Origin of the sequence: Streptococcus oralis subsp. dentisani (genome assembly GCF_002096335.1) — a bacterium.
In the GTDB taxonomy this organism is placed as follows: domain Bacteria; phylum Bacillota; class Bacilli; order Lactobacillales; family Streptococcaceae; genus Streptococcus; species Streptococcus oralis_Z.
Map to the genome: position 1 here is coordinate 288,358 of NZ_NCUW01000029.1, position 57,472 is coordinate 345,829.

Genomic DNA, 57,472 nt, shown 5'->3' on the forward strand with positions numbered 1-57,472 from the left:
ATCATCCCCGGAACATCCTGATGTACAATGATGATGGTCGGTGTGTTCATGTTGAGAGAGACAGCAAAGCCGTTAAGCTCCGTAACTTGGATATTTCCCCCACCGATGGAAATTCCTGTCACACTGATGGATTTGTGTTCATTCTTCACAGTAATTTTAGTGGTATTAGGATGAGGAGCGTTGCTATCTTTCTGAATGGTCCAGACAATCTTGATACCACGTTTATGGGCAATCTCTAGGCTATTTGGAATGTCGGGATCGTCCGTATCCATACCTAATATACCAGCGACGAGAGCAAGGTCTGTCCCGTGACCACGGTAGGTCTTGGCAAATGAGTTAAATAGTTGGAATTCTACTTCTGTCGGAGTATCGTCAAAGATGGAAGAGACAATTTTTCCGATACGAACTGCTCCAGCTGTATGGCTACTTGATGGGCCAATCATGACAGGGCCGATGATATCAAAGACAGATTGAAAACGAAGTGAGTGCATCTGTTTCCCCTTACAAAGATTCTTGTTTCTATTATATCAAAGAATGAAATTCTGTGCTTATTTCCCTTATAAAACTGAAAAAATGGATAGAAATGGTATAAAATTTGGCCTTTTATGACAAAAATATCAATGTTTCAGTAAATATAAAATATTTTTGTAATATTTCTACACAAAATCGTTAAGAAACGGTAATATTCAAACGGTATGATAGAAGCATAGTAAAAAGGAGAATTTTCAGAAATGACATTAACAACTAAAAAAATTAAATCAACTCTTGTAGGAGTAGCTACATTACTTGCTTTCTTTGCGCCTGCACTTGCTTCTGCGCAAGAAACTGTAACTTATACAGTTAAACCAGGTGATACTCTTTCAGAAATCGCTGAGAAGTACAACACTACTGTTGAAAAATTGGCAGAAAAAAACAATATCAAAGATATTCACCTTATCTATGTGGATCAAGTTTTGGTTATCGAAGGAACAGCTTCATCGACAGCAACTGCAGCTTCTGCAACAACCTATGAAGCACCAGTTGCTACAGAAGAAACAAGCGAAGCTACGACTTATGAAGAAGTTGCTGAAACAACAACTTACGAAGCACCAGCTGCTACAACCAGCACTTCTTATGAAGAAGAAAGTTACACAGCTTCAACTGTAAGTGGCTCTGAAGCAGAAGCCAAAGAATGGATTGCTCAAAAAGAGTCAGGCGGTAGCTACACAGCGACAAACGGACGTTACATTGGACGTTACCAATTAACAGATTCATACTTGAACGGTGACTACTCAGCTGAAAACCAAGAACGTGTAGCAGATGCCTACGTTGCAGGACGCTACGGTTCATGGACGGCTGCCAAGAACTTCTGGCTTAACAACGGTTGGTATTAAGAACTAGCTAACAGAAAAATATGTAAAGGTCGAGGAAATCCCTCGACTTTTTGTATGCTTTTCTACATGTGTTCTCATCCCTCCCTTGTCTTCTTCTTTAAAGCATGCTATAATGAATCTTGCTCAAGCGACCTTCAATCGTTGAAGCACACACGACCTTCAATCGTGAATAAACGAATAGATGGGAGACTTACCATGGGTGATAACTCTAAAACACGTGTTGTCGTGGGGATGAGTGGTGGTGTTGATTCGTCGGTGACGGCTCTCTTGCTCAAGGAGCAGGGCTACGATGTGATCGGTATCTTCATGAAGAACTGGGACGATACAGATGAAAACGGCGTCTGTACGGCGACCGAAGATTACAAGGATGTGGCTGCGGTGGCAGACCAGATTGGCATTCCCTACTACTCTGTCAATTTTGAAAAAGAGTACTGGGACCGCGTTTTTGAGTATTTCCTAGCGGAATACCGTGCAGGGCGCACGCCAAATCCAGATGTTATGTGCAACAAGGAAATCAAGTTCAAGGCATTTCTGGACTATGCCATGACCTTGGGAGCAGACTATGTAGCGACTGGGCATTATGCCCGAGTGGCGTGTGATGAGGATGGCATCGTTCACATGCTTCGTGGTGTGGACAATGGCAAGGATCAGACCTATTTCCTCAGCCAACTTTCGCAAGAACAACTCCAAAAAACCATGTTTCCGTTGGGGCATTTGGAAAAGCCTGAAGTTCGCAGACTAGCAGAAGAAGCAGGCCTTGCGACTGCCAAGAAGAAAGATTCGACAGGGATTTGCTTTATCGGAGAAAAGAACTTTAAAAACTTTCTCAGCAACTACTTACCAGCTCAGCCTGGTCGCATGATGACTGTGGATGGCCGTGATATGGGCGAGCATGCTGGTCTGATGTATTATACGATTGGTCAGCGTGGCGGTCTCGGTATCGGTGGGCAACACGGTGGTGATAATGCGCCTTGGTTCGTTGTCGGAAAAGATTTGAGCCAAAATATCCTCTATGTCGGACAAGGTTTCTACCATGACTCGCTCATGTCAACCAGTCTAGAGGCCAGTCAAGTTCATTTTACTCGTGACATGCCTGAAGAGTTTACGCTAGAATGTACAGCTAAATTCCGCTACCGTCAGCCTGATTCTAAGGTGACAGTACATGTCAAAGGAGATAAGGCAGAAGTTATCTTTGCGGAACCGCAACGCGCGATCACACCAGGACAGGCAGTTGTCTTTTACGATGGCGAAGAGTGTCTCGGTGGTGGTTTGATTGACAATGCCTACCGCGATGGACAAGTTTGTCAGTACATTTAGATTGACAAATTCTCTCAATTTGCTACAATAATAAAAGCAATAGAAATGATGGTCAAAGCTCATGGATGTTGCAGGCTTTTTGTCCTGCACTTCTTTGGAGTTTTGACTGTTTTTGTGTCGTTTAAGGGAAAGGACAAAAATGACTCAACAAGACTTTCGGACAAAAGTGGGAAATACGGTTTTTGGTGTTCGGGCGACAGCCTTGATTCTTCAAAATCGCAAGCTTCTAGTCACCAAAGACAAGGACAAGTATTACACTATCGGCGGTGCGATTCAAGTTAATGAAAGCACGGAAGACGCGGTAGTCCGTGAAGTGAGGGAAGAACTGGGTGTCCGAGCTCAAGCTGGACAGCTAGCTTTTGTGGTTGAAAATCGTTTTGAACAAGACGGTGTTTCCTATCACAACATCGAGTTTCATTATCTGGTGAACTTGCTTGAAGATGCTCCATTGACCATGCAAGAAGATGAGAAAAAGCAACCTTGTGAGTGGATTGATTTGGATGAACTCCAGAATTTCCAACTAGTTCCAGTCTTTTTAAAAACAGCCCTGCCAGATTGGGATGGCCAACTAAGACACATTCATCTTGAAGAATAGGAGAGAAAATGACTTATAATTTTACTGAAGAATACGATATTATTGTAATCGGTGCGGGACACGCTGGGGTCGAAGCTTCCTTGGCTGCCAGCCGTATGGGATGTAAGGTCTTGCTTGCGACCATCAACATCGAAATGCTGGCTTTCATGCCTTGTAATCCCTCTATCGGAGGTTCTGCCAAGGGGATTGTTGTGCGTGAAGTCGATGCCCTTGGTGGTGAAATGGCCAAGAATATTGACAAGACCTACATCCAGATGAAGATGCTCAACACTGGGAAAGGTCCAGCTGTCCGTGCTCTTCGTGCGCAAGCTGACAAGGAGCTTTACTCTAAGGAGATGCGCAAGACAGTTGAAAATCAAGAAAATCTGACCCTTCGTCAAACCATGATTGATGAGATCTTGGTGGAAGATGGCAAGGTTGTCGGTGTGCGTACAGCGACCCATCAAGAGTATGCTGCCAAGGCTGTCATCGTGACTACAGGGACTGCCCTCCGTGGGGAAATCATCATCGGAGATCTCAAGTATTCGTCAGGCCCAAACCACAGTCTAGCTTCGATTAACCTAGCTGATAATCTCAAGGAACTTGGGCTCGAAATCGGCCGTTTCAAGACAGGAACTCCTCCACGTGTCAAGGCTTCTTCTATCAACTACGATGTGACAGAGATTCAGCCAGGAGATGAAGCCCCTAATCACTTCTCATACACTTCACGTGATGAAGATTATGTCAAGGACCAGGTGCCATGCTGGTTGACCTATACCAATGGTACCAGCCATGAGATTATCCAAAACAACCTACACCGTGCGCCTATGTTTACAGGTGTAGTTAAGGGTGTGGGACCTCGTTACTGTCCGTCGATTGAGGACAAGATTGTGCGCTTTGCGGACAAGGAACGCCACCAGCTATTTCTAGAACCAGAAGGGCGTGACACTGAGGAAGTATACGTTCAAGGTTTATCAACCAGTCTGCCTGAGGATGTACAGCGCGAGCTGGTTCATTCCATCAAAGGGTTGGAAAATGCTGAGATGATGCGAACTGGTTATGCCATTGAGTACGACATGGTCTTGCCTCACCAGTTGCGTGCGACTCTGGAAACCAAGAAAATTTCAGGCCTCTTCACAGCTGGTCAGACAAATGGAACGTCAGGTTACGAAGAAGCTGCTGGTCAAGGGATTATCGCGGGTATCAATGCGGCTCTGAAAATCCAAGGCAAGCCTGAATTGATTTTGAAGCGCAGTGACGGTTATATCGGGGTGATGATTGACGACTTGGTAACCAAGGGCACCATTGAACCTTACCGTCTCTTGACCAGTCGTGCTGAATACCGTCTCATCCTCCGTCATGACAATGCCGATATGCGTTTGACCGAGATGGGTCGTGAGATTGGTCTTGTCGATGATGAACGCTGGGCTCGTTTTGAAATCAAGAAAAATCAATTTGACAATGAGATGAAACGCCTAGACAGCATCAAACTTAAGCCGGCCAAGGAAACAAATGCTAAGGTTGAGGAGATGGGCTTCAAGCCGTTGACAGATGCAGTGACAGCCAAAGAATTCCTTCGTCGTCCAGAAGTTTCTTACCAGGATGTGGTCGCCTTTATCGGGCCTGCAGCAGAGGACTTGGATGACAAGATTATCGAATTGATTGAAACAGAAATCAAGTACGAAGGCTATATTTCCAAAGCCATGGATCAGGTTGCCAAGATGAAACGAATGGAAGAAAAACGCATTCCAGCCAATATTGATTGGGATGACATTGATTCTATCGCAACAGAAGCTCGCCAGAAGTTCAAACTCATCAATCCAGAAACCATCGGCCAAGCTAGCCGTATTTCGGGAGTTAACCCGGCAGATATTTCTATTTTGATGGTGTATCTTGAAGGTAAAAACCGTAGTATTTCTAAAAATAAAGAAAAGAAAGCATAGAAAAAACAGCTCCGAAGACGGGGCTGTTTTATTGATTTATTCTTCTTCATCTGGTGTGAGGATCATCGGGATGATAATCGGTTCACGTTCTGTATTTTCATAGAGGAAGGGGCGAATGGCGTTGACAATGGCACCATTGACAGATTGCACGCTGGCATCTTTGTTCTTCAGTGCGATACGAATAGCATTGAAGAGGATGCGCTGGCTTTGGCGAATCAAGTCTCCAGATTCCCTCATGTAGACAAAGCCTCGGCTGAGAATATCTGGACCAGACAAGATCATTTTAGACTTGAAGTCAACAGTTGCGACTGCTAGAACGACACCGTCTTCAGATAGATCACGACGATCTTTGAGGACAGCAGCGCCGATTTCGCCGATACGATTTCCATCGACATAGATGTCTTGGGCATTGAAGTGACCTGCGATACGAGCAGAATTAGCAGTAAGGGCAAGTACATCACCATTGCTCATGATAAAGATATTGTCCTTCTCAACACCAGTATCCACCGCTAGTCCAGCGTGGACTTTCTGCATACGATATTCACCATGGACAGGCATGAAGTATTTTGGTTTAATCAAGCGGAGCATGAGTTTTTGCTCTTGCTGACCACCGTGTCCAGAGGTGTGGATATTGTTAATCTTTCCGTGAATGACTTCGACACCAGCTTCTGAGATAATGTTAATCAGTTTGTTGACGCTAGTAGTGTTTCCAGGGATTGGGCTAGAAGAGAAGATAACCGTATCACCGGGTTGGAGTTGTACCTGACGGTGGGTTCCGTTGGCGATACGAGAGAGGGCTGCCATAGGCTCACCCTGACTACCTGTACAGAGGATGAGAACCTCGCCTGCAGGATAGTCTTTGATTTCATTTGGCTCGATAAAGGTTCCCTTAGGAGCTTTGATGTAGCCAAGCTCAATACCGTTGACAATGGCCTTTTCCATAGAACGACCAAAGACCGCAATCTTGCGTCCAGTCTTAACAGCGGCATCTGTTGCTTGTTGGAGACGGAAGATATTTGAGGCAAAGGATGCAAAGATGATGCGTCCTTCAATGCCTTGGATAATCTTCATGATCGATTGGCCAACGACTTTTTCAGAGTTGGTAAAGGTTGGCACTTCCGCATTTGTCGAGTCAGAGAGGAGACAGAGCACACCTTCTTCACCAAGGGCAGCCATACGGTGCAAGTCTGCAGGCTCTCCAACTGGAGTGAAGTCGAACTTGAAGTCACCCGTACAGACGATTTTTCCTTGAGGAGTATGAATGACAATCCCCAAAGGCTCTGGAATAGAGTGAGTCGTTCTAAAGAAAGTTGCCTTGAGATTTTTAAAGGTCAACTCAGTATTGTGGTTGATTTCGTAAAGTTTGGCGTTGCGCAAGAGGCCGTGTTCTTCGAGTTTTCCACGGATTAAAGCTAAGGCAAGTGGTCCGGCGTAGATTGGGACATTTGCTTGCTTGAGCAGGAAAGGAATCCCACCAATGTGGTCCTCGTGTCCGTGTGTGATCAAGACAGCCTTGACGCGGTCGATATTGTCCACGATGTAAGAGTAGTCAGGGATAACGTAGTCGATACCCAGCAAGTCATCTTCTGGGAATTTAATCCCAGCATCGACGATAATAATCTCGTCTTGGTATTCAATTCCGTACGTGTTTTTCCCGATTTCTCCCAGACCACCGATGGCAAAAACGCCGACTTCTCCAGGTTTAAGAGTGTAGGCCATATTAGAACTCCGTAATCTCGAAAGCGCCAGTTTCTTTTTCGTAATCTAGCAATTTGTCAGACAAGAGTTCGATATACTCGATGTTGTACTCTGGGCGGTTTTCTTCGACAAGTTGGCGAGCAGCGATACGGCCCTCAAGTTCTGAGCTGGCATCGATGTCTAGGTAAAGTGCGCGTGTTGTTTCACGACGTGGGCTACGTTCTTTTGTTTCTTGATAAAAAACTTTGTAAATCATATAGTTCCTTTCTATTTACAGGTCAGCTTATTCCAAACTTTTAGTAGAGATTTGCTTGATTTCATTCCATTTTGTGTCTAGATTGACCTTGATTCGTTACAATTATTTCAATTATACCATAAAATAAAAAATTAGTAAAAGACGGAAAATGAGAAAGTCAAGAGGGAAAGGAGGGCAAAAAGATAGATAGGATTTGGTTGGAGAGCACTTAGGTGTTATAATGGAAGGAGATAGGGAAGTTTATGGACGGGAACATTCCCTATAGCTTTTAAAACAAGGAGGATTAAGGATGTTTAGTTTGTTTGAATTTGCAGTAGGGGTTCGCCTCTTGATGTTCATAGTTTTTGTAGCCTGTGTATATGGTGGAAATCTTATTTTTACGTATCTAGAACACCGCAAAACAAAATTCCTTTGGAAGCTTGCTTTTGTGACACTCTATTCAATTTTCCTCCTTCTTGTCACCTATGTGGTCTGGCTCGTTTTTCATTTTGGTTTAAATGTTTGAGCTCAATTATTCATCTAATATAAGAAAATCCACCTCGTTTTGATAGATGGTACGGACTTTTTCTATTTTTAGATGATATCTTTATTTTTACGATGATGATTTCTCGCATCGAAAATCAAGTTGAAACATGTATGCCTGATCCAAATTTCTTATAGCGATCCTTTCAAATTCCTTGTTCACTTATATATTTGGAAAAGATAGGAAAAAACTACAACTTTTTTGCCTTCCTCTTTGTTTAAGTGGCAGGGCTTTTCGTTTGGGGCAAAGAAAATTCCCATGCGTCAGCTTTTGTAGTATAATAGTAAACAGACCAAAAGATAGGAATGTGTTATGAAAGTATTAGCTTTTGATACGTCCAGCAAGGCTCTTTCTCTAGCCATTTTAGAGGATAAGCAGGTTCTTGCTGAGACCACGATCAATATCAAGAAAAATCACAGTATAACCCTTATGCCAGCCATTGATTTTTTGATGGCGAGTTTGGACTGGACTCCCAAGGACTTAGATCGCATCGTGGTAGCAGAGGGACCAGGTAGCTACACAGGTTTGCGAATTGCGGTAGCAACTGCTAAGACCTTGGCTCATACCCTGAACATTGAGTTAGTTGGTATGTCGAGTCTCTTGGCTCTGGTGCCACGTCAGCAAGAAGGCTTGGTGGTTCCTATCATGGATGCACGTCGCAACAATGTTTATGCAGGGTTTTATGAAAATGCTAAGGCTGTCTTTCCAGAGGCGCATTTATCTTTTGAAGAGGTGTTAGAAAAAGTCAAGGATGCTGAACAGGTGACCTTTGTCGGAGAAGTTGAAGCCTTTGTGGAACAAATTCAAGAGCATATGCCACAAGCTAACTACCAAGAAACCTTGGCAAATGCAGCCAATTTAGCCCTTTGGGCCTGGGACCAGGAAGCGGACTCCTTGCATGACTTTGTTCCCAATTACCTCAAGCGTGTTGAGGCTGAGGAAAATTGGCTTAAGAATCACACCGAGTCTGGCGAGTCCTACATTAAACGCCTATGATAGAGATCAGACGAATCCAAGAACAACCTGACTTGGCACAAGCTATCTACGCTATCATGGTAGATGTATACCCTGTCAGTCCTTGGACGCTGGAACAAATCCAAGCAGACCTGTCCCAAGACCAGACTTGGTATGCTCTGGCTTATGATGGAGCAGAAGTGATTGGATTTCTAGCCGTACAGGAGAATCTCTTTGAAGCAGAAGTCCTACAAATCGCTGTCAAACAAGCCTATCAAGGTCAGGGAATTGCGTCAGCCTTGTTTGCGACACTGCCGACGGATAAGGAGCTTTTCCTCGAAGTTAGAAAGTCAAATCACCGAGCGCAAGCATTTTACAAGAAAAAAAAGATGGCGGTTATCGCTGAGCGAAAGGCCTACTACCATGACCCAGTCGAGAACGCCATTATCATGAAGAGAGAAGTAGATGAAGGATAGATATATTTTAGCATTTGAAACATCCTGTGATGAGACCAGTGTCGCTGTACTGAAAAATGACGATCAGCTTTTATCCAATGTCATTGCTAGTCAAATCGAGAGCCACAAACGTTTTGGTGGCGTAGTGCCAGAAGTAGCTAGTCGTCACCATGTCGAGGTTATTACAGCCTGTATCGAGGAGGCTCTAGCAGAAGCAGGAATTACCGAAGAGGACGTGACAGCTGTTGCCGTTACTTATGGACCAGGCTTGGTTGGAGCTCTGCTAGTTGGCTTGTCAGCTGCCAAGGCCTTTGCTTGGGCGCATGGCCTGCCACTTATCCCCGTCAACCACATGGCTGGTCACCTCATGGCAGCTCAGAGTGTGGAGCCTTTGGACTTCCCCTTGCTAGCCCTCTTGGTCAGCGGTGGTCACACAGAATTGGTCTATGTTTCTGAGGCTGGTGATTACAAGATTGTTGGGGAAACGCGAGATGACGCAGTTGGTGAGGCCTATGACAAGGTCGGCCGTGTCATGGGCTTGACCTATCCAGCAGGTCGCGAGATTGACGAGTTGGCCCATCAAGGTCAGGATATTTATGATTTCCCACGTGCTATGATCAAGGAAGACAATCTGGAGTTTTCATTCTCAGGTTTGAAGTCTGCTTTTATCAATCTTCACCATAATGCCGAGCAAAAGGGAGAAAGCCTGTCTATAGAGGATTTGTGTGCTTCCTTCCAAGCAGCAGTCTTGGATATTCTCATGGCAAAAACCAAGAAAACCTTAGAAAAATATCCTGTTAAAACCCTGGTCGTGGCCGGTGGAGTGGCCGCCAATAAAGGTCTCAGAGAACGCTTGGCAGCTGAAATCACAGATGTCAAGGTTATCATCCCACCTCTGCGTCTATGCGGAGACAATGCAGGTATGATTGCCTATGCCAGCGTCAGCGAGTGGAACAAAGAAAACGTTGCAGGCTTGGACCTCAACGCCAAACCAAGTCTTGCTTTTGATACCATGGAATAAGGAGTCAGCTTAAGGCTGGCTTTTTTTCTCTCTTAGATGTCAGAATATTTTGACAAATTAGTGTAAATAATGATATAATACATAAAAATTAGGAGGTGGTCAGATGATTGAGAGAATGGAATTGGGAGAATTTTACAAGGAATTACGCTTGGCTAGAAAACTCAAACAGTCAGATGTGGCTTGCGCCGGACTGACAGCATCTCAGCTATCCAAGTTTGAATTAGGGCAGTCTATGTTGTCTGCGGATAAGTTGATCCTAGCTATACAAGGTATAAATGTGACCTTTGATGAGTTTGGGCACAAGCTCAACAACTATCAAGAATCTCCACATATGAAATTTGGTAGAAAGGTTGTCGATCGCTTTGCTCATCAGGATATAGCTGGTTTAGAGCAACTGTTGGAGGAAATCGAGCAAGAACAGATGGCGCAGACCTATCGTCGCTTGAATGCTATTGTGATTAAAAACGCTATCCATTCTCTGGATAAAAACTATCTGCTAGCGGAGGAGGATAGCGAATTTTTGACCACCTATCTCTATGCTATCGAGTCTTGGACCTGGTTTGAACTTTATATATTTTGCAATACCATGCCCTTCTTGAGTAATCAAGACCTAATCTTTTTATCAACCTCTTTACTTGAAAAATCCAAGGAATTTAAAGAATTGGCACACAATAGACTGTATATGAAAAGTAGCTTTCTAAATATCATCTCAGAACTCATGGAGCGTAAGCTTTTCTCTTACATCCTAATCTTTGAGTCCGAGTTGGAGAGCATGCTCCGGCCATATGATGTTTTTGAGAAATTGTTGTGGCAATTTTTAAAGAAAATGAGTGTTTTCCTTCAAACTAAGGGAAGCAATCAAAAAGAGATTGAAAACTTTATCCAATCTCTGCAAGTATTAGAAAATCTACAATTAACAGCCCTTTTTGAATTGCGTTTTCAGCAATATAAAGCACTTATCGATTAGTTAAAGATGGGAAATGATAATAATATCAGCAACGATTGTCAATAATGCTATGATTTGTTTCTTCATTTCATGTCCTCCTACATAATGGTAACTATATTATATCAGTGAAATAATCAAATCAATCAAAATCGCAAATGTGAAATTTCCATAAGAAAAAATATCAAATATGCGATTTTCTAAAATAAGTCAATTTCCATGTTATACTGTCCTTGTAAAACATTTGAAGCAAATCCTAGGTCGCAGAAGTGGTTTACAAGTAAGAATAATTGAAGGAGTGTAAATGATGTTGAACTTACAATTTGCAGAAACAATGGAACTAACAGAAGTCGAGCTAGAGGCAGTTTACGGAGGAGATCTTGTGAATGTTGCGAACATCCCAGGTGGTGGAAATTGGGGAGGCTGGGGAGGTCTAGGTACACCTTGGTCAATCACTAATTTTTGGAAGAAATATTTTAACCATGATTCTTCCACTGTTAATCGTCGCCGTGATTGATATTCAAAGCCCTTGCCTTTTCTTGGGTAGGGGCTGTCTTTATTTCATAGTATAGGAGAAAATAGAATGAAAAAGATAATCTCACACTACTACCTTATTATAGCCATTCTACTTGTCATTGCTGACCAGTTCTTGATTCGTCTGCTCTTACACAGCGACCTTGCTGCTGGGCTATCTGACTTTTCCTATTATTTGTCAGATATGCTGTTAAATTTTCTAGTGGTTCTGCTTGCTATTATTGTTATGGTTTGGTTAGGTAAATGGCAGAAAATCAACAGTAGAAAATTTAAAGGTTCTTATCTTTTTTATTCCTTTTTAGCTCTTCTTGCTTTTGTTATTTGGAATTTCGTAACATTTTTTATTTTCCCCCCTACCAAAAATGAAATTGCTTATCAACTGGATGTTCCTACTTTTACAGGAGCTACGGCATTTTTGATGTATTTTTTCTATCCTGTAATTGCAGGTCCCATTTTTGAAGAGATGATTTATCGTGGATTGGTGATGACTGCTCTGGAGAAAGGGAAAAAATGGGGACTGGATGTGCTCGGTTCGGCTGTTTTATTTGGGGTCTTGCATATTAGTAGTCATGGATGGATCTTGACAGACTTTGTCTTCTATATGGGCGGCGGTCTTATCTTTGCAGTCTTATTTAGAGTAACCAAGTCCATTTATTGGCCTATTGGATTGCATATAGTCTACAATGGTATTGGTCAAATTCTCCCCTTGTTGTTTTAGAGTTTTCGCCAATCATAAAAACAAAAGAACTGACTAGCTAAGTATTATAAATGAGACTGGTTTTTCAGTCTTTTTTATTATGACGATTTGTTACTTACCCTTCACGGAATCCGACTCTATCAAAGTTTGTCAGCCTGAGACTTTTTTTGTATAGTAGATATATGAAAATTACAAAAATAATCAGTAGTTTGCTTGCTTTAGGGGCATTGTTGGTGTCTCTAACAGCATGCCTAAATGCTCCGGAAAGACAAATACAAAGAACTCAACTAGTCATGTTTAAATCCCTTTCATTTTATATGCCTGAGAAGTCTTTTGAAGAAGTATTTGGAGAGGTTGATAAAGTGGTAGAAGAAGAGGAAATGGCCTATCGCGATACCTGGCGTGCAGAAGACCCCTATTTCTATAAAACAGGCCGCCTTTTCTATCACTATGAACAGATTGCTTTGAAGGGCTATACTGGCCGAGCGACCTTTACATTTTCAAAATCGCATCGCTTGGAAACAGTAGCGGTTTATTTCCCTGTTGCTTCAACAGCTGAGCAGCAAGCATTGCTCTTTAACTTATTCCAGACTGTAAAAAAAGAACTTGAAGCTCTTCCAGATTACCAATCCATGGCAACTGATACAGTAGGACTATATGATGACGGCTATCGCTATAAAGTCAAGCTGAAAGGGAAAAGGAAAGAACTCTGGGTCGATGTTTACCCGACAGAAGATGGGTATGTTGAAAGCCAAGTTGATAAGTACACTATCCGAGTGGATCAGTTTCTTATGTATCAATAAGCAAGTAATGCTTTTTAACAATGTTTGCGAACTACTAGTTTCAAACTCTAAACTTTTTTCTCTTTTATGAATGTGTTATAATAATCCTTGCTGTGGCTATGACTTTGAACAGTCTCAAACGAAGAAAATAAGAGGAGAGAGATGAAAGAAAAAGGATTTTGGGAAGGTGTACATGCGGCCATGCCGACTGCCCTTGGCTATGTTAGTATCGGTCTAGCTTGCGGGATTATCGGCGCTCCCCATGTGACACCTGTTGAGATGGGCCTGATGAGCCTCTTTGTTTATGCTGGGAGCGCCCAGTTTGCCATGTTGGCATTGATTGCGGTCCAAGCGCCTGTGGCGGCCATTGCCATGACGGTCTTTTTAATCAACTTGCGTCTCTTCTTGTTGAGTCTGCATGCGTCGACTTATTTCCGTCATACTAGCCTCTGGCAAAATATCGGCATGTCCAGTCTCCTTACAGATGAGACTTACGGGGTTTTGATGGGAGAATTAGCCCATACAGACAATGTCAATCCTATGTGGATGCATGGGAACAATCTCAATAGTTATGTAGCCTGGTTTATTGGGACAGTGGCGGGAACGGCTTTAGGTGGTCTTCTTCCAAATCCAGAGGTCTTTGGATTAGACTTTGCCCTTGTTGGGATGTTTATCGGGATTTTTACCTCGCAATTTCAGATTATGCAAAGACGGGTTCCTGTACGGAATCTGCTGCTGATCCTAGCAGTTGTTGCGGTGTCTTTCTTTTTGCTCTTGACAGTGGTATCTCAATCACTAGCTGTTTTGTTTGCGACCTTGCTAGGTTGTACTATGGGGGTGATCTTAGATGGTCAGTAAGTATCTTTTATTAGCAGTTATTTTCTCTGGCTTGGTGACTTGGATTCCCCGTATGATTCCTTTCATCTTGGTCAAGTACAAGGGGTTGCCAGCAATCGTCGAGCGTTTTTTGAAGTTTTTGCCTGTTTCTATTATCTTTGCTTTGATCCTTTCAAGTGTAGTGACAGGCAAGGTTGGGAGTCTTCCTCAGATCAAGTGGCTGGACTTCTTGGCAGTCTTTCCAACGGCTTGGGTAGCCTTTCGCTACCGCAATCTAGTGGGCACTGTTCTTTTTGGAGTGGTCTTAATTGCAGTCTTGCGTCTGGTCTTTTAGTCAGCCATAAAAAAAACCTATCACCGAGATAGATATCATATAATAGCGAAAAAAATTATTTTCTGATAAGATAGTAAGGTATTCTATTTTGGAGGAAATGACATGAAAAAAATCGTCAAATATTCATCTCTTGCTACTCTAGGACTTGTTGCTGCAGGTGTACTAGCAGCTTGCTCAGGTGGTGAGAAGAAAGATACTGCAACTAGCGAAGCAGCATCTGGTAAGAAGGAAATTGTCGTAGCGACTAACGGATCACCAAAGCCATTTATCTATGAAGAAAATGGTGAATTGACTGGTTACGAGATTGAAGTAGTTCGCGCTATCTTTAAAGATTCTGACAAGTATGATGTTAAGTTTGAAAAGACAGAATGGTCAGGTGTCTTTGCAGGACTTGACGCTGACCGCTACACTATGGCTGTAAACAATCTTAGTTATACTAAAGAACGTGCGGAGAAATACCTCTATGCAGCACCTATTGCCCAAAACCCTAATGTCCTTGTAGTGAAGAAAGATGATAACAGTATCAAATCTCTCGATGATATCGGTGGAAAATCAACAGAGATTGTTCAAGCGACTACATCAGCTAAACAGTTGGAAGAATATAACAAACAACACGCAGATAACCCAACTATCCTTAACTACACCAAGGCAGATTTCCAACAAATCATGGTACGTTTGAGCGATGGACAATTTGATTATAAGATTTTTGATAAGATTGGTGTTGAAACAGTTATCAAGAACCAAGGATTGGACAACTTGAAAGTCATCGAACTTCCAAGCGACCAACAACCTTATGTTTACCCACTTCTTGCCAAAGGTCAAGATGAGTTGAAATCGTTTGTAGACAAACGTATCCAAGAACTCTACAAAGACGGAACGCTTGAAAAATTGTCTAAACAATTCTTCGGAGACACTTACCTACCAGCAGAAGCTGACATTAAATAGTCGTATGAAATCATCCAGTCTGAGAAAGGTGGATGATTTCTCAATTTTTAGACATATAGTTTCAAACTATATGTCTGCCTATCTAATAACAATTTGCGAAATCAAATAAAGTATGAGATACTATTACGGTATTATTTTTAAGGAGAAAGAATCATGAAAATTAAAAAATGGCTCGGTGTAGCAGCGCTTGCTACAGTCGCAGGTTTGGCTCTTGCAGCTTGCGGAAATTCAGAAAAGAAAGCAGACAATGAAACAGTTGTCAAAATTGCAACAGTTAACCGTAGCGGTTCTGAAGAAGCGCGTTGGGATAAAATCCAAGAATTGGTTAAAAAAGATGGCATTAAATTGGAATTCACAGAGTTCACAGACTATTCACAGCCAAACAAGGCAACTGCTGATGGTGAAGTTGACTTGAACGCTTTCCAACACTATAATTTCTTGAACAACTGGAACAAAGAAAACGGAAAAGATCTTGTAGCGATTGCAGATACCTACATCTCACCAATCCGCCTTTATTCAGGTAAAAATGGGGAAGAAAATAAGTACACTAAAGTGGAAGAAATCCCAGATAACGGTGAAATCGCTGTACCAAACGATGCAACAAACGAAAGCCGTGCGCTTTACTTGCTTCAATCAGCTGGTTTGATCAAATTGGATGTTTCTGGAACGGCTCTTGCAACAGTTGCTAATATCAAAGAAAATCCAAAGAACTTGAAGATTACTGAATTGGATGCTAGTCAAACAGCTCGTTCATTATCATCAGTTGACGCTGCCGTTGTAAACAATACTTTCGTTACAGAAGCAAAATTGGACTACAAGAAAGCACTTTTCAAAGAACAAGCTGATGAAAACTCAAAACAATGGTACAACATCATCGTTGCGAAAAAAGATTGGGAATCATCACCTAAAGCGGATGCAATCAAGAAAATTATCGCAGCTTACCACACTGATGAAGTGAAAAAAGTTATCGAAGAAACATCAGACGGTTTGGACCAACCAGTTTGGTAATAAGACACAGGGAGGTGGGAGAGAGTTTCCACCTCTTGCTTTTGTATAGAGAGTTGATTTTAAAGAGGCACTTGTGGTTGTTCTGAGGACACAAGTACGTAGTAGAAAGAGAGAGAAAATGGTTTTTCCTAGCGAACAAGAGCAGATTGAAAAATTTGAAAAGGATCATGTTGCTCAACATTATTTTGAAGTCTTGCGCACCTTAATTTCCAAGAAATCAGTCTTTGCCCAGCAGGTTGGACTAAAGGAAGTCGCAAACTATCTGAGTGAGATTTTCAAGCGTGTAGGAGCTGAAGTGGAGATTGATGAGACTTATACGGCTCCCTTTGTCATGGCGCATTTCAAGAGTTCGCGTCCGGATGCCAAGACCTTGATCTTCTATAATCACTATGATACCGTGCCAGCAGATGGCGACCAGGTGTGGACAGAGGATCCCTTTACACTTTCTGTGCGAAATGGCTTTATGTATGGACGTGGGGTTGACGATGACAAAGGCCACATCACAGCTCGTTTGAGTGCTTTGAGAAAGTATATGCAGCACCACGATGACCTGCCTGTCAATATCAGCTTTATCATGGAAGGGGCAGAGGAGTCTGCTTCCATGGATTTAGATAAGTATTTAGAGAAACACGCAGACAAACTCCGTGGTGCAGATTTGTTGGTCTGGGAGCAAGGAACCAAAAATGCCTTGGAACAGCTGGAAATCTCTGGAGGAAACAAGGGCATTGTGACCTTTGATGCCAAGGTAAAAAGTGCGGATGTGGATATCCACTCGAGTTATGGTGGTGTCGTGGAATCAGCTCCGTGGTATCTTATCCAGGCCTTAAGTAGTCTGAGAGCTGCTGATGGCCGTATCTTAGTAGAAGGCTTGTATGAGGATGTTCAAGAGCCAAATGAACGAGAACTAGCCTTGGTGGATACCTACGCCCAACGCAATCCTGAGGAAATCAGTCGCATTTATGGCTTGGAATTGCCTCTCTTACAAGAGGAACGTGTAGCCTTTCTAAAACGTTTCTTTTTCGAGCCAGCCCTTAATATCGAAGGGATTCAGTCAGGTTACCAAGGGCAAGGAGTGAAAACAATCTTGCCAGCAGAAGCCAGTGCCAAGCTAGAAGTTCGTTTGGTTCCTGGTCTAGAACCGCATGATGTTCTGGAAAAAATTCGGAAACAGCTAGACAAAAATGGCTTTGATAAGGTAGAATTATACTATACCTTGGGAGAGATGAGCTATCGAAGCGATATGAGTGCGCCAGCCATTCTCAATGTGATCGAGTTGGCCAAGAAATTCTATCCACAGGGGGTATCAGTCTTACCGACAACGGCGGGGACAGGACCTATGCATACGGTCTTTGATGCCCTAGAGGTACCCATGGTGGCCTTCGGTCTAGGAAATGCCAATAGCCGAGACCATGGTGGAGATGAAAACGTGCGAATCGCCGATTACTACACCCATATTGAATTAGTAGAGGAGCTGATTAGAAGCTATGAGTAGAGATATTATCGAGTTAGATCAGATCGATGTGACCTTTCACCAAAAGAAGAGAACTATCACAGCGGTCAAGGATGTGACCATTCACATCCAAGAAGGGGATATCTACGGTATCGTTGGATATTCTGGAGCAGGGAAATCAACCCTTGTGCGGGTGATTAACCTCTTGCAAAAACCATCTGCAGGTAAAATTACCATTGATAACGATGTGATTTTTGACGGCAAGGTGACCTTGACTGCGGAGCAGTTGCGTCGCAAACGTCAAGATATCGGGATGATTTTCCAGCATTTCAATTTGATGAGTCAAAAGACAGCAGAGGAGAATGTGGCCTTTGCCCTTAAGCACTCTGGACTCAGCAAGGAAGAAAAGAAAGCTAAAGTAGCTAAGTTGTTGGACTTGGTTGGCTTGGCGGATCGTGCCGAAAACTACCCTTCACAACTATCAGGAGGGCAAAAACAGCGTGTGGCCATTGCGCGTGCCTTGGCCAATGATCCGAAAATCTTGATTTCAGATGAGTCAACGTCTGCTCTTGACCCTAAGACAACCAAGCAAATTCTAGCCTTGTTGCAAGATTTGAACCAAAAACTAGGCTTGACTGTTGTCTTGATTACACACGAAATGCAGATTGTCAAAGACATTGCCAATCGTGTGGCAGTTATGCAGGATGGCCGTTTGATTGAAGAAGGCAGTGTTCTTGAAATCTTCTCGGATCCTAAACAACCTTTGACTCAAGACTTTATCTCAACTGCTACAGGTATTGACGAAGCCATGGTTAAGATTGAGAAGCAAGAAATCGTAAAACATTTATCTGAGAACAGTATCTTAGTGCAGCTCAAGTATGCAGGGGCTTCGACAGACGAACCACTTTTGAATGAATTGTACAAGCATTACCAAGTAACGGCTAATATTCTCTATGGAAATATCGAAATTCTCGATGGCACTCCTGTTGGAGAACTGGTTGTGATCTTGTCAGGAGAAAAAGCAGCGCTAGCAGGCGCTCAAGAAGCCATCCGTCAAGCGGGTGTGCAGTTAAAAGTATTGAAGGGAGGACAGTAGAATGACAGAGTTTATTCAAACCTATTTACCAAATGTCTATAAAATGGGCTGGGCAGGTCAAGCTGGCTGGGGAACAGCCATTTACCTAACTCTTTATATGACAGTTCTTTCCTTTATTATCGGAGGGTTCTTGGGGCTCGTGGCGGGTCTTTTCCTTGTCTTGACAGCGCCAGGTGGCGTCTTGGAGAATAAGGTTGTCTTCTGGATTTTAGACAAGATTACCTCTATTTTCCGTGCGGTTCCCTTTATCATCCTTTTGGCTATCTTGTCACCACTTTCTCACTTGATTGTCAAGACTAGTATTGGGCCAAATGCGGCCCTTGTTCCACTTTCTTTTGCGGTCTTTGCCTTCTTTGCCCGTCAGGTGCAGGTGATCTTGGCTGAACTGGATGGTGGTGTCATTGAAGCAGCGCAGGCTAGTGGAGCGACTTTCTGGGATATCGTGGGTGTTTACCTATCAGAAGGTCTTCCAGATTTGATCCGTGTGACGACTGTGACCTTGATTTCCCTTGTTGGGGAAACAGCTATGGCCGGAGCGGTTGGGGCTGGTGGTATCGGTAACGTAGCCATTGCCTATGGATTTAACCGCTACAATCACGATGTGACTATCTTGGCAACCATCATTATCATCTTGATTATCTTTACAATCCAGTTCTTGGGAGATTTCTTGACCAAGAAATTAAGTCATAAATAAAAAGAGCCGAAGGGCTCTTTTTGGTTCTAGGTAGCTGCCAACAGGGGCATTTAAAGTTTTTAAATTATGGTATAATAGATAAAGCTAATTCTCTCTAGTGATAGGATAGGAAAAAGCTAGAAAGATAAGTTCTGAAGCAAGATGAGAAAATGAAAAAGGAGTTCGGTTGATATGAATTATTTCGAGGGGAATGAGTTTTTCCTTCTCTTGTTTGTAGTGTTACTGATTGGTTTTGTGGTAAACTTTTTTGAAAAACGTAAAGACTACTATATTTTGGCGCTCTCCCTCTTATTTGCAGGGGCTATCTATGGCAAGAGTCGAGCGATGATTGTCTATTTACTCGTCTTTATCGTTTACCAGTATTTTCTGGTTTTTCTAGCACAGAGGATAGAGGCAAAGCGGCTGAAACCACTGGTTTTCCTTTCTATTCTTCCCTTAGTGATTAATAAAGTCTTTGCCCTGACTTCTCTGCATTTGTTGGCCTTTATTGGAATTTCCTACATGTCCTTTAAGACCATTCAGATTATGTTAGAAATATCGGATGGTTTGATCAAAGAAAAGATTAGCATAAAAGACTACCTGCAATTTTTACTTTTTTTCCCTACGGTTAGTGCAGGGCCGATTGATCGAAGCAGGAGATTTCTAAAAGAGATAAACGAGGTCATGCCTCGTAAAGACTATCTAGAGTTAGCAGGGGACGGTGTTTATCGTATCGTTTTGGGTCTACTTTACAAGGTTGTTTTGTCAACCTATGTTTACCAGATGTTACTCGCTCTAAGCAATACGGGTACAGTCGTCTACTCAATTAAATATATGTACCTCTATACCTTGTATCTATTCTTCGACTTTGCAGGCTATAGTCTAATGGCTGTTGGAAGTAGTAACATTCTAGGTATTCAGACACCGATGAACTTTAACAAACCTTTCTTGAGTGTCGATATCAAGGATTTCTGGACCAGATGGCATATCACCTTGTCTACTTGGTTGAGAGATTTTGTGTTTTCAAGAGTATTGATGCAGGTCATCAGGAAAAAATGGTTTAAAAATAGACTACACAATGCAACCTATGCCTATATGGTCAACATGTTGGTCATGGGTTTTTGGCATGGTCTTAGTGTTAGCTACATTGTTTATGGTTTTTATCATGGTGTCTTGATGGCTGGATTTGAAGTATATCAAAAGAAAAGCAATTTTTATAAGAAAAATAAAAACAAAAACTGGTATAAGCTACTAAGTTGGTTTGTGACCATGAATTTGATTATGATTGGTTTCTTTATCTTTTCAGGTGAACCCTATAAAATCTTACTTACGATTTTAAAGAGATAAGAGATTGAAAAGAAGTCTGCCAGATTGAAGGGATAGGATAAAACGAAATGATTAAATTAAAAGCATTTTTACTATCGCTTGTGCTCGTAATTGCGACGCTTGCCCTTTTAAATGTGACCTATGTCAAGAAGATTGAGGATTATTATAAAGTCAAGGATAACAGTATTCGCTACAGCACCTCGTATGAAAAGTATAAAAGTAGAGATATTTTAACAAGTAATATCACTCCCAACACCCTGGTTTTAATGGGGTCATCTGAGTTGGTTGCGACGATAAATGAAGACTATCATCCCAATAAAATTTTTAACTACAATGATTTTAATATCATGCAGATTGGGACTAGTTATTCACAAAATATCATTCAGGCTACGACCTTGGGTTCTATTGAAGGATCTATGAGTAAGCGAAAAGTGGCTATAGTAGAGTCTGTTCAGTGGTTTGAAAAAGATGGAACTCATCAAGATGCCTTTTTGAACAAGGCTTCTCAGGAACATATTTTCCACATGCTAGATAATGACAAGATCAGTAAGGAAACGAAAGAAAGACTAATCAATCGCATTATCGAGATTACCAAGGGGAACAAGCAACAAAACGACATCTACAAAAAATACAAAAGTTATTTCATAGATGGAAAAGGAACCATTGTTGATAAAAAACTATTAGAGTTTGATAAGGCGATGTATTCCTTTAAGCTCAAACAGACTTTTTATCAAAAACATGCCAAATCAGATTATCCTTCACTAGGAGATAAAACCCCAGACTATGATTGGGAGAAAATGACAAATCAGTTTGTAGAAGAGGTCAAAAAGAAAACAGACAATAATGATTATGCTGTTGATAATAACTACTACAATACCTACCTAAAAGATCGCTATGCATCGCTGAAAGATTCTAATAAGGATTTGAGCTATCTGGAGTCACCAGAGTATTCAGATATGGAACTCTTCTTGACAGTTGCCAAAGAATTGGGCATTGAAGTTGAGGTAATTATTTTCCCAGTAAACGGGAAATGGAATGACTACACGGGTGTCTCAAGAGAGATGCGGGAGAAAACTTATAAAAAAATAGAAGATGTCGCAAAAAGCCATGGTGCAACGGTACTAAACTATGGAAACAGAGAGTATGATGATTACTTTTTATTTGACGTGATGCACGTTGGGGTGAAAGGATGGATGGAAGTTGAAAAAGAACTTTACAAATTTGCAAACCAAGCTAACTAACATACATCGATTAATCTTGTGGACACTATTTTTCTATACGGTTATCTTAAGCATCGTGATTTACTGTTTTGTGACCGATTTTTCGAATATTCAAGAATTTATCTATAGTGAATTTTAAGATTGTATACAAAAAAACCCTGGAACTAGGCATTGCTAGTCTTCAGGGCTTTTACCTTATAGTTTATCGGCTATTTTTTGAGTTAGAAATTGCCCAACCAAAGCCCCAATCAAGGCACAAAGGAGAATGCTTGCAACAAAGAGAAAAATTTTGTCCAATTCTGGTGCGACCATGATACGGTCGATGTATTCCTGAGATTTTCCACGAGCGAGGAGAGTTGCCGCGTAGGATTCTGGACTAATCCACATGAGGAGGATGGGACCACTTGTACTAAAAGCAAAGACGAGGAAGGAGAGGGTATTTTTGATTCGATCTTTGTAGTTGCCGAGACGAGCGGTGGCATCTGCTGTAAGACCGCAAGTGATAGCTGGTAGAAAGGCGCCGGCACCGTGTTTACTAGCTAGGAAAAATAGTGCCATAAAAAGGCTTAGAATCGTGATAGCACCAAAACGAGGAACTTTTGCCAAAAGAAACATGTAGATGCTCCCCCCGACGAGGGCAGAAAAGGCAGGCGCATAGAACATATTGCCCGTTGAATCCACCAAGTGTCCAAGCAATACTCCAATTCCTAGACAGAGAAAGTAGAGAACGACGGCTAAGAGGGTAGTTAAGATATTTTTCTTCATGAGAATCTCCTTATATAAAACTGTCAAAATCAATTGTATCACGCTTTTAGAGGATTGTAAATGGGTGCTCTATGTTTTTGAAAACGTTTGAAATATGATATAATAGTTACATAGTTGTTTTAAGGAGGATATTATGGGAAAGTTTCTAGAATTCGTCTTTAATCGTTTCTTTTTAGGAATGATTGCGACGGCTTTTTTCTGGTTATTCACACTAGCAGGAGGTGTAGTCTTTGGTTTGGCACCAGCTAGTGCAACTCTTATGAGTTTATATGCGGAGCACGGTTATACTTACCGAGCTTATAGTTTGAAAGAAGCTTGGAAATTGTATAAGAGTAATTTTGTCAAGAGCAATCTCGCTTTCTATAGTTTTGTACTTGTAGATCTAGTCTTAGTTTATGGTTTGTACCTTTTGGTTCAATTGCCCCATCAAACTATCTTCCATCTCTTGGCAACCTTTCTCAATATCCTTGTTGTTGCCTTTGTTTTTTTAGCTTATACCGTTTCATTGAAACTACAAGTTCACTATGAACTCTCTTATCGAAATACCGTAAAACTCGCTCTTATCGGAATTTTTATGAATTTGCCGGCAATTGGCAAGGTTTTATTTGGTACAGTTATGCTTGTAGGAATTGGTTACTATATGCCTGCCCTCCTCTTTTTCGTAGGAATTGGTGTGTGGCACTTCTTTATTAGTGATATGTTGGAACCCGTATATGAAAGCATCCATGAAAAATTGGCGACAAAATAAAATGAGGCCGTTCTGGCTCCACTCGCTCTTGCGCATCTATACCTTGGTGATGATTGCCATCATTGCAAGTTTTGCGGTCATGCTCTCCTATGCTGACTGGAGTTCCCGTGAAAAAGAAGCACAACGTGTAGCTCAACGTGTGACGACTCGGACAGTGAGTGAGATTGAATATTACCATAGAGAGTCGACTCAGCTTGCCCAGACTTTGGTTGAAAATCAGGCTCGGATTGAAGGGATTTATAAGTACTTTAGTCTCAGTACACCAGACTATTTTTATTGGCAATTAGAGCGCAAGGCTTCTCCCTATATCTCGGTATCCTTGTATGAAAACATTGACGATTTGTATGTAAGAAATGACTTTGTGACGGGTGTGGCAATTGTCCTTCAGGATTATAAAGAAGTCTTTGTTTCTACCAGAGGGAAACGAAGTGGAGAGAAAATTCCAGCAGAAAATTTCAAACCAGCTCCCAATAGTTTTGCCATTCCTGTATCCGATCCTGTGTCTGACAAGGATTTAGGAGTCATCTATATCTCCCTTTCCCCAGACGTTCTCCATGATGCTATTGACAATACAAGGGGCCATATCCCGATGGCTGTAACAGTAACTTCGCCTTTTGATACGGAGATGTTTCAGATTGGGGAGACAGTATCTGCCGAGCGGGAGAACTGGCTTGTAGGAGTTACCTCCCATGACTATCAAGTTCGTGTAGCCGTTCCTAAGGATTTTGTTCTTAAGGGAACGTTGACCAGTTCGGCTTTCATTATTGGACTAAGTATTCTCTTTATCATCATTTTGTATATCACTCTGAGACAGACCTTTTCCAATTACCAAAAGCAGGTGGTGGATCTGGTTGAGTCTATTCAGGTTATTGCCCAAGGAGAAGAGGGACTTCGCATTGATACTTCTGAGAAAGACCAGGAATTGCTCCTCATCTCAGAAACAACCAATGATATGTTGGACCGACTGGAAAAAAACATCCACGATATTTATCAGTTGGAACTGAGCCAAAAAGATGCTAATATGCGAGCCTTGCAAGCTCAGATTAACCCTCATTTTATGTATAATACCTTGGAGTTCTTGCGGATGTATGCGGTGATGGAAAGCCAAGATGAACTGGCGGATATTATCTATGAATTTAGCAGTTTACTACGCAATAATATCTCCGACGAGCGGGAAACAACGTTGAAGCAGGAGTTGGAATTTTGCCGAAAATATAGCTATCTCTGTATGGTTCGCTATCCAAGGTCTGTTGCTTATGGTTTTAAGATCGCGCCAGAATTAGAAAATATGAAGATTCCCAAGTTTACGCTTCAACCATTGGTCGAAAACTACTTTGCCCACGGTATTGACCACCGCCGAACAGACAATGTGATCAGTATCAAGGTTTTGAAGGGTCAAGGTTTTGTTGAAATCCTAGTGGTAGACAATGGTCGCGGGATGACTGCTGAGAAACTAGCTAGCTTGCAAGAAAAACTAACTCAGAGAAGTTTTGAGCACGAGGCAAGCTACAGCGGAGAGCGACAATCAATTGGAATAATCAATGTACACGAACGCTTTGTCCTCTATTTTGGGGATCGCTACCAAATCAGTGTAGAGTCAGCTGAACAAGAAGGTGTTCGTTACCATATTACTATTCAAAATGAATAGAAAGGAAGGGAAATGTATAAAGTTTTATTAGTAGACGACGAGTATATGGTGACAGAGGGGCTCAAGCGATTAATCCCCTTTGAAAAATGGGATATGCAAGTCGTCGCAACAGCTAATCACGCAGATGATGCATTGGACTACGTCAAGGAAAATCCAGTTGATGTGGTCATTTCGGATGTCAACATGCCAGATAAGACAGGGCTTGAGATGATCAAGGAGATGAAGGAGATTCTCCCAGATGCCTATTATATCTTGCTGTCTGGCTATCAGGAGTTTGACTATGTCAAGAAAGCAATGAACCTCAGTGTCGTGGATTATCTGGTGAAGCCAGTGGATAAGGTGGAGTTGAGTCATTTATTGGAAAAAATTGCGAGCCAACTTCAGGAAAAGGTGGAGCAAAGCCAGACTCTCAGCCAAGAATTGGATGAAGAAGGCTTTGTCAACTTCTTAGCAGGTAAAGACAACTGGTGGATAGGCCTTTCCAAGGAAAAACAAGGTTCTTTCACTATTCCTTACTATGTTTTAGGTCAAGACTGGCAGATTTTTATCTCTGATCAACCACTAGATGGAATCGTAGTAACGCCTTTTGTAGCGCCCTACCAACAAGCCTTTGAAAAATGGAAGATCAATGCAGAAAAAGCTCTCTTCTACGGTTCAGTTAATCTAGAAAAATCCGAGAGTTTGTTTGCTTATTATGAGCCGATTTATCGGGTGATTATCCAAGGGAATATCAATCAAATCATCGAAGAATTAACCTTGCTAGAGAAGGTTGTTTTGGAGAATACTCCGCGCGTGGCCATCACGAAGCAGCTCTTCACCCAGTTTGTCATGGATGTCTTTCATTTGTTTGAACACCTAAAAGCAGATGATATGACCGAGATTGTCAAAGCCATCCATGCCATTAACTCCTTTGAAGAATTGGTTGCCTACATCAAAGAGACCTTGATCAAGTTCTTTGGCCAGTACCGCATGAATGAAAATGTGGTGAGCGTTCTGGAGGTGATTGGGCGTGATTATCAGAAAGAACTCACACTTAAGGATATTAGCAAGGATCTCTTTATCAATCCTGTCTATCTCGGTCAGCTGATCAAGAGGGAAACCAACTCAACCTTTGCGGAATTGCTCAATAAACAGCGAATTAAGGCAGCGCAGCAACTCTTACTTTCGACCAGTGATAGTATTGAAGATATTTGCTATGCAGTAGGTTACAGTAATGTTGGATATTTCTACAAGGTTTTCCGTAAATTGTGCGGAAAATCACCGAAAGCTTATCGGAAACAAGTTGAAACCAGCTTGTAAAAGTTGTATTCCTGTACAAAAAATGCTATAATGTTCAAAATATCTTATGGAGGAAAACATGAAAAAGAATCCTATTTATCTTTGGGTCTTGTTAGTCCTATCAGCCCTTATTTCATCTATGTCATTATTTGGAGTCTTGAGTCTATTGCCGAGTAAAGATGCTCTTCGTGCTAGCCTGGTAAATAGCGGGACGCTCACTGCCCAGCAATTAGAAGACACAGTCAATTATACTTACCAAGTAACAGCGTCATCGCACTCTATTTTTAATACGTTGTTGATTGTCTTATCTGCAATTCTAGTTGTAGTAGCTTTTGTATTTCTCGTACGTAAAAATGTGCAATTCGCAAACTATGTTTATATTGGTTATGTTTTACTAGCCATTGTTGGTTTGGTTTATAGCTATATGAACGTTCAAGATGCGGTTCAATTAATCAAAGATACTACCCTCGGCTTAGGAATGGGAGCATTAGCACAAGGAACAAATATTTTGTTCATCATCATCAATATCCTCTTTTTAGCCTTAGTCTTTTACAAGATGTGGCGCCAACAAAAAGATTTGGCTGAAGAAGCCGAAACAGAGGAAGTTGCCTAAGTATTGACAAAAGAGAACTATCAAGTTACAATCTTGGTAGTTCTTTTAATATTTTAAACATAAAAATCGAGGTCATCATGAAAAAAATATCCTTAGTCTATATCAGTTTGAGCGGGAATACAGAGAGTTTTGTAACCCGGCTCAAGGATTATCTCTTGTCCCAGTATGAGGGGATTGAGGTCCAAAAAATCCATATCAAGGACTTGGTCAAGGAAGGTCAAGAATTCTTTGAAATGGAGCATCCCTATGTCGCTTTCTTGCCAACCTATCTGGAAGGTGGAAATGGTGTCGATAACGGCGATGTTGAGATTTTAACGACTCCAGTGGGTGATTTTATCGCCTATGGAGACAATGCTAGTAAGTGTTTTGGGGTAGTGGGTTCTGGGAATCGCAATTTTAACAATCAATACTGCCTGACCGCCAAGCAGTATAGTCAGCGCTTTGGTTTCCCAGTTTTGGCTGACTTTGAAATGCGAGGAATGTTGGGAGATATTAAAAAGGTCGCAGCGATTATCGCGGACTTATATGAGTTGGAGACAGAAAAATAAAGCAGTACTGAAGGGCAGTTGAGATTTTCAACTGCTTTTTATGTATGCAAAAAGCACCCCATAAGGGTGCCATTTTATAAACTATCCTGCTTTTCCGATGGCAAGTGCATAGATAAAGAAGATAGCAAAACCAAAGAGAAAAATCAATCCTGCAATAGCGAGGAGTTTTAGCCAGGAAGGAAGATTTTTATTTTCACGCGTCACCAATACATAGTTCAAAAGAGCGAAGAATGGTGTTGTCAGGAAAGATCCAATCATGGCAAAGCGGAGCATGATTGAAACTTGTCCAGCAAAGAACTTGATGATGACGATACCGATGATAGCTGTAATGGTCATCCAGATGTTCAAAGATTTACGATTATCCTCTTTTTGACTTAGCAAGAGTCGAAGAGATTCCTGATTGACACGAGAGTAGCCATCTATAACGGTGATGACTGTCCCAAAGATACAGAGGAAAGCGATGAAGGTAATCAAATATCGAGACCATTCGCCAAGGACAGAGGCGTACATGCCCACGAATTGAGAAATGTACTTGGCTGAAGCGGCTTCAACTGCTTGACCTGTAGGATACTGAATAAGTGCTCCTAGTGCCACGAAGAATACAGCTAGGATAGCAGTTCCAATGTAACCAACGTTAAAGTCGAAAAGAGCGTCCGCTGTATTAAAGTTGACGGTCTTTTTCTTTTCAGCAGACCAGAGTGAATTGATGGCTGAAATTTCAATAGGAGCAGGCATCCATCCTAGGAGGGAAACGATAAAAGGGAGTGCCGCCATTTGCCAAGGTGTCTTTTCGACAAAATCAGAGCTGTATTCTGGATGCTTAATTGCTGCAATAATAACTGCAAGAACGGTCGCAATAGTCAAGGCAGACATGATCCATTTTGCCATACCGTCCAATAGTTTGTAGCCACCAAAGAGCAGCATAGCCCAAATGACCGCAACAAGGATAAGAGACCATTGAGTGATGCTAAGACCAATCATTGGAAAAGCGCTAGCGATGATAGCTGAACAAAGGATGGCAACACCGGCAGTATTGACCAAGGCAGAAAAGACATTGAGAATAAAGAAAATCCAGAGATAGAGCTTGCCTTTTTCTGCATAGCCTTCAACCAAGGTCTTTCCAGTATCTGCTGTGTATTCAGCACCAAAACGGAAAAATGGGTATTTAAAAACATTGGCTAAGATGACCAAGAGAAGTAGAGACCATCCATAAGAACCGCCAGCTTGAGTGGAGGATACGATGTGAGAACCTCCGACTGCAGCGGAAGCCATTAGAATCCCTGGTCCCATCGCTTTCAGCTTGCTTGTCCAGGTAGACTGGTGTGATGAAGTAACTTGTGACATAAAAACCTCCCGTTTTTGAATTTTCAGAATAATCTGAATAGATAAGTTCTATTCTACAAGAAACTCAGGAAAAATGCAAGAAAATTTTGAAAAAATTTAGAAAATTTCAGAAAGAAGGCTTGATTATCAGTCCTGATAGCTCATTATAAGTTTCATGAAGAAGAGAAAAATCCGAGAAGAAGACTTCTCGGATTTTGATTATTTGAGTTGATCAGTGATTTCCTTTGAAAGTATGAGTCCCAAACGATAGCTCTTGTTGATGTAGGCGATGACATCATTGATATTCTCTGTAGTTTGGATTCTTTCGTGGATATCTGCTTTGAAAGTTTCGTCTTTCAAAAGCTGTTCCTGAAGGAGTTTCTGAAGCTTTTCTTTTTCGTATTTATTGATAAGAAAAAGAATGACAAGACTGATAAGAACTAAGATATAAGCGTACTGGCTCATAAAATTTCTCCTGGTTTGATAAAAAAGTTGATGACATAAGAAAAGCGAAAGAAATTTTCGCTTTTCAACTAAGTCACTAGACGAACAGAACAGGTATATGATAGATTAAGTCAGACGGTCTGGACCTTTAACCGAAAAGTCCGCCCAGTTGATATAAAGACTAGTAAAGCGCCAAGCCAAAGTCCATATAGGATTTGGCGTTAGTTATCTAGATTGCTTTGCAATCAAGTAATTGAAGTATTACGACATGAGCCAAACCAAATCGATATTATTTGGTTTGGTGAATTAGTGAAGCGTTTAGGCAATTCGCCATATAGCGATTGCCGTCAAGAGACTAGGAACTTTAGTTCCAGTCTCTTGTAACGATTTACATCTTCTCTGGCGCTTCTACTCCGAGCAAGCGAAGAGCCTCTTTGAGAACGACTGCGGTTGCGTAGCTGAGGGCTAGACGGCTGTCGCGCTCTGGACTTTCATCTAGAATACGAGTGTGGGCATAGTATTTATTGAAAGCTTGAGCTAGGCTGATTGCGTACTTGGCAATGAGCGATGGGTCATAGTTGTCAGAAGCACGTTTGATGACACGGGCAAAGTCTTGGAGAAGTTTGATGATTTCCCAGCTTTCGGCATCATTTAGACTGTAACTTGCTTGAGCATTTGGTTGGAAATCGGCTTTTCTAAGTAGAGACTGAATACGAGCGTAAGCGTATTGGATGTATGGACCAGTCTCACCTTCAAAGGAAATCATTGCTTCCAAATCAAAGTCATAACCATTTCGACGGTCAGTCTTCAGATCGTAGAATTTGACAGCTCCAACTCCAACAGCTTGGGCGATTTGATCCTTGTTTTCAAGGTCAGGATTTTTCGCTTCGATTTGAGCTTTAGCACGAGTGATGGCTTCTTGGAGAGTTGGCTCGAGCAGGATGATGTTTCCTTTACGAGTAGAGAGTTTTTGGCGATTCTTGGTTACAAGACCAAAGTCAACGTGAACCATATCGTCACTCCAAGCAAATCCCATTTTCTTCAAGACAGCTTTCAACTGTTTAAAGTGGTTAGATTGCTCTTGGCCGACAGTATAGACATTTTTAACAAAGTTGTAAGTACGAGCACGGTAGATGGCTGTTGCGATATCACGAGTGATGTAGAGAGTAGCGCCATCTGATTTTTTAATCATAGCAGGTGGCAAATCAAAATCATCCAAGTTGACAATGCAAGCCCCTTGAGACTCTTCTAGCAAGCCTTTTTCTTCCAAGATTTGTACGACTTCATCCATCTTGTCATTATAGAAGGCTTCACCGTTCAAGCTATCAAATTCAACACCGAGTAGTTTGTAGATGCGGTTGAATTCGACCAAACTTTCATCACGGAACCATTGCCAAAGTTGAGTTGCTTCGGGATCACCATCTTCTAGTTTTTTGAACCAGAGACGACCTTCATCATCGAGAGCCTTGTCTGTTTCGATTTCGGCATTGATGCGAACGTAAAGTTTCAACAATTCATCGATTGGGTTGGCTTCGATGGCTTCTTTAGAGCCCCATTTTTTATAAGCAACCATGAGAAGACCAAACTGTTTCCCCCAGTCTCCAAGGTGATTGATTTTAATAGTGTTGTAGCCCATTTTCTTAAAGATATTAGAAAGAGCATCTCCGATAACTGTTGAACGCAAGTGGCCGACTGAGAAGGGTTTTGCGATATTGGGACTAGAAAGGTCAATCGTAATATTTTGTTCTTGGCCTTCCGTTTGTTGGGCGTAGTCAGCACCTTTTTCGATGACTTCTTTGATAACTGCACCAGAAATAGCAGATTTATCAAGGAAAAAGTTTACGTAAGGACCCGTTGCCACCACTTTTTCAAAGGCTTGGCTGTTGATCTTTGCAGCAATATCGGCAGCAATCATTTGCGGTGCCTTGCGTTCGACCTTTGCTAGCGAGAAAGCAGGGAAAGCGATGTCCCCCATTTCAGAGTTTTTAGGTGTTTCCAGTAAATTTAAAATAGCCTCTTGATTCAGGCTATCAATGACGCTAGCCAATTCACTAGCAATCAGTTCTTTTGTATTCATAAGTAGGCTCCTTTTGGGCTTTTCTTCTATTTTATCATAATTTTAGATAAAGAAGAAAATTTTTTTGAATTATTCAGTTTTTTTGGTATAATTATATCTAAAAACAACTCTAAAATCAGTTATAAATATTCATGTAAGAGGTTAAAATGAGAAAAAAAGAACGGCATCAGTTGATTAAAAAGATGATTGCAGAGGAAAAACTAGGAACCCAGAAGGAAATTCAAGATCGTTTGGAACTTTGTAATGTTTTTGTGACACAGACGACCTTGTCTCGCGACCTGCGTGAAATTGGCTTGACCAAGGTCAAGAAAAATGACAAGGTTTTCTATGTTTTAGCTAATGAGACAGACAAGATTGATTTGGTAGAGTTTTTGTCTCATCATCTAGAGGGAGTTGCGAGAGCAGAGTTTACCTTGGTGTTACACACCAAGCTTGGAGAAGCGGCGGTTCTAGCAAATATTGTTGATAAAAATAAGGACGAGTCGATTTTAGGGACGGTTGCTGGTGCCAATACCTTACTGGTTATTTGTCGAGACCAGCATGTTGCCAAGGTCATGGAAGAGCGTTTGCTGGATTTGATGAGGGATAGATAGGGTTTTGGGACTTGTTCCCAAGCCTTATTTTTGACAAGGAGAGAGCCAATATGACGACAGAAAAACTATCACCTGGTATGCAGCAGTATGTGGATATTAAAAAGCAATATCCAGATGCTTTTTTGCTCTTTCGGATGGGTGATTTTTATGAGTTGTTTTATGAAGATGCGGTCAATGCAGCGCAGATTTTAGAGATTTCACTGACCAGTCGTAATAAAAATGCAGAAAATCCGATACCCATGGCAGGAGTCCCCTATCATTCTGCCCAGCAGTATATTGATGTTTTGATTGAGCAGGGCTATAAGGTGGCTATTGCCGAGCAGATGGAAGATCCTAAGCAGGCGGTTGGGGTTGTCAAGCGAGAGGTGGTTCAGGTTATTACACCTGGGACAGTGGTCGATAGCAGTAAGCCAGACAGCCAAAACAACTTCTTGGTCGCCTTAGATCGTGATGGTAATCAGTTTGGGCTGGCTTACATGGATCTGGTGACAGGTGATTTTTATGTAACGGGACTATTGGACTTTACCCTTGTTTGTGGGGAAATCCGTAATCTCAAGGCTCGAGAAGTCGTGCTGGGTTATGACTTGTCTGAGGAGGAAGAACAAATTCTCAGTCGTCAGATGAATCTGGTACTTTCCTACGAGAAAGAAGGCTTTGAGGACATCCATTTATTGGATTCACGTTTAGCAGCTGTGGAGCAAGCGGCAGCTAGTAAGTTGCTCCAGTATGTTCACCGTACCCAGATGCGGGAATTGAACCATCTTAAACCGGTAATCCGTTATGAAATCAAAGATTTCTTGCAGATGGATTATGCGACCAAGGCCAGTCTAGATTTGATTGAGAATGCCCGTTCAGGTAAGAAGCAGGGCAGTCTTTTCTGGCTTTTGGATGAAACCAAAACAGCTATGGGAATGCGGCTCTTGCGTTCTTGGATCCACCGTCCTTTGATTGATAAGAAACGAATCGTCCAACGTCAAGAGGTGGTGCAGGTCTTTCTTGACCACTTTTTTGAGCGCAGTGATTTAACAGACAGTCTTAAGGGAGTTTATGATATCGAACGCTTGGCTAGTCGGGTTTCGTTTGGCAAGACCAATCCCAAGGATCTCTTACAATTGGCAACCACCTTATCTAGTGTGCCACGGATTCGTGCGATTTTAGAAGGAATGGAGCAGCCTGCTCTGACCTATCTCATCGAACAGTTGGATGCTATTCCAGAGTTAGAGAGCTTGATTAGCGCAGCGGTTGCTCCTGAGGCCCCTCATGTGATTACAGAAGGTGGCATTATTCGGACTGGATTTGATGAGACTTTGGATAAATACCGCCGAGTACTCAGAGAAGGGACTAGCTGGATTGCTGAGATTGAGGCTAAGGAGCGAGAAAATTCTGGCATCAGCACACTCAAGATTGACTACAATAAAAAAGACGGCTACTATTTCCATGTGACCAATTCGCAACTGGGGAATGTGCCAGCCCACTTTTTCCGCAAGGCGACGCTGAAAAACTCGGAACGCTTTGGGACTGAAGAATTAGCCCGTATAGAGGGAGATATGTTGGAGGCGCGTGAGAAGTCAGCCAACCTAGAGTACGAAATCTTTATGCGTATCCGTGAGGAAGTCGGCAAGTACATCCAGCGTTTGCAGGCTTTGGCTCAAGGAATTGCGACAATTGATGTCCTGCAAAGTTTAGCAGTTGTGGCTGAAACCCAGCATTTGATTCGACCTGAGTTCGGTGACGATTCACAAATCGCTATTCAGAAAGGTCGTCATGCTGTCGTCGAAAAGGTCATGGGAGCGCAGACTTACATTCCGAACAGTATCCAGATGTCAGAAGATACCAGCATTCAGCTGATTACAGGGCCAAACATGAGTGGGAAGTCTACCTACATGCGTCAGCTAGCCATGACGGCGGTTATGGCCCAGATGGGTTCTTATGTTCCTGCTGAGAGCGCCCATTTGCCGATTTTTGATGCTATCTTTACCCGTATCGGAGCGGCAGATGACTTGGTTTCAGGTCAATCAACCTTTATGGTAGAGATGATGGAAGCCAACAATGCCATTTCGCATGCGACCAAGAACTCTCTCATTCTCTTTGATGAATTGGGACGGGGAACTGCGACTTATGACGGGATGGCTCTGGCCCAGTCCATCATCGAATACATCCATGAGCATATCGGAGCCAAGACCCTCTTTGCCACCCACTACCATGAGTTGACCAGTCTGGAGTCCAGTTTGGAACACTTGGTCAATGTCCACGTGGCAACCTTGGAGCAGGATGGGCAGGTCACCTTCCTACACAAGATTGAACCAGGCCCTGCTGACAAATCCTACGGTATCCATGTTGCTAAGATTGCTGGCTTACCAGCCGAACTTTTAGCAAGAGCGGATAAGATTTTAACGCAACTGGAGAGTCAGGGACAAGAAAGCCCAGCTCCAATAAGACAAACAAGCGCCGTCACGGAACAGATTTCACTCTTTGATACGCCTGAAGAACATCCTATCCTAGCAGAATTAGCTCAGCTGGATGTGTACAATATGACACCTATGCAGGCTATGAATGTCTTGGTTGCGTTCAAACAGAAATTATAAATCGTTCCAAAACAGATTTGTTTCTCAAAAGTTGAGCTTATGTGTTTGTAAAGGATTTAGTCTTGAAATTGGCAGGACTAAGTCTTTTTCTCCTTTTCACGTCTTTTAGGAAAAACTTCATGAGTCTATATGACAGAAGAGTTCAGTAGAGGGTGAAAAAAAGCCCCCAAACTTAGATTTTTCCAAGTTTTGGGGGCGAATATTGGGTGTTTCCTTGTTTATGATAACTTGATCATTGTCTTATTTTTCCTCAGCTAACTCTTTTCCGAGTTGGATGAGGTAGTCTTTCAAGTCGTCTTTGACTTGTGGGTGTTTAAGAGCGTAGTCGATGGAGGTTTTCATAAAGCCAAACTTGTCTCCGACATCGTAACGAGCCCCCTTGAACTCACGAGCAAATACACGTTGTGTTTTATTGAGGGTATCGATTGCATCTGTCAGCTGAATTTCATTTCCTGCACCTGGAGCTTGGTTTTCGAGGATTTGGAAAATTTCAGGAGCGAGGAGGTAGCGTCCGATGATAGCAAGGTCGCTAGGAGCATCCTCTGGTGCAGGTTTTTCAACGAAGGTTTCAACGCTGTAAAGGCCGTCTTGTCCTTCCCCTTGCGGGGCAATAACCCCGTAAGCAGAGACTTCGTCGTGAGGGACTGGCATGACAGCGATAGTAGAGGCGTGGGTACGCTCGTAGTCATCCATGAGTTGTTTGGTAAGTGGAACAGCCTTTTCGTTCGTGATATCCATCAAGTCATCACCAAGCATAACGACAAAAGGTTCATTTCCGACGAAAGCTTTGGCTTGCAAGACAGCATCTCCGAGACCACGTGGATGAGTTTGGCGGATAAAATGCAGGCGCATGCCGGTTGTCTCATCAACTAGTTTCAAAAGATCTGTTTTCCCTTTTTCTTTGAGGTTGTATTCCAATTCGAAGTTTGAGTCGAAGTGGTCCTCAATGGAACGTTTTGACTTACCCGTAACAACCAAGATGTCTTCAATGCCAGATTTGAGGGCCTCTTCAACGATAAACTGGATCGTTGGTTTGTCGACGATTGGTAACATTTCCTTAGCCAAGGCCTTAGTTGCTGGGAGGAAACGAGTTCCTAATCCAGCTGCAGGGATAATTGCTTTTCTTACTTTTTGTTTCATAATATTCCTTTCTCTAAAGGTCTAAGACCATTCGTTTTCTGCTTTAAATTCATTACTCATGATGTCGTTGATTGCTTCTTTGATATTGACACCTTCATAGATAACTCGGTAAATAGCCTGCGTGATTGGCATGTAGACACCCAATTCCTGAGCCAGTTCGTAAGCTGCTCGAGTTGTTGAAATTCCTTCAATGACCATGCCCATGTTGGATTCGATGTCTGCTAGGGATTCTCCACGACCGAGAGCGTCACCCGCTCTCCAGTTACGAGAGTGGACAGATGTCCCCGTTACGATCAAATCACCGACTCCAGAAAGACCGCTATAAGTCAGAGGATTAGCTCCAAGAGCGACCCCTAGGCGGGTGATTTCTGCCAAGCCACGAGTGATGATGGCCGCTTTGGCATTGTCGCCAAAGCCTAGGCCATGTAATGCACCTGCACCAACTGCGATGATGTTTTTAAGAGCACCAGCGGTTTCAACCCCGATAACATCCGTATTGGTATAGAGGCGGAAGTAGTGATTGCTAAAGAGATTTTGGACATACTGGGCAGTTTTAAGATCTTTAGATGCTGCAGTAATCAAGGTGATATCGCGTACAATGGTTTCCTCAGCGTGGCTAGGTCCTGAAACAACAACGACTTCACTACGGAGGTCAGCTGGAATTTCTTCTTCAAGAATGGTTGAGAGGCGTTTGTGACTATCTGGTTCCAAGCCTTTGGAGGCATGCATGAGGACAACCTTGTGATCGAGTACCTTTGCTACTTGTTGGGCAACCAGTCTCGTTACTTTTGTTGGGACTACAAATAGAACAGCATCCACACCCTTTAATGTTTCTCCCAAGTCATGGTAGGCCTTGATGTTTTCGTCGAGTAGGATATCTTTAAAGTAGCGTTTATTTGTATGTTGGCTATTGATTTCATCGATTTGGTCAGGGACATTTCCCCAAATGCGAACCTCGTGTCCATTGTCGTTTAGGACCTGCGAAAGGGCAGTTCCCCAAGAACCAGGACCCAAGACAGCGATGGTTTGTTTCTTCATTTTTTCCTCCTTGTAAGAGTTCTTCCTTTCATTTTACCATAAAAAGCCTTTTCATGCATCACCTGTGGATGAAAGCGTACTAATTTATAATAAGGAGACTTTTTTGACAAGATTCCTCTTTTTTGCTAGAATAACATCAATATGAACGAATGAGAAGGAGTTGACGCAGGAAGTCGCTCCCTTTATCTATTTTATTAGGAGGAATTATGCTCATTAAAAAAATAAAAACCTATAAATGGCAGGCCTTGGCATCTCTGGTGATGACAGGCTTGATGGTCGCAAGCTCGCTCTTGCAACCGCGCTATTTGCAAGAGGTGTTAGAGGCTTTGTTGGCCGGACAAAATGAGGCCATCTATAGTATTGGTGCTTGGTTGATAGGAGTAGCCCTAGTCGGTTTGGTTGCAGGTGGGGTCAATGTGACGCTTGCAGCCTATATTGCTCAAGGAGTGTCTTCGGACCTTCGGGAAGACGCTTTTCGCAAGATTCAGACTTTTTCTTATGCCAATATCGAGCAGTTTAATGCGGGTAATCTTGTCGTCCGTATGACCAATGATATCAACCAAATTCAGAACGTGGTGATGATGGCTTTTCAAATCCTCTTCCGTCTCCCTCTTCTCTTTATCGGTTCTTTTATCTTGGCGGTTCACACTCTTCCATCACTTTGGTGGGTGATTGTCCTTATGGTGCTCCTAATCTTTGCACTAACTGCTATTATGATGGGGATGATGGGACCACGATTTGCCAAGTTTCAAACCCTTCTTGAACGGATCAATGCTATTGCAAAAGAAAATCTACGTGGTGTGCGTGTAGTCAAATCCTTTGTGCAGGAAAAAGCACAGTTTACCAAATTTACCGAGGTTTCTGATGAACTTCTCGGCCAAAATCTTTATATCGGTTATGCCTTCTCAGTTATAGAACCCGTTATGATGCTAGTGGGTTATGGCGCGGTCTTTCTCTCTATCTGGTTGGTAGCTGGAATGGCTCAGTCAGATCCATCTGTAGTGGGTTCGATTGCTTCCTTTATCAATTATCTCAGCCAGATTATCTTTACTATCATCATGGTTGGTTTTTTGGGAAATTCTGTCAGCCGTGCCATGATTTCCTTACGCCGTATTCGTGAGATTTTAGATACCGAGCCAGCGATGACCTTTAAAAATCTCCCAGATGAAGAGTTAGAAGGAAGTCTCTCTTTTGAAAATGTGACCTTTACCTATCCCAATGATGATGAGCCTATGCTGAAAAATGTAACCTTTGATATTGCGCCTGGTCAGATGGTCGGTGTGGTTGGAGCGACTGGGGCAGGTAAGTCCACTCTTGCTCAGTTAATTCCACGACTGTTTGATCCACAGGAGGGGGCTATTAAGATTGGTGGTAAAGATATTCGAAATGTCAGCGAGGGAACCTTGCGTAAAACAGTTTCCATCGTCTTGCAACGTGCTATTCTCTTTAGCGGAACCATTGCAGATAATCTCCGTCAAGGAAAAAGTAATGCCAGCGTGTCAGAACTGGAACGTGCAGCACAAATCGCTCAAGCCAGCGAATTTATCGGACGCATGGAAAACAAATTTGAGAGTCAGGTCGAAGAACGTGGCACCAACTTTTCTGGTGGACAAAAGCAACGGATGTCCATTGCCCGTGGGATTGTCAGCAATCCCCGTATCCTGATCTTTGACGATTCGACTTCGGCCTTGGATGCTAAGTCAGAAAGACTCGTACAGGAAGCTTTGAATAAAGACCTGAAAGGGACGACAACCATTATCATCGCTCAAAAGATCAGTTCAGTCGTCCATGCAGACAAGATTTTAGTCTTGGACCAAGGGCGTTTGATTGGAGAAGGACGGCATGCAGACTTGGTAGCTAACAATGACGTCTACCGCGAAATCTACGAAACACAAAAGGGGAAGGAGGAATAAAATGAAAACAGTTCGATTTTTCTGGAATTATTTTAAAGTTTACAAGTTCTCCTTTGTCATTGTGATTCTGATGGTTGCGGTGGCGACGATTGCCCAAGCCCTCTTTCCAGTTTTTTCAGGCCAAGCAGTCACGGAGCTCGCTAATTTGGTTCTGGCTTATCAAAATGGGACTTCAGAACTAGTCTGGCAAAGTTTGTCAGCTCTGATGCTGAATCTAGCTCTGGTGGTCCTTGCCTTGGTTGTGTCTAGCTTGATTTACATGACCTTGATGACCCGTGTGATTGCCGAGTCGACAAATGAGATGCGTAAGGGGCTTTTTGGCAAACTTTCCCGTTTGACGGTTTCTTTCTTTGACCGCCATCAGGATGGTGATATCCTTTCTCGCTTCACTAGTGACTTGGATAACATCCTTCAAGCCTTCAATGAAAGTCTAGTTCAGGTTATGAGCAATATTGCTCTTTACATCGGTTTGATTTTTGTCATGTTTTCAAGAAATGTGACGCTAGCTCTGATAACAGTAGCCAGCACCCCGGTGGCCTTTCTCATGTTGGTCTTCATCGTGAAAATGGCCCGCAAGTACACCAATCTCCAGCAAAAAGAGGTTGGGAAACTCAACGCCTACATGGACGAAAGTATTTCTGGACAGAAAGCTGTTATCGTACAAGGAATTCAAGACGATATCGTAGCAGGCTTTATGGAGCAAAATGAGCGCGTGCGCAAGGCAACTTTTAAAGGGAGAATGTTCTCAGGCATCCTCTTTCCTGTTATGAATGGGATGAGCTTGGTCAATACAGCCATCGTCATTTTTGCAGGTTCAGCGGTCTTACTGAACGATCCAAGTATCGAAACAACGACAGCCCTAGGTTTGATTGTCATGTTTACCCAATTTTCTCAGCAGTACTACCAGCCGATTATCCAGGTGGCTGCGAGTTGGGGGAGTCTCCAGTTGGCCTTTACTGGAGCGGATCGTATCCAAGAAATGTTTGATGCAGAAGAAGAGATTCGTCCGCAAAATGCGCCTGCCTTTACGGAATTGCGAGAAGGTGTTGAAATCAGTCACATTGATTTCTCTTATGTGCCAGACAAGCCGATTTTAAAAGATGTTAGCATTTCAGCTCCTAAGGGGCAGATGATAGCAGTTGTCGGTCCGACTGGCTCAGGGAAAACGACCATCATGAACCTCATCAATCGTTTCTACGATGTGGATGCAGGTAGCATTTGCTTTGATGGGAAAGACATTCGTGACTACGATTTGGACAGTCTGCGGAGCAAGGTCGGGATTGTCTTGCAGGATTCGGTCTTGTTTAGTGGAACGATCCGAGACAATATCCGCTTTGGTGTGCCAGATGCCAGTCAGGAAATGGTCGAAGCAGCTGCCAAGGCAACTCATATTCATGACTACATTGAAAGCTTGCCTGACAAGTATGATACCCTTATTGATGATGAGCAAAATATCTTCTCGACTGGTCAGAAACAATTGATTTCCATCGCTCGGACCTTGATGACAGATCCTCAAGTCCTAATTTTAGATGAAGCGACTTCCAATGTGGACACCGTAACAGAAAGCAAAATTCAACATGCCATGGAGGCAGTTGTAGCAGGTCGAACCAGTTTTGTCATTGCCCATCGTCTCAAGACCATCCTCAATGCCGATCAGATTATTGTCCTCAAAGATGGAGAGGTTATTGAACGTGGAAATCATCACGAGTTGCTCAAGCTCGGCGGTTTCTACTCAGAACTGTATCACAATCAATTTGTCTTCGAATAGAAAAGTTGTCCTTATTGGGCAGCTTTTTCTTATCCATAAAAAATACTTATCACGGTCTTTAAAAAAACATATTAGACAGGAAAGGGTTGGAGTGATAAGATAAGACTGTCGCAAGAAAATCGAAAGGAGACACATCATGGCTAGAACGGTTGTAGGAGTTGCTGCAAATCTATGTCCTGTAGATGCAGAAGGGAAAAACATTCACTCATCTGTATCCTGTAAATTTGCAGAGAGCATTCGTCAAGTCGGAGGTCTTCCTTTGGTGATTCCTGTAGGGGATGAGTCCGTTGTGCGCGATTATGTGGAAATGATCGACAAACTCATCTTGACAGGTGGGCAAAATGTCCATCCTCAGTTTTATGGAGAGAAAAAGACTATTGAGAGCGATGATTACAACCTTGTACGCGATGAGTTTGAACTAGCCCTCTTGAAAGAAGCGCTTCGTCAGAATAAACCAATTATGGCAATCTGTCGTGGCGTTCAGTTGGTAAACGTTGCCTTTGGTGGTACACTCAATCAGGAGATTGAAGGTCATTGGCAAGGTCTACCTTTTGGAACTTCACATTCTATTGAAACAGTGGAAGGAAGTGTTGTGTCCAAGTTGTTTAGTAAAGAAAGTCAAGTAAACTCAGTTCATCGTCAAAGTATTAAAGACTTGGCACCTAATTTCCGCGTAACTGCAGTAGATCCACGTGACCAAACGATTGAAGCAATCGAATCTATCGATGAACACCGTATTATTGGTTTGCAGTGGCATCCAGAATTTTTGGTCAATAAAGAGGATGGCAACTTAGAATTATTTGAGTATTTATTGAATGAATTGTAACGACTGGAAACCTAGTCGTTTTTTTGTCTTATTTCGTTCAAATTTTAATATTGTAACATTTTTTACGCAAATGTTTAAATTATGATAAAATTTGGAAAAATTCAGTATAAAAACTTGAAAAAATCTAAGGTAAGGGTTATGATAGAAGAGAAGAAATTTTGGAGGAATATTATGTCACATATTAAATTTGATTATTCAAAAGTATTAGATAAATTTGTTGCACCACATGAACTAGATTATATGCAGCCTCAAGTGACTGCAGCAGATTCTGCTCTGAGAAATGGTACAGGTCCTGGGGCAGAAATGACTGGCTGGTTGAACTTACCTGAAGAATATGACAAAGATGAATTTGCTCGTATTCAAAAGGCTGCTGCTAAAATCCAATCTGATAGTGAGGTATTGATCGTAATCGGTATTGGTGGTTCCTATTTAGGAGCTCGTGCAGCTATTGATTTCTTGAATAATTCATTTGTAAACTTGCAAAGAAAGGAAGAACGCAAGGCACCTCAGATCCTCTATGCTGGAAACTCTATCTCTTCAAGCTATTTGGCTGATTTGGTAGACTATGTATCAGACAAAGATTTCTCAGTAAACGTGATTTCTAAATCAGGTACAACAACTGAACCGGCTATTGCTTTCCGTGTCTTCAAAGAACTCTTGGTTAAGAAGTACGGTCAAGAAGAAGCTAACCAACGTATCTACGCAACTACAGACCGCGCTAAAGGTGCAGTTAAAGTTGAAGCAGATGCTAATGGCTGGGATACTTTTGTAGTGCCTGATAGTGTAGGTGGTCGTTTTACAGTATTGACAGCAGTGGGGCTCTTGCCAATCGCAGCTGCAGGAGCTGATATCAGCAAGTTAATGGAAGGAGCAAATGCTGCTCGCAAGGCTTATGCTTCTGATAAGTTGGCTGAAAATGAAGCATATCAATATGCAGTTGTACGCAATATCTTGTACCGTAAAGGTTATCTGACAGAAGTTCTAGCTAACTATGAACCATCTCTGCAATACTTCTCTGAGTGGTGGAAGCAACTGGCTGGTGAGTCAGAAGGGAAAGACCAAAAAGGGATTTATCCAACTTCAGCTAACTTCTCAACAGACTTGCACTCTCTGGGACAATTTATCCAGGAAGGTACCCGTATCCTCTTTGAAACAGTTATCCGTGTAGATAAACCTCGCAAAAATGTGCTGATTCCTGAATTGGCAGAAGACTTGGACGGTCTTGGCTACTTGCAAGGAAAAGATGTTGACTTTGTCAATAAAAAAGCTACAGATGGAGTGCTGTTAGCACACACTGATGGTGGAGTTCCAAATATGTTTGTGACACTGCCTGAGCAAGATGAGTTCACTTTGGGCTACACTATTTACTTCTTTGAGTTGGCTATTGCTCTTTCTGGCTACCTGAATGGTATCAATCCATTTGACCAGCCTGGAGTTGAAGCTTATAAGAAAAACATGTTTGCTCTTCTTGGGAAACCAGGCTTTGAAGAGCTGGGTGCTGAGTTGAATGCACGCCTTTGATTCTCATATGCTTTGAGTTCATTTAGAATATAAAAAGATCCACAAGTTCATTTCTTGTGGATTTTTAGTACAAGCCTCTTAATTAGTTTATTATTTTTTTTAAAAGTGTAAAAAAGAGTGTCTTAATTCTTTTATGAAAGCGCTGTATAATTGCCTTGTAAATAAAATTTGAGAGGTATCAAAATGAATGATTGGTTAAACATAAAAGGCAAAACAGTTCTTGTGACTGGCGCGTCATCTGGGATCGGTAAGGCAATCGTTGAAGAATTGCTGGAATTAGGAGTCAATGTAGCGAATTTTGATCTTAGCGACAACGATTTGCGTCACCCGAATCTATTATTTGTAAAAGTTGATGTAACTTCTCGCTCTGAAGTAGAAGAGGGTGTTGCCAAAATAGTTGAAAGATTTGGCAATATTGATGCGGTAGTCAATAATGCAGGGATTAATGTTCCCAGATTATTAATTGATGCAGAAAATCCTAAAGGTCCTTACGAGTTAGACGATGAAACGTTTGAAAAAGTAACGATGATTAATCAAAAAGGTTTGTATCTGGTTAGTCAGGCAGTGGGACGTATTTTAGTGAAAAATGGAAAAGGTGTAATTGTGAACATGGCTTCAGAAGCAGGCTTGGAAGGTTCTGAAGGACAAAGTGCCTATGCTGCCACAAAAGCAGCAGTCTATAGTTACACTCGTTCATGGGCAAAAGAGCTGGGTAAGCATGGTGTACGTGTGGTTGGAATTGCTCCAGGAATTATGGAAGCTACGGGACTTCGAACTCTTTCTTATGAGGAAGCTCTTGCTTATACCCGTGGAAAGACGGTAGAAGATATTCGAGCTGGTTATGCTTCAACTTCAACAACTCCTTTGGGACGAAGTGGTAAACTACGGGAAGTAGCTGACCTTGTAGCATTCTATATTTCAGACCGTTCTAGCTATATAACTGGAGTCACTACAAATATTGCCGGAGGGAAAACTCGCGGTTAAAACAATGAAGGTAGGGAAGAGAGTTGACCTTAGTAAATCGGTGGTATAATATTTTAGATAAAATGGTCTCACAGCCAACTTATTCCTTGGTAGATATGCGCTCAGAGCTGGATATTAGTATGCAAACCTTGCAAAAGAGTATCCAACAATTAAATGATGTTTTGGCTCCGAGTATCCAGATTATCTCACAAGATGATCAGTTAATGTTAGAGGTGTATGACTATACTGAGTTGGAAAGGATTTTATCTGGTAGTTTAAAACGGGAGAGTGACTTCAATTCTTCCAGTAAAAGAATTGCCTATTTACTAAAACGTTTAATTGAGTCAACCTCCCCTCTTCTTATTGACGACTTGGCTGAGGAAGCAGGTGTTAGTAGAAGTACCCTTAATAAGGATTTAAAACAAGTAAAATCTTTGGCAGAGAGTTACTCTATCACTATTTCAGGAAAGCCCAACCGTGGGCTGGAGGTCTTGGGGTCCGAGCTGAATTTGCGCTTGCTCTATATTCACCAAGTGGCCCCTTACTTTGAAGGAAAGACACTCACCGAGGCAACATCTTCTTTTCTGGAGACGCTACTCCAGGAGTATAAAATCCCGAAAGAAACAAAGGAACTCCTTCGAAAGACAATTTCAATTATGGTGGAGCGTATTCATGCATCTAGGGTGTTGAGTTGCCCTATTCCTTACTATAGGAATGATTTAACAGAGACACCTTTGGTTGAAAAATTAATCTATCATATTGAGATGACTTATAAGATTTCCCTCAGTCAGTTTGAGATAGACTTTTTGTGTTTTCCGTTTAATATCCGTTTTATTGACACTTTAAGCAAGCCGTCTTATCAATCTGAACAGCTTGCAAACATTTTTCAAGGGATTGTCAAGAAAGTCAAAGAAACAATGTTGGTTAACTTTGATGATGAAGAATTATTTGAAGAAATCAAGTCTCATCTAGGCTCCTTAATCAATCGACTGATTTTCCATGTGCAAGCTAATGATATATTCCATGGCGAGGTTCAAACTCAATATCCTTTTGCTTTTGAAATGGCGAAAATTGCTGGAGAAGAACTATCTGCAATTTTTGGTTCTGAATTGGAATTATCTGAAATCGGATATCTGGCTTTGTATTTTGAAATGATTTTAAGAAAGCAAAACTCTGTTGTAAATGGTTCTCGCAAGCAGATAGCTGTAGTTTGCACAACAGGAAGAGGAACTGCTGCGATGATTATTCAGCAACTCAGACGAATTCTTGGAAATGATGTAGACATTACTCAGTATTCTGAAGAGGATTTTAATCTGGATTTGAATCAGGACTATTTCGCGATTTTTACGACAGTTCCTCTAAAATATAAAGATTCTAAATCTCCAGTCATTCAAGTTAATCATCTTTTTGATGATCAATGGCTGCAGGAAGAATGGCAGAGGGCCAATGCTTTTCATCAAAAAAATCTAGAAACAGTCAGCTTACGTTTTCTTCGTTTGACTCCCCAAAAAACCTATCAGCAATACTTGCTAAATATGGTTGCAGAGTTAGAGAAACTTCAGATGATTGATGAAGGTTTTAGAAATCGGATAATTGATAGGGATAAAAAACAATCAACCATTTTTGGTGGAGGAATTGCCTTCCCCCATACAATTAACCAGGGTTATGCAAAGACTATTTTAATGTTTGGAAAGCTAGAAGAGCCTTATCAAAAAGGAGATGATTGGATTGAATTTATCTTTCTAGTCGCCATTCCCTCAGAAATTGAAAGCAAAATGGAGAGTGAATTGCTGGAATTGTATGACGACATTTTTCGAATTGCAGGAGAGCCTTCTCTAAAAGAAGCATTGAGGGCTGTAGAAACAGAGACAGAGTTTCTATCATTTTCTAAGAGCAAAGGAGTATTTTAATGAATTCGCTAATAATTTTCGCTGTATTTGTCATGGCAGCTTATATATTTCAAATGTTCCTCGGCTGGCAGCAACTCAAAGACTTCAATAAGACCTATACGATGCTCCGAAAACTGGGGCGCGTAGCGATTGGCAGGAAGTCCGGAAGAATCAAATCCGGTACGATTGTCATGTTCGCGGTTGATGAAAACGGTCGGGTTCTTAAAGCTAGCAAAATGCAAGGAGTCACAATCTTAGCACGTTTTCAAAATATGGACGATTATGTTGGAGAAGACATCCATTATTTTGACAAGTATAATCCTCTTGTGAGAAAAGAAAATAAGTTGATGCAATCAGCCATAGAAGATGCTAGAAAAGTCTATCTTTGGAATGAGGCAGGTATTGAGAAAGAGACAAGTTCATCTGATTCTTTTCTGGGATTCGGCTTTTATGCGAATTACTTACAATTATCTATTAAACAGTTATTTAAAAAAAATAAGAAAGGGAGTTCCTTATGAATCACATTACAAATTTTGCAGAGAGTTTTATGAAACTCTTCCAATTAGGTGGAGAAACCTTTATTAGCTGGATGACAAATATTGTACCGCTTGTCTTAATGCTATTGATTGCAATGAATACCCTTATCGCTTTCTTGGGAGAAGAGAAGGTCAATTCCCTGGCTAAGATTTCTGCCAAAAATCCTGTTAGCCGGTATATGATTTTACCTTTCATTTCTGCCTTTATGCTGGGGAATCCGATGGCAATCAGTATGGGACGTTTCTTACCAGAATATTATAAACCTAGTTTTGTAGCAGCTCAGATGCAGTTCTGCCACACTTCAAATGGTGTATTTCCGCATATCAATCCTGGGGAATTGTTTGTATGGATGGGAATTGCAACAGGAATTCAAACTTTAGGTTTAAGTCAAATGGACTTAGCCATTCGTTACATGCTTGTTGGGCTTGTCATGAACTTTGTAGGCGGTTGGGTGACCGATTTTACAACTGCTTATGTAGCAAAACAGCAAGGTGTTACCTTGAGTAAAACATTTGATTTATAGAAAGAGTGAAATTATGTCATATAAGAGTATAAAAGTTGTTAAAGGAAATGGCGGTTTCGGAGGACCTTTGGTCATTACACCTAGTGAAGCTAAGCATAAATTCATCTATATCACTGGCGGAGGAGAAAAGCCAGATATTGTAGATAAAATTGCTGATTTGACCGGTATGGAAGCTGTTAATGGGTTTAAAACTTCTATCCCAGATGAGGAAATTGCTTTAGCAATCGTGGATTGTGGCGGTACTCTTCGCTGTGGTATTTATCCTAAAAAGGGGATCCCTACAATAAATATTGTCGCTACAGGGAAAAGTGGGCCTCTAGCTCAATATATAACCGAGGAAATCTATGTGTCAGCAGTTGGCCTTAATCAAATTTCTGCTGCTAATGAAGACGAAAAAGCGACAACTGTGGTAACAGAAAAGCCAACTTACGATACTAGTAAAAAAATTACAGAGCAAAAAGCTGAAACAAGTATTGTAGCAAGAATTGGGATGGGCGCTGGGAAGGTCGTTGCGACTTTCAACCAGGCTGCTCGTGAAGCCATCCAAACAATGCTCAACACGATCATTCCTTTCATGGCCTTTGTTTCCTTGCTGATTGGGGTTATTCAAGGTTCAGGTGTTGGAAATTGGCTGGCAAAATTAATGGTTCCCCTAGCTGGGAACATCTGGGGACTCATTTTGATTGGCTTTATCTGTTCCTTGCCATTCCTATCTCCTTTGTTAGGCCCCGGAGCTGTTATCAGTCAGATTATTGGAACCTTAATTGGAGTTGAAATCGGCAAAGGGACTATTCCGCCCCAAATGGCTCTGCCAGCTATATTTGCTATCAACACTCAAAACGGTTGTGATTTCATTCCTGTAGCACTCGGTCTATCTGAAGCCAAGGCTGAAACAGTTGAGGTTGGTGTCCCTTCTGTGCTTTATTCACGCTTTCTCAATGGTGTTCCGCGGGTGCTAGTAGCTTGGATAGCTAGTATTGGCCTTTATCAGTAAACTTTTGATAGATGCACGTAAACATAGCAACTATTATGTTAAACTTATCTATAAGCATAAGTTTATGACAGATTTGAGAAAGGATGAATAGGAATTAGATGAAGAAAATTTTTGAAGCTAAAGTAATTCAAGTGGGGCCTGAAGCTCAGAATATGATTCAAGATGCCAATATGCTCATTTTGTTTGGAGAAGAAGCTCCGGAAGACTTAGCAGAGTATTGTTTTAAAATCGATAACAAAAATCTTCTAGGTGCAATACTAGAAGGTGGAAAGCTGGTGGTAGATAGTCAGGAATATTCGATTACTGCCGTAGGAAATGTAGTAGAAAAAAATTTAACTGGACTGGGCCATATCACGATTTCTTTTGATGGTTCAAAAGAGGGCAGCCTGCCGGGCACTCTCCATGTTGCAGCAGACCAAGCAGTAGTAATTGAAAAGGACTCTACCATTCAGATTTTCGAAACTGCTTGACCATAACAAAATTTAAAATCAAGCAATTTAGAAAAATAAAAGTCTAAAAAATTGATTCAGAGCTTGGACAAAAAGTCCAGGCTTCTGGGTCTAAATTAGAAAAAATAGATGACGCAGTGGTTGATTGGCAAGTCAATCAAACTAGCCAGTCAGTGCAAGGGAATTCCCAGCAGATGGATCCACAAGGGGTGCCTGAACAGAAGGAAAAGACCAAAAAGGTATTTACCCAACTTCAGCTAACTTCTCAACAGACTTGCACTCATTGGGTCAATTTATCCAAGAAGGAACTCGTATCATGTTTGAAACAGTTGTCCGTGTGGATAAACCACGTAAGAACGTGATCATCCCTACATTGGAAGAAGACCTTGATGGACTTGGTTACCTCCAAGGAAAAGACGTTGACTTCGTAAACAAAAAAGCAACTGACGGTGTTCTTCTTGCCCACACAGACGGTGATGTACCAAACATGTACGTAACTCTTCCTGAGCAAGATGCCTTCACTCTTGGTTACACTATCTACTTCTTCGAATTGGCAATTGCCCTTTCAGGTTACTTGAATGCCATCAACCCATTTGACCAACCAGGTGTTGAAGCCTACAAACGTAACATGTTTGCCCTTCTTGGAAAACCAGGATTTGAAGAATTGAGCAAAGAGCTTAACGCACGTCTATAATAGAAGAAAAGAGTGGTATGACCACTCTTTTTACTCTCTTTATTCATAGACATTGGACTCAGGCGAGACTTGTGATATAATATAGAAAGCAAAAAGGCAGACGCCTAGAGACTTTATAGGAGAAACTATGTCAAAAGATATCCGCGTACGCTACGCACCAAGTCCAACAGGACTACTACACATCGGAAATGCCCGTACAGCATTGTTTAACTACCTTTACGCACGCCATCATGGTGGAACTTTTATCATTCGTATCGAAGATACAGACCGAAAACGCCATGTTGAGGATGGTGAACGTTCACAGCTTGAAAACCTTCGCTGGTTGGGCATGGATTGGGATGAAAGCCCAGAAACTCATGAAAACTACCGCCAATCAGAGCGTTTGGAACTCTATCAAAAATACATCGACCAATTGCTAGCCGAAGGAAAAGCCTACAAATCTTACGTTACAGAAGAAGAGTTGGCAGCTGAGCGCGAACGCCAAGAAGCAGCTGGTGAAACACCACGCTACATCAATGAATATCTTGGCATGAGCGAAGAAGAAAAAGCAGCTTACATCGCAGAACGTGAAGCAGCTGGTATCATCCCAACTGTTCGTTTGGCTGTCAATGAGTCTGGTATCTACAAATGGCATGATATGGTCAAAGGTGATATCGAGTTTGAAGGTGGCAACATCGGTGGTGACTGGGTTATCCAAAAGAAAGATGGTTACCCAACTTACAACTTTGCCGTTGTCATCGATGACCACGATATGCAAATCTCTCACGTTATCCGCGGTGATGACCATATTGCTAATACGCCAAAACAACTCATGGTCTATGAAGCGCTTGGTTGGGAAGCACCAGAGTTTGGTCACATGACTTTGATCATCAACTCTGAAACGGGTAAAAAATTGTCTAAACGTGACACCAATACCCTTCAGTTTATAGAAGACTACCGTAAAAAAGGCTATTTGCCAGAAGCAGTCTTTAACTTTATCGCCCTTCTTGGTTGGAATCCAGGTGGCGAAGATGAAATTTTCTCTCGTGAGGAATTGATTAAACTCTTTGATGAAAACCGCCTCAGCAAGTCTCCAGCTGCATTTGATCAGAAGAAACTAGACTGGATGAGCAACGACTATATCAAGAGAGCTGACTTGACAACCATCTTTGAAATGGCCAAACCATACTTAGAAGAAGCAGGACGTTTGACTGATAAATCTGAAAAAATGGTAGAACTCTACAAGCCACAAATGAAGTCAGTAGACGAGATTGTTCCACTGACAGACCTTTTCTTCTCAGATTTCCCAGAGTTGACAGACGCTGAGCGCGAGGTCATGGCAGGAGAAACCGTTCCGGTTGTTCTAGAAGCCTTCAAAGCGAAACTAGAAGCAATGACAGACGAGGAATTTGTGACAGAAAACATCTTCCCACAAATCAAAGCAGTTCAAAAAGAAACAGGTATTAAAGGGAAAAACCTCTTCATGCCGATTCGTATTGCTGTATCAGGTGAAATGCATGGACCAGAATTACCAGACACCATTTTCTTACTCGGACGTGAAAAGTCAATTCAGCATATCGATAATATGCTGAAAGAGATCTCCAAATAAAAAGGACTTCCGATGGATACATGGGAAAAGATGTATGAAGAAGCACGAACCTTATTCAATCCCCATGAAGTTTCTGACTTTGTTTATGCTAACCATGTTGTTGCTGCAGTAGAAGCAGAAGATGGTCAGATTTTTACAGGATTTTGTATGGAGGGTACTTGTGGCGTTTTTCATCTCTGTGCAGAACGAGCAGCTCTCTTCAATATGTATCAATTTTCAGGACAGACCAAAGTTAAGAAAATCCTCGCCTTTCGAGATAAACCTCCCTACGGAGAAGGATCAGGTATGCCCTGTGGCGCTTGCAGAGAATTTCTCTTAGAATTGAATGCTGAGAATAAAGAAGCAGAGTTCATGATGGACTACGAAACAAGAAAAACAATTAAGGTTGCCGAATTGATCCCTTACTGGTGGGGAGAGGAACGTGCGACTAATTGGCAAGATAAATAGAAGGAGTCAGTTTAACTGGCTCTTTTCCCCTATCCTTTCAGAATTTCGGTAAAGAGGAAAAAAGTTCTTGACAAAGGTAAAAAAGTAGGTATAATAGAAAGAGTTGAAAAGCTCAAGGTCCGTTGGTCAAGGGGTTAAGACACCGCCTTTTCACGGCGGTAACACGGGTTCGAATCCCGTACGGACTATGGTGTATCGCAGGGTTGAAAAAAGTAAAAAAAGTTTCAAAAAAGTGTTGACAAAAGTCGGCGGCTGTGATATACTAATATAGTTGTCGCTTGAGAGAGAAAGAGTGACAAAGACCTTTGAAAACTGAACAAGACGAACCAATGTGCAGGGCACTACAACTGAGGTTGTAGTACTGAACAATGAAAAAACAATAAATCTGTCAGTGACAGAAATGAGTGAGAACTCAAACTTTTAATGAGAGTTTGATCCTGGCTCAGGACGAACGCTGGCGGCGTGCCTAATACATGCAAGTAGAACGCTGAAGGAGGAGCTTGCTTCTCTGGATGAGTTGCGAACGGGTGAGTAACGCGTAGGTAACCTGCCTGGTAGCGGGGGATAACTATTGGAAACGATAGCTAATACCGCATAATATTGACTATTGCATGATAGTCAATTAAAAGGTGCAATTGCATCACTACCAGATGGACCTGCGTTGTATTAGCTAGTTGGTGGGGTAACGGCTCACCAAGGCGACGATACATAGCCGACCTGAGAGGGTGATCGGCCACACTGGGACTGAGACACGGCCCAGACTCCTACGGGAGGCAGCAGTAGGGAATCTTCGGCAATGGACGGAAGTCTGACCGAGCAACGCCGCGTGAGTGAAGAAGGTTTTCGGATCGTAAAGCTCTGTTGTAAGAGAAGAACGAGTGTGAGAGTGGAAAGTTCACACTGTGACGGTATCTTACCAGAAAGGGACGGCTAACTACGTGCCAGCAGCCGCGGTAATACGTAGGTCCCGAGCGTTGTCCGGATTTATTGGGCGTAAAGCGAGCGCAGGCGGTTAGATAAGTCTGAAGTTAAAGGCTGTGGCTTAACCATAGTACGCTTTGGAAACTGTTTAACTTGAGTGCAAGAGGGGAGAGTGGAATTCCATGTGTAGCGGTGAAATGCGTAGATATATGGAGGAACACCGGTGGCGAAAGCGGCTCTCTGGCTTGTAACTGACGCTGAGGCTCGAAAGCGTGGGGAGCAAACAGGATTAGATACCCTGGTAGTCCACGCCGTAAACGATGAGTGCTAGGTGTTAGACCCTTTCCGGGGTTTAGTGCCGCAGCTAACGCATTAAGCACTCCGCCTGGGGAGTACGACCGCAAGGTTGAAACTCAAAGGAATTGACGGGGGCCCGCACAAGCGGTGGAGCATGTGGTTTAATTCGAAGCAACGCGAAGAACCTTACCAGGTCTTGACATCCCTCTGACCGCTCTAGAGATAGAGTTTTCCTTCGGGACAGAGGTGACAGGTGGTGCATGGTTGTCGTCAGCTCGTGTCGTGAGATGTTGGGTTAAGTCCCGCAACGAGCGCAACCCCTATTGTTAGTTGCCATCATTTAGTTGGGCACTCTAGCGAGACTGCCGGTAATAAACCGGAGGAAGGTGGGGATGACGTCAAATCATCATGCCCCTTATGACCTGGGCTACACACGTGCTACAATGGCTGGTACAACGAGTCGCAAGCCGGTGACGGCAAGCTAATCTCTTAAAGCCAGTCTCAGTTCGGATTGTAGGCTGCAACTCGCCTACATGAAGTCGGAATCGCTAGTAATCGCGGATCAGCACGCCGCGGTGAATACGTTCCCGGGCCTTGTACACACCGCCCGTCACACCACGAGAGTTTGTAACACCCGAAGTCGGTGAGGTAACCTTTTAGGAGCCAGCCGCCTAAGGTGGGATAGATGATTGGGGTGAAGTCGTAACAAGGTAGCCGTATCGGAAGGTGCGGCTGGATCACCTCCTTTCTAAGGAAAAGGAACTGCGCATTGGTCTTGTTTAGTCTTGAGAGGTCTTGTGGGGCCTTAGCTCAGCTGGGAGAGCGCCTGCTTTGCACGCAGGAGGTCAGCGGTTCGATCCCGCTAGGCTCCATTGGTGAGAGATCACCAAGTAATGCACATTGAAAATTGAATATCTATATCAAATAGTAACAAGAAAATAAACCGAAACGCTGTAAGTATTTAATTAGTTTTCTAATTTTTGAAAAAATTAGGTTAATAAGGTTAAGTTAATAAGGGCGCACGGTGGATGCCTTGGCACTAGGAGCCGAAGAAGGACGTGACAAACGACGATATGCCTTGGGTAGCTGTAAGTAAGCGATGATCCAGGGATTTCCGAATGGGGGAACCCAACAGGTACTACCTGTTACCCATATCTGTTAAGGATATGAGGAGGAAGACGCAGTGAACTGAAACATCTAAGTAGCTGCAGGAAGAGAAAGCAAAAGCGATTGCCTTAGTAGCGGCGAGCGAAACGGCAGGAGGGCAAACCGAAGAGTTTACTCTTCGGGGTTGTAGGACTGCAAAGTGGACTCAAAGATTATAGAAGAATGATTTGGGAAGATCAGCCAAAGAGAGTAAAAGCCTCGTATTTAAAATAGTCTTTGTACCTAGCAGTATCCTGAGTACGGCGGGACACGTGAAATCCCGTCGGAATCTGGGAGGACCATCTCCCAACCCTAAATACTCCCTAGTGACCGATAGTGAACCAGTACCGTGAGGGAAAGGTGAAAAGCACCCCGGGAGGGGAGTGAAATAGAACCTGAAACCGTGTGCCTACAACAAGTTCGAGCCCGTTAATGGGTGAGAGCGTGCCTTTTGTAGAATGAACCGGCGAGTTACGATATGATGCGAGGTTAAGTTGAAGAGACGGAGCCGCAGGGAAACCGAGTCTGAATAGGGCGCTTTAGTATTATGTCGTAGACCCGAAACCATGTGACCTACCCATGAGCAGGTTGAAGGTGCGGTAAGACGCACTGGAGGACCGAACCAGGGCACGTTGAAAAGTGCTTGGATGACTTGTGGGTAGCGGAGAAATTCCAAACGAACTTGGAGATAGCTGGTTCTCTCCGAAATAGCTTTAGGGCTAGCGTCGACATTAGAGATTCTTGGAGGTAGAGCACTGTTTGGGTGAGGGGTCCATCCCGGATTACCAATCTCAGATAAACTCCGAATGCCAAAGAATTATGGTCGGCAGTCAGACTGCGAGTGCTAAGATCCGTAGTCGAAAGGGAAACAGCCCAGACCACCAGCTAAGGTCCCAAAATAATTGTTAAGTGGAAAAGGATGTGGGGTTGCACAGACAACTAGGATGTTAGCTTAGAAGCAGCTATTCATTCAAAGAGTGCGTAATAGCTCACTAGTCGAGTGACCCTGCGCCGAAAATGTACCGGGGCTAAAACAATTTACCGAAGCTGTGGATACCTTTATAGGTATGGTAGGAGAGCGTTCTATGTGTGAAGAAGGTATACCGTGAGGAGTGCTGGAACGCATAGAAGTGAGAATGCCGGTATGAGTAGCGAAAGACAGGTGAGAATCCTGTCCACCGTAAGACTAAGGTTTCCAGGGGAAGGCTCGTCCGCCCTGGGTTAGTCGGGACCTAAGGAGAGACCGAAAGGTGTATCCGATGGACAACAGGTTGATATTCCTGTACTAGAGTATGTAGTGATGGAGGGACGCAGTAGGCTAACTAAAGCAGACGATTGGAAGTGTCTGTCTAAACAGTGAGGTGTGAATTGAGTTAAATGCTTAGTTCTATAACATTGAGCTGTGATGGGGAGCGAAGTTTAGTAGCGAAGTTAGTGACGTCACACTGCCAAGAAAAGCTTCTAGCGTTTAAACATACTCTACCCGTACCGCAAACCGACACAGGTAGTCGAGGCGAGTAGCCTCAGGTGAGCGAGAGAACTCTCGTTAAGGAACTCGGCAAAATGACCCCGTAACTTCGGGAGAAGGGGTGCTGACTTTAAGTCAGCCGCAGTGAATAGGCCCAAGCAACTGTTTATCAAAAACACAGCTCTCTGCTAAATCGTAAGATGATGTATAGGGGGTGACGCCTGCCCGGTGCTGGAAGGTTAAGAGGAGTGCTTAGCGTAAGCGAAGGTATGAATTGAAGCCCCAGTAAACGGCGGCCGTAACTATAACGGTCCTAAGGTAGCGAAATTCCTTGTCGGGTAAGTTCCGACCCGCACGAAAGGCGTAATGATTTGGGCACTGTCTCAACGAGAGACTCGGTGAAATTTTAGTACCTGTGAAGATGCAGGTTACCCGCGACAGGACGGAAAGACCCCATGGAGCTTTACTGCAGTTTGATATTGAGTGTCTGTACCACATGTACAGGATAGGTAGGAGTCTATGAGCTCGGGACGCCAGTTTCGAAGGAGACGTTGTTGGGATACTACCCTTGTGTTATGGCCACTCTAACCCAGATAGGTGATCCCTATCGGAGACAGTGTCTGACGGGCAGTTTGACTGGGGCGGTCGCCTCCTAAAAGGTAACGGAGGCGCCCAAAGGTTCCCTCAGAATGGTTGGAAATCATTCGCAGAGTGTAAAGGTATAAGGGAGCTTGACTGCGAGAGCAACAACTCGAGCAGGGACGAAAGTCGGGCTTAGTGATCCGGTGGTTCCGTATGGAAGGGCCATCGCTCAACGGATAAAAGCTACCCTGGGGATAACAGGCTTATCTCCCCCAAGAGTTCACATCGACGGGGAGGTTTGGCACCTCGATGTCGGCTCGTCGCATCCTGGGGCTGTAGTCGGTCCCAAGGGTTGGGCTGTTCGCCCATTAAAGCGGCACGCGAGCTGGGTTCAGAACGTCGTGAGACAGTTCGGTCCCTATCCGTCGCGGGCGTAGGAAATTTGAGAGGATCTGCTCCTAGTACGAGAGGACCAGAGTGGACTTACCGCTGGTGTACCAGTTGTCTTGCCAAAGGCATCGCTGGGTAGCTATGTAGGGAAGGGATAAACGCTGAAAGCATCTAAGTGTGAAACCCACCTCAAGATGAGATTTCCCATGATTATATATCAGTAAGAGCCCTGAGAGATGATCAGGTAGATAGGTTAGAAGTGGAAGTGTGGCGACACATGTAGCGGACTAATACTAATAGCTCGAGGACTTATCCAAAGTAACTGAGGATACGAAGCGCGAGGTTTACTTGACATTTGATAGATATTCAATTTTGAGTAGGTATTACTCAGAGTTAAGTGACGATAGCCTAGGAGATACACCTGTACCCATGCCGAACACAGCAGTTAAGCCCTAGAACGCCGGAAGTAGTTGGGGGTTGCCCCCTGTGAGATATGGAAGTCGCTTAGCTTTTGGGAGTTTAGCTCAGCTGGGAGAGCATCTGCCTTACAAGCAGAGGGTCAGCGGTTCGACCCCGTTAACTCCCATAGGTCCCGTAGTGTAGCGGTTATCACGTCGCCCTGTCACGGCGAAGATCGCGGGTTCGATTCCCGTCGGGACCGTTTAAGATAACGGAAGTTATTTTAGACTCGTTAGCTCAGTTGGTAGAGCAATTGACTTTTAATCAATGGGTCACTGGTTCGAGCCCAGTACGGGTCATATTAGCGGGTTTGGCGGAATTGGCAGACGCACCAGATTTAGGATCTGGCGCTTAACGGCGTGGGGGTTCAAGTCCCTTAACCCGCATAATAGAGATTAGCCGGCTTAGCTCAGTTGGTAGAGCATCTGATTTGTAATCAGAGGGTCGCGTGTTCAAGTCATGTAGCCGGCATTTTTTTATATAAGAGGTCGATGCGAACGTAGTTCAGTGGTAGAACACCACCTTGCCAAGGTGGGGGTCGCGGGTTCGAATCCCGTCGTTCGCTTAGAGAGGCCGGGGTGGCGGAACTGGCAGACGCACAGGACTTAAAATCCTGCGATTGGTAACGATCGTACCGGTTCGATTCCGGTCCTCGGCATATACTAATGGGCACCCTTAGCTCAACTGGATAGAGTACCTGACTACGAATCAGGCGGTTAGAGGTTCGACTCCTCTAGGGTGCATTTTTCTATAAAACGGGAAGTAGCTCAGCTTGGTAGAGTACTTGGTTTGGGACCAAGGTGTCGCAGGTTCGAATCCTGTCTTCCCGATTGATGGCGGTGTAGCTCAGCTGGCTAGAGCGTCCGGTTCATACCCGGGAGGTCGGGGGTTCGATCCCCTTCGCCGCTATAATGATCTTGTTGGACCTTTAGCTCAGCTGGTTAGAGCTCTCGGCTCATAACCGAGTGGTCGTAGGTTCAAGTCCTACAAGGTCCATTGAAAATAATGGAGGATTACCCAAGTCCGGCTGAAGGGAACGGTCTTGAAAACCGTCAGGCGTGTAAAAGCGTGCGTGGGTTCGAATCCCACATCCTCCTTTCATAATAACGCGGGATGGAGCAGCTCGGTAGCTCGTCGGGCTCATAACCCGAAGGTCGTAGGTTCAAATCCTGCTCCCGCAATTTGGCTCGGTAGCTCAGTTGGTAGAGCAATGGATTGAAGCTCCATGTGTCGGCGGTTCGATTCCGTCTCGCGCCATATTTTATATATAATTCTGGAAGGGTAGCGAAGAGGCTAAACGCGGCGGACTGTAAATCCGCTCCTTCGGGTTCGGGGGTT

General features: G+C 42.8%; 49 protein-coding genes, 17 tRNA genes, 3 rRNA genes and 1 pseudogene (2 of these 70 running past the window's edge). 61 read left to right on the forward strand and 9 right to left on the reverse strand.

From position 1 onward, the window contains the following. Positions 1 to 491 carry the 5' portion of an L-serine ammonia-lyase, iron-sulfur-dependent subunit beta gene (sdaAB, locus tag B7709_RS06105; protein ID WP_084972111.1) on the reverse strand. The gene continues 181 nt to the left of window position 1, outside the view, so only the first 491 of its 672 coding nucleotides appear in the window; it begins with the start codon at positions 489 to 491; its stop codon lies off the left edge, out of view. A 240-nt stretch (positions 492 to 731) separates the two neighbouring features. Between sdaAB and apf the strand changes: the two genes are divergently transcribed. The 4 genes from apf to mnmG all read left to right on the forward strand — a co-directional run bounded on the left by apf (position 732) and on the right by mnmG (position 5,207). After that, positions 732 to 1,373 (forward strand): aggregation-promoting factor, encoded by a 642-nt coding sequence (gene apf / locus B7709_RS06110; RefSeq protein WP_084972112.1) that lies wholly within the window; start codon positions 732 to 734, stop codon positions 1,371 to 1,373. A 195-nt stretch (positions 1,374 to 1,568) separates the two neighbouring features. Further along, a complete protein-coding gene (gene mnmA / locus B7709_RS06115; RefSeq protein ID WP_084972113.1) occupies positions 1,569 to 2,690 on the forward strand; it encodes a tRNA 2-thiouridine(34) synthase MnmA in 1,122 nt (373 codons plus the stop codon). 139 nt (positions 2,691 to 2,829) lie between these two features. After that, positions 2,830 to 3,285 carry an NUDIX hydrolase gene (locus tag B7709_RS06120; protein WP_162279165.1) on the forward strand — a complete coding sequence of 152 codons (456 nt, stop codon included), beginning with the start codon at positions 2,830 to 2,832 and terminating at the stop codon, positions 3,283 to 3,285. Between the two features lie 8 nt (positions 3,286 to 3,293). Continuing rightward, positions 3,294 to 5,207: a tRNA uridine-5-carboxymethylaminomethyl(34) synthesis enzyme MnmG gene (gene mnmG / locus B7709_RS06125; RefSeq protein ID WP_084972115.1), complete on the forward strand. Its 1,914-nt coding sequence runs from the start codon at positions 3,294 to 3,296 to the stop codon at positions 5,205 to 5,207. A 36-nt stretch (positions 5,208 to 5,243) separates the two neighbouring features. Here the strand turns inward: mnmG and rnjA are convergent, their stop codons facing one another. Beyond that, positions 5,244 to 6,926 (reverse strand): ribonuclease J1, encoded by a 1,683-nt coding sequence (rnjA, locus tag B7709_RS06130; RefSeq protein WP_084972116.1) that lies wholly within the window; start codon positions 6,924 to 6,926, stop codon positions 5,244 to 5,246. 1 nt (position 6,927) lies between these two features. Further along, the gene (locus B7709_RS06135) at positions 6,928 to 7,161 is read right to left on the reverse strand and encodes a DNA-dependent RNA polymerase subunit epsilon (RefSeq protein ID WP_000639572.1); all 234 of its coding nucleotides are present in this window, start codon (positions 7,159 to 7,161) and stop codon (positions 6,928 to 6,930) included. Between the two features lie 289 nt (positions 7,162 to 7,450). Here B7709_RS06135 and B7709_RS10190 point away from each other — a divergent pair, with 289 nt between their 5' ends. The 17 genes from B7709_RS10190 to dltD all read left to right on the forward strand — a co-directional run bounded on the left by B7709_RS10190 (position 7,451) and on the right by dltD (position 21,980). Continuing rightward, entirely contained in the window at positions 7,451 to 7,666 is a 216-nt protein-coding gene (locus tag B7709_RS10190) for a hypothetical protein (RefSeq protein WP_000492025.1), read from the forward strand. 330 nt (positions 7,667 to 7,996) lie between these two features. Continuing rightward, the gene (gene tsaB / locus B7709_RS06150; protein WP_084972117.1) at positions 7,997 to 8,680 is read left to right on the forward strand and encodes a tRNA (adenosine(37)-N6)-threonylcarbamoyltransferase complex dimerization subunit type 1 TsaB; all 684 of its coding nucleotides are present in this window, start codon (positions 7,997 to 7,999) and stop codon (positions 8,678 to 8,680) included. Then, a complete protein-coding gene (rimI, locus tag B7709_RS06155) occupies positions 8,677 to 9,114 on the forward strand; it encodes a ribosomal protein S18-alanine N-acetyltransferase (RefSeq protein ID WP_084972118.1) in 438 nt (145 codons plus the stop codon). Before tsaB ends, rimI begins: the two co-directional genes overlap by 4 nt. After that, positions 9,104 to 10,114, forward strand: a complete 1,011-nt coding sequence (gene tsaD / locus B7709_RS06160) for a tRNA (adenosine(37)-N6)-threonylcarbamoyltransferase complex transferase subunit TsaD (protein WP_084972119.1) — start codon at positions 9,104 to 9,106, stop codon at positions 10,112 to 10,114. Before rimI ends, tsaD begins: the two co-directional genes overlap by 11 nt. A 103-nt stretch (positions 10,115 to 10,217) precedes the next feature. Continuing rightward, positions 10,218 to 11,081: an Rgg/GadR/MutR family transcriptional regulator gene (locus B7709_RS06165; protein WP_084972120.1), complete on the forward strand. Its 864-nt coding sequence runs from the start codon at positions 10,218 to 10,220 to the stop codon at positions 11,079 to 11,081. A 283-nt stretch (positions 11,082 to 11,364) separates the two neighbouring features. Beyond that, entirely contained in the window at positions 11,365 to 11,574 is a 210-nt protein-coding gene (locus B7709_RS06170) for a peptide pheromone VP1 (RefSeq protein WP_084972152.1), read from the forward strand. Positions 11,575 to 11,640: 66 nt separating this feature from the next. Beyond that, complete coding sequence (locus B7709_RS06175; protein WP_084972121.1) at positions 11,641 to 12,309, forward strand: CPBP family intramembrane glutamic endopeptidase; 669 nt, start codon at positions 11,641 to 11,643, stop codon at positions 12,307 to 12,309. A gap of 161 nt (positions 12,310 to 12,470) precedes the next feature. Next, entirely contained in the window at positions 12,471 to 13,091 is a 621-nt protein-coding gene (locus B7709_RS06180; RefSeq protein ID WP_084972122.1) for a hypothetical protein, read from the forward strand. 141 nt (positions 13,092 to 13,232) lie between these two features. Beyond that, positions 13,233 to 13,928 carry an AzlC family ABC transporter permease gene (locus tag B7709_RS06185; protein WP_084972123.1) on the forward strand — a complete coding sequence of 232 codons (696 nt, stop codon included), beginning with the start codon at positions 13,233 to 13,235 and terminating at the stop codon, positions 13,926 to 13,928. Beyond that, entirely contained in the window at positions 13,918 to 14,241 is a 324-nt protein-coding gene (locus B7709_RS06190; protein ID WP_000253936.1) for an AzlD domain-containing protein, read from the forward strand. Before B7709_RS06185 ends, B7709_RS06190 begins: the two co-directional genes overlap by 11 nt. Positions 14,242 to 14,343: 102 nt before the next feature. Further along, positions 14,344 to 15,186: an amino acid ABC transporter substrate-binding protein gene (locus B7709_RS06195; protein WP_084972124.1), complete on the forward strand. Its 843-nt coding sequence runs from the start codon at positions 14,344 to 14,346 to the stop codon at positions 15,184 to 15,186. Positions 15,187 to 15,339: 153 nt separating this feature from the next. Further along, positions 15,340 to 16,194, forward strand: a complete 855-nt coding sequence (locus B7709_RS06200; RefSeq protein ID WP_084972125.1) for a MetQ/NlpA family ABC transporter substrate-binding protein — start codon at positions 15,340 to 15,342, stop codon at positions 16,192 to 16,194. 118 nt (positions 16,195 to 16,312) lie between these two features. Further along, entirely contained in the window at positions 16,313 to 17,686 is a 1,374-nt protein-coding gene (locus B7709_RS06205; protein ID WP_084972126.1) for a M20 family metallopeptidase, read from the forward strand. After that, positions 17,679 to 18,740 (forward strand): methionine ABC transporter ATP-binding protein, encoded by a 1,062-nt coding sequence (locus B7709_RS06210; protein ID WP_084972127.1) that lies wholly within the window; start codon positions 17,679 to 17,681, stop codon positions 18,738 to 18,740. The genes B7709_RS06205 and B7709_RS06210 overlap by 8 nt, the downstream gene beginning before the upstream one ends. 1 nt (position 18,741) lies before the next feature. After that, positions 18,742 to 19,434, forward strand: coding sequence for a methionine ABC transporter permease (locus tag B7709_RS06215; protein WP_084972128.1), 693 nt, complete (start codon positions 18,742 to 18,744; stop codon positions 19,432 to 19,434). A 171-nt stretch (positions 19,435 to 19,605) separates the two neighbouring features. Next, entirely contained in the window at positions 19,606 to 20,760 is a 1,155-nt protein-coding gene (gene dltB / locus B7709_RS06220; protein ID WP_084972129.1) for a D-alanyl-lipoteichoic acid biosynthesis protein DltB, read from the forward strand. 47 nt (positions 20,761 to 20,807) lie between these two features. Beyond that, the gene (dltD, locus tag B7709_RS06225) at positions 20,808 to 21,980 is read left to right on the forward strand and encodes a D-alanyl-lipoteichoic acid biosynthesis protein DltD (RefSeq protein WP_084972130.1); all 1,173 of its coding nucleotides are present in this window, start codon (positions 20,808 to 20,810) and stop codon (positions 21,978 to 21,980) included. Between the two features lie 174 nt (positions 21,981 to 22,154). Here dltD and B7709_RS06230 read toward each other — a convergent pair whose 3' ends face one another. Next, complete coding sequence (locus B7709_RS06230) at positions 22,155 to 22,724, reverse strand: MptD family putative ECF transporter S component (RefSeq protein WP_084972131.1); 570 nt, start codon at positions 22,722 to 22,724, stop codon at positions 22,155 to 22,157. 133 nt (positions 22,725 to 22,857) lie between these two features. Here B7709_RS06230 and B7709_RS06235 point away from each other — a divergent pair, with 133 nt between their 5' ends. From B7709_RS06235 to nrdI, 5 genes are all read left to right on the forward strand, one after another. Continuing rightward, complete coding sequence (locus B7709_RS06235) at positions 22,858 to 23,472, forward strand: YesL family protein (protein WP_084972132.1); 615 nt, start codon at positions 22,858 to 22,860, stop codon at positions 23,470 to 23,472. Next, complete coding sequence (locus B7709_RS06240; RefSeq protein ID WP_084972133.1) at positions 23,450 to 25,120, forward strand: sensor histidine kinase; 1,671 nt, start codon at positions 23,450 to 23,452, stop codon at positions 25,118 to 25,120. Before B7709_RS06235 ends, B7709_RS06240 begins: the two co-directional genes overlap by 23 nt. Positions 25,121 to 25,132: 12 nt before the next feature. Beyond that, positions 25,133 to 26,419 carry a response regulator transcription factor gene (locus B7709_RS06245; RefSeq protein ID WP_084972134.1) on the forward strand — a complete coding sequence of 429 codons (1,287 nt, stop codon included), beginning with the start codon at positions 25,133 to 25,135 and terminating at the stop codon, positions 26,417 to 26,419. A gap of 58 nt (positions 26,420 to 26,477) precedes the next feature. Beyond that, positions 26,478 to 27,011: an ABC transporter permease gene (locus B7709_RS06250; RefSeq protein ID WP_084972135.1), complete on the forward strand. Its 534-nt coding sequence runs from the start codon at positions 26,478 to 26,480 to the stop codon at positions 27,009 to 27,011. Between the two features lie 77 nt (positions 27,012 to 27,088). Beyond that, positions 27,089 to 27,559 (forward strand): class Ib ribonucleoside-diphosphate reductase assembly flavoprotein NrdI, encoded by a 471-nt coding sequence (nrdI, locus tag B7709_RS06255; protein WP_000724244.1) that lies wholly within the window; start codon positions 27,089 to 27,091, stop codon positions 27,557 to 27,559. A gap of 81 nt (positions 27,560 to 27,640) precedes the next feature. Here the strand turns inward: nrdI and B7709_RS06260 are convergent, their stop codons facing one another. The 3 genes from B7709_RS06260 to argS all read right to left on the reverse strand — a co-directional run bounded on the left by B7709_RS06260 (position 27,641) and on the right by argS (position 31,403). Beyond that, positions 27,641 to 28,903 (reverse strand): NRAMP family divalent metal transporter, encoded by a 1,263-nt coding sequence (locus B7709_RS06260; protein WP_061454134.1) that lies wholly within the window; start codon positions 28,901 to 28,903, stop codon positions 27,641 to 27,643. A 198-nt stretch (positions 28,904 to 29,101) separates the two neighbouring features. After that, positions 29,102 to 29,347 (reverse strand): MarR family transcriptional regulator, encoded by a 246-nt coding sequence (locus B7709_RS06265; RefSeq protein ID WP_084972136.1) that lies wholly within the window; start codon positions 29,345 to 29,347, stop codon positions 29,102 to 29,104. A gap of 367 nt (positions 29,348 to 29,714) precedes the next feature. Continuing rightward, a complete protein-coding gene (gene argS / locus B7709_RS06270; protein WP_084972137.1) occupies positions 29,715 to 31,403 on the reverse strand; it encodes an arginine--tRNA ligase in 1,689 nt (562 codons plus the stop codon). 146 nt (positions 31,404 to 31,549) lie between these two features. Here argS and argR point away from each other — a divergent pair, with 146 nt between their 5' ends. Both argR and mutS read left to right on the forward strand, forming a co-directional pair. After that, a complete protein-coding gene (gene argR / locus B7709_RS06275) occupies positions 31,550 to 31,996 on the forward strand; it encodes an arginine repressor (protein WP_084972138.1) in 447 nt (148 codons plus the stop codon). Between the two features lie 50 nt (positions 31,997 to 32,046). Beyond that, on the forward strand, positions 32,047 to 34,581 hold the full coding sequence (mutS, locus tag B7709_RS06280) for a DNA mismatch repair protein MutS (RefSeq protein WP_084972139.1): 2,535 nt from the start codon (positions 32,047 to 32,049) through the stop codon (positions 34,579 to 34,581). Positions 34,582 to 34,821: 240 nt separating this feature from the next. Here mutS and galU read toward each other — a convergent pair whose 3' ends face one another. Both galU and B7709_RS06290 read right to left on the reverse strand, forming a co-directional pair. Beyond that, positions 34,822 to 35,721: a UTP--glucose-1-phosphate uridylyltransferase GalU gene (gene galU, locus B7709_RS06285; RefSeq protein ID WP_084972140.1), complete on the reverse strand. Its 900-nt coding sequence runs from the start codon at positions 35,719 to 35,721 to the stop codon at positions 34,822 to 34,824. Positions 35,722 to 35,742: 21 nt separating this feature from the next. Further along, a complete protein-coding gene (locus B7709_RS06290) occupies positions 35,743 to 36,759 on the reverse strand; it encodes an NAD(P)H-dependent glycerol-3-phosphate dehydrogenase (protein ID WP_084972141.1) in 1,017 nt (338 codons plus the stop codon). A gap of 206 nt (positions 36,760 to 36,965) precedes the next feature. Here B7709_RS06290 and B7709_RS06295 point away from each other — a divergent pair, with 206 nt between their 5' ends. From B7709_RS06295 to B7709_RS06460, 33 genes and pseudogenes are all read left to right on the forward strand, one after another. Next, positions 36,966 to 38,672, forward strand: coding sequence for an ABC transporter ATP-binding protein (locus B7709_RS06295; protein ID WP_084972142.1), 1,707 nt, complete (start codon positions 36,966 to 36,968; stop codon positions 38,670 to 38,672). A 1-nt stretch (position 38,673) separates the two neighbouring features. Then, positions 38,674 to 40,440: an ABC transporter ATP-binding protein gene (locus B7709_RS06300; protein WP_084972143.1), complete on the forward strand. Its 1,767-nt coding sequence runs from the start codon at positions 38,674 to 38,676 to the stop codon at positions 40,438 to 40,440. A gap of 136 nt (positions 40,441 to 40,576) precedes the next feature. Then, positions 40,577 to 41,266, forward strand: a complete 690-nt coding sequence (locus B7709_RS06305; RefSeq protein ID WP_084972144.1) for a gamma-glutamyl-gamma-aminobutyrate hydrolase family protein — start codon at positions 40,577 to 40,579, stop codon at positions 41,264 to 41,266. Positions 41,267 to 41,437: 171 nt separating this feature from the next. After that, complete coding sequence (locus B7709_RS06310; RefSeq protein ID WP_000018239.1) at positions 41,438 to 42,787, forward strand: glucose-6-phosphate isomerase; 1,350 nt, start codon at positions 41,438 to 41,440, stop codon at positions 42,785 to 42,787. Positions 42,788 to 42,970: 183 nt separating this feature from the next. After that, positions 42,971 to 43,771, forward strand: a complete 801-nt coding sequence (locus tag B7709_RS06315) for an SDR family oxidoreductase (RefSeq protein WP_038804195.1) — start codon at positions 42,971 to 42,973, stop codon at positions 43,769 to 43,771. A gap of 62 nt (positions 43,772 to 43,833) precedes the next feature. Next, complete coding sequence (locus tag B7709_RS06320; RefSeq protein ID WP_080639548.1) at positions 43,834 to 45,660, forward strand: BglG family transcription antiterminator; 1,827 nt, start codon at positions 43,834 to 43,836, stop codon at positions 45,658 to 45,660. Beyond that, positions 45,660 to 46,157 (forward strand): transcriptional regulator GutM, encoded by a 498-nt coding sequence (locus tag B7709_RS06325; RefSeq protein WP_033585448.1) that lies wholly within the window; start codon positions 45,660 to 45,662, stop codon positions 46,155 to 46,157. Before B7709_RS06320 ends, B7709_RS06325 begins: the two co-directional genes overlap by 1 nt. Next, positions 46,154 to 46,699 carry a PTS glucitol/sorbitol transporter subunit IIC gene (gene srlA, locus B7709_RS06330; protein WP_001015684.1) on the forward strand — a complete coding sequence of 182 codons (546 nt, stop codon included), beginning with the start codon at positions 46,154 to 46,156 and terminating at the stop codon, positions 46,697 to 46,699. The genes B7709_RS06325 and srlA overlap by 4 nt, the downstream gene beginning before the upstream one ends. 13 nt (positions 46,700 to 46,712) lie before the next feature. Next, the gene (srlE, locus tag B7709_RS06335) at positions 46,713 to 47,693 is read left to right on the forward strand and encodes a PTS glucitol/sorbitol transporter subunit IIB (protein WP_038804194.1); all 981 of its coding nucleotides are present in this window, start codon (positions 46,713 to 46,715) and stop codon (positions 47,691 to 47,693) included. A 98-nt stretch (positions 47,694 to 47,791) separates the two neighbouring features. Beyond that, positions 47,792 to 48,163: a PTS glucitol/sorbitol transporter subunit IIA gene (locus B7709_RS06340; RefSeq protein WP_008808177.1), complete on the forward strand. Its 372-nt coding sequence runs from the start codon at positions 47,792 to 47,794 to the stop codon at positions 48,161 to 48,163. Positions 48,164 to 48,359: 196 nt separating this feature from the next. After that, a pseudogene (pgi, locus tag B7709_RS06345) lies at positions 48,360 to 48,836 on the forward strand (glucose-6-phosphate isomerase); the annotation flags it as partial. Positions 48,837 to 48,963: 127 nt separating this feature from the next. Then, a complete protein-coding gene (gene gltX, locus B7709_RS06350) occupies positions 48,964 to 50,424 on the forward strand; it encodes a glutamate--tRNA ligase (protein WP_084882692.1) in 1,461 nt (486 codons plus the stop codon). Between the two features lie 12 nt (positions 50,425 to 50,436). Next, positions 50,437 to 50,871, forward strand: a complete 435-nt coding sequence (locus B7709_RS06355; protein ID WP_000382004.1) for a cytidine deaminase family protein — start codon at positions 50,437 to 50,439, stop codon at positions 50,869 to 50,871. Positions 50,872 to 50,987: 116 nt separating this feature from the next. Continuing rightward, a tRNA-Glu gene (locus B7709_RS06360) sits at positions 50,988 to 51,059 on the forward strand. Positions 51,060 to 51,290: 231 nt separating this feature from the next. After that, a 16S ribosomal RNA gene (locus B7709_RS06370) occupies positions 51,291 to 52,837 on the forward strand. A 51-nt stretch (positions 52,838 to 52,888) separates the two neighbouring features. Next, a tRNA-Ala gene (locus tag B7709_RS06375) sits at positions 52,889 to 52,961 on the forward strand. Positions 52,962 to 53,090: 129 nt separating this feature from the next. Continuing rightward, positions 53,091 to 55,992: ribosomal RNA gene (locus tag B7709_RS06380) — 23S ribosomal RNA — on the forward strand. Positions 55,993 to 56,068: 76 nt separating this feature from the next. After that, positions 56,069 to 56,184 (forward strand): 5S ribosomal RNA (gene rrf, locus B7709_RS06385). Together the 16S, 23S and 5S rRNA genes with 17 tRNA genes alongside form the textbook arrangement of a ribosomal RNA operon. Before the next feature lie 4 nt (positions 56,185 to 56,188). Further along, a tRNA-Val gene (locus B7709_RS06390) sits at positions 56,189 to 56,261 on the forward strand. A gap of 2 nt (positions 56,262 to 56,263) precedes the next feature. Beyond that, a tRNA-Asp gene (locus B7709_RS06395) sits at positions 56,264 to 56,336 on the forward strand. A gap of 24 nt (positions 56,337 to 56,360) precedes the next feature. After that, positions 56,361 to 56,433 (forward strand) — tRNA-Lys (locus B7709_RS06400). A 5-nt stretch (positions 56,434 to 56,438) separates the two neighbouring features. Further along, positions 56,439 to 56,520, forward strand: a tRNA-Leu gene (locus tag B7709_RS06405). Between the two features lie 12 nt (positions 56,521 to 56,532). After that, a tRNA-Thr gene (locus B7709_RS06410) sits at positions 56,533 to 56,605 on the forward strand. Positions 56,606 to 56,627: 22 nt separating this feature from the next. Beyond that, positions 56,628 to 56,699 (forward strand) — tRNA-Gly (locus tag B7709_RS06415). 7 nt (positions 56,700 to 56,706) lie between these two features. Continuing rightward, a tRNA-Leu gene (locus tag B7709_RS06420) sits at positions 56,707 to 56,792 on the forward strand. Between the two features lie 11 nt (positions 56,793 to 56,803). After that, positions 56,804 to 56,877: transfer RNA gene (locus B7709_RS06425), tRNA-Arg, on the forward strand. 13 nt (positions 56,878 to 56,890) lie between these two features. Further along, positions 56,891 to 56,964 (forward strand) — tRNA-Pro (locus B7709_RS06430). A gap of 5 nt (positions 56,965 to 56,969) precedes the next feature. Next, positions 56,970 to 57,043: transfer RNA gene (locus tag B7709_RS06435), tRNA-Met, on the forward strand. Positions 57,044 to 57,056: 13 nt separating this feature from the next. Next, positions 57,057 to 57,130: transfer RNA gene (locus B7709_RS06440), tRNA-Ile, on the forward strand. Between the two features lie 11 nt (positions 57,131 to 57,141). Beyond that, positions 57,142 to 57,231 (forward strand) — tRNA-Ser (locus tag B7709_RS06445). Positions 57,232 to 57,241: 10 nt separating this feature from the next. Beyond that, positions 57,242 to 57,315 (forward strand) — tRNA-Met (locus B7709_RS06450). A gap of 3 nt (positions 57,316 to 57,318) precedes the next feature. Then, a tRNA-Phe gene (locus B7709_RS06455) sits at positions 57,319 to 57,391 on the forward strand. Positions 57,392 to 57,409: 18 nt separating this feature from the next. Next, positions 57,410 to 57,472: transfer RNA gene (locus tag B7709_RS06460), tRNA-Tyr, on the forward strand (it continues 18 nt past the right edge of the window).

Coding starts and splice junctions, on each gene's coding strand:
- apf (WP_084972112.1), top strand. CDS start 732: ATGACATTAACAACTAAAAAAATTAAATCAACTCTTGTAGGAGTAGCT.
- mnmA (WP_084972113.1), top strand. CDS start 1,569: ATGGGTGATAACTCTAAAACACGTGTTGTCGTGGGGATGAGTGGTGGT.
- B7709_RS06120 (WP_162279165.1), top strand. CDS start 2,830: ATGACTCAACAAGACTTTCGGACAAAAGTGGGAAATACGGTTTTTGGT.
- mnmG (WP_084972115.1), top strand. CDS start 3,294: ATGACTTATAATTTTACTGAAGAATACGATATTATTGTAATCGGTGCG.
- rnjA (WP_084972116.1), bottom strand. CDS start 6,926: ATGGCCTACACTCTTAAACCTGGAGAAGTCGGCGTTTTTGCCATCGGT.
- B7709_RS06135 (WP_000639572.1), bottom strand. CDS start 7,161: ATGATTTACAAAGTTTTTTATCAAGAAACAAAAGAACGTAGCCCACGT.
- B7709_RS10190 (WP_000492025.1), top strand. CDS start 7,451: ATGTTTAGTTTGTTTGAATTTGCAGTAGGGGTTCGCCTCTTGATGTTC.
- tsaB (WP_084972117.1), top strand. CDS start 7,997: ATGAAAGTATTAGCTTTTGATACGTCCAGCAAGGCTCTTTCTCTAGCC.
- rimI (WP_084972118.1), top strand. CDS start 8,677: ATGATAGAGATCAGACGAATCCAAGAACAACCTGACTTGGCACAAGCT.
- tsaD (WP_084972119.1), top strand. CDS start 9,104: ATGAAGGATAGATATATTTTAGCATTTGAAACATCCTGTGATGAGACC.
- B7709_RS06165 (WP_084972120.1), top strand. CDS start 10,218: ATGATTGAGAGAATGGAATTGGGAGAATTTTACAAGGAATTACGCTTG.
- B7709_RS06170 (WP_084972152.1), top strand. CDS start 11,365: ATGTTGAACTTACAATTTGCAGAAACAATGGAACTAACAGAAGTCGAG.
- B7709_RS06175 (WP_084972121.1), top strand. CDS start 11,641: ATGAAAAAGATAATCTCACACTACTACCTTATTATAGCCATTCTACTT.
- B7709_RS06180 (WP_084972122.1), top strand. CDS start 12,471: ATGAAAATTACAAAAATAATCAGTAGTTTGCTTGCTTTAGGGGCATTG.
- B7709_RS06185 (WP_084972123.1), top strand. CDS start 13,233: ATGAAAGAAAAAGGATTTTGGGAAGGTGTACATGCGGCCATGCCGACT.
- B7709_RS06190 (WP_000253936.1), top strand. CDS start 13,918: ATGGTCAGTAAGTATCTTTTATTAGCAGTTATTTTCTCTGGCTTGGTG.
- B7709_RS06195 (WP_084972124.1), top strand. CDS start 14,344: ATGAAAAAAATCGTCAAATATTCATCTCTTGCTACTCTAGGACTTGTT.
- B7709_RS06200 (WP_084972125.1), top strand. CDS start 15,340: ATGAAAATTAAAAAATGGCTCGGTGTAGCAGCGCTTGCTACAGTCGCA.
- B7709_RS06205 (WP_084972126.1), top strand. CDS start 16,313: ATGGTTTTTCCTAGCGAACAAGAGCAGATTGAAAAATTTGAAAAGGAT.
- B7709_RS06210 (WP_084972127.1), top strand. CDS start 17,679: ATGAGTAGAGATATTATCGAGTTAGATCAGATCGATGTGACCTTTCAC.
- B7709_RS06215 (WP_084972128.1), top strand. CDS start 18,742: ATGACAGAGTTTATTCAAACCTATTTACCAAATGTCTATAAAATGGGC.
- dltB (WP_084972129.1), top strand. CDS start 19,606: ATGAATTATTTCGAGGGGAATGAGTTTTTCCTTCTCTTGTTTGTAGTG.
- dltD (WP_084972130.1), top strand. CDS start 20,808: ATGATTAAATTAAAAGCATTTTTACTATCGCTTGTGCTCGTAATTGCG.
- B7709_RS06230 (WP_084972131.1), bottom strand. CDS start 22,724: ATGAAGAAAAATATCTTAACTACCCTCTTAGCCGTCGTTCTCTACTTT.
- B7709_RS06235 (WP_084972132.1), top strand. CDS start 22,858: ATGGGAAAGTTTCTAGAATTCGTCTTTAATCGTTTCTTTTTAGGAATG.
- B7709_RS06240 (WP_084972133.1), top strand. CDS start 23,450: ATGAAAAATTGGCGACAAAATAAAATGAGGCCGTTCTGGCTCCACTCG.
- B7709_RS06245 (WP_084972134.1), top strand. CDS start 25,133: ATGTATAAAGTTTTATTAGTAGACGACGAGTATATGGTGACAGAGGGG.
- B7709_RS06250 (WP_084972135.1), top strand. CDS start 26,478: ATGAAAAAGAATCCTATTTATCTTTGGGTCTTGTTAGTCCTATCAGCC.
- nrdI (WP_000724244.1), top strand. CDS start 27,089: ATGAAAAAAATATCCTTAGTCTATATCAGTTTGAGCGGGAATACAGAG.
- B7709_RS06260 (WP_061454134.1), bottom strand. CDS start 28,903: ATGTCACAAGTTACTTCATCACACCAGTCTACCTGGACAAGCAAGCTG.
- B7709_RS06265 (WP_084972136.1), bottom strand. CDS start 29,347: ATGAGCCAGTACGCTTATATCTTAGTTCTTATCAGTCTTGTCATTCTT.
- argS (WP_084972137.1), bottom strand. CDS start 31,403: ATGAATACAAAAGAACTGATTGCTAGTGAATTGGCTAGCGTCATTGAT.
- argR (WP_084972138.1), top strand. CDS start 31,550: ATGAGAAAAAAAGAACGGCATCAGTTGATTAAAAAGATGATTGCAGAG.
- mutS (WP_084972139.1), top strand. CDS start 32,047: ATGACGACAGAAAAACTATCACCTGGTATGCAGCAGTATGTGGATATT.
- galU (WP_084972140.1), bottom strand. CDS start 35,721: ATGAAACAAAAAGTAAGAAAAGCAATTATCCCTGCAGCTGGATTAGGA.
- B7709_RS06290 (WP_084972141.1), bottom strand. CDS start 36,759: ATGAAGAAACAAACCATCGCTGTCTTGGGTCCTGGTTCTTGGGGAACT.
- B7709_RS06295 (WP_084972142.1), top strand. CDS start 36,966: ATGCTCATTAAAAAAATAAAAACCTATAAATGGCAGGCCTTGGCATCT.
- B7709_RS06300 (WP_084972143.1), top strand. CDS start 38,674: ATGAAAACAGTTCGATTTTTCTGGAATTATTTTAAAGTTTACAAGTTC.
- B7709_RS06305 (WP_084972144.1), top strand. CDS start 40,577: ATGGCTAGAACGGTTGTAGGAGTTGCTGCAAATCTATGTCCTGTAGAT.
- B7709_RS06310 (WP_000018239.1), top strand. CDS start 41,438: ATGTCACATATTAAATTTGATTATTCAAAAGTATTAGATAAATTTGTT.
- B7709_RS06315 (WP_038804195.1), top strand. CDS start 42,971: ATGAATGATTGGTTAAACATAAAAGGCAAAACAGTTCTTGTGACTGGC.
- B7709_RS06320 (WP_080639548.1), top strand. CDS start 43,834: ATGGTCTCACAGCCAACTTATTCCTTGGTAGATATGCGCTCAGAGCTG.
- B7709_RS06325 (WP_033585448.1), top strand. CDS start 45,660: ATGAATTCGCTAATAATTTTCGCTGTATTTGTCATGGCAGCTTATATA.
- srlA (WP_001015684.1), top strand. CDS start 46,154: ATGAATCACATTACAAATTTTGCAGAGAGTTTTATGAAACTCTTCCAA.
- srlE (WP_038804194.1), top strand. CDS start 46,713: ATGTCATATAAGAGTATAAAAGTTGTTAAAGGAAATGGCGGTTTCGGA.
- B7709_RS06340 (WP_008808177.1), top strand. CDS start 47,792: ATGAAGAAAATTTTTGAAGCTAAAGTAATTCAAGTGGGGCCTGAAGCT.
- gltX (WP_084882692.1), top strand. CDS start 48,964: ATGTCAAAAGATATCCGCGTACGCTACGCACCAAGTCCAACAGGACTA.
- B7709_RS06355 (WP_000382004.1), top strand. CDS start 50,437: ATGGATACATGGGAAAAGATGTATGAAGAAGCACGAACCTTATTCAAT.